Here is a 57671-nt window from a genome sequence, read left to right as displayed (position 1 = left end):
ATCCAGTGGGCCGACGAAGCGATCTCCCAGCAGTTGTGTCGCCTGTTGCACTGGCCCGCGTTCCAGACTTTGGAATCCAACTGGCGTGGCTTGCATTGGATCGTTCGTGAGCTGACCGGTGAAGAATCGATTCAGTTGTTTGTCTTGGACGCCAAGAAGGCCGAATTAGGCCAGTTGGTCGGTCCCGCAGGATCGGACTTGCAATCCAGTCCGCTCTATCAGCGACTGGTTGTGGCGCCCCAGCAGTCTCCATACGCCGTGGTGTTGCATGCTGATGCGTTTGCAGCCAGTGATCAACAGATTGATCAGTTAAGCCGATTGACGGCCGTCGCCAAAGCCTGTGGTGCTTGTGCGATTGCCGGCGCGAGCCCGCAGTTGCTAGGTGTCGATGCTTGGCCTGAATTGAATGCAGGAACGCTGACCGCAGAGGCGTCCAGTGCTTGGAGTGACCTGCGCGGCAGTGCGATCGCTGATTCGTTGGGATTGGTCGGTCCGCGTCCCCTTATGCGTCTGCCCTACGGTAAGTATGGCGAGGAGACCGATGCGATTCGTTTCGAAGAAATCGATGATCCAGTTGCACAGCACGATCAGTTGCTGTGGGGAAGCCCCGCGATCGCGGCCGGGATCTTGCTGGGACAAAGCTTTGTCCAGTCAGGTCTGGCAATGGATCCCGGTGATCGTCTTCAACTGGATGATCTGCCCAGCCTGAGCTACACCGATGAGGATCAGGAATCACAGCTCAAGCCGTGTGCCGAGGTCTATCTGCCTGAGGCGTTGGCGACCGAGATTCTATCGCATGGCATCATGCCACTTGTTAGCTTCGTGAATCGCAATGCCGTCCGCGTGTTGCGTTTTCAGTCGATCGCCCAGCCAGTCTCAGCGTTGACCGGTCCTTGGAGTTAAGCGACACCAGCGCACACCGTAGGTTGCCGTGCTTGCACCCACCAATTGACCCATCACACCCTGCGCACTTCGTTTCAACGTCGGTCTTAGGCGGCGTCGTATTCATCGTCGATTGCCGGGAAGCTGCCGCGCTGGCGGCGAAGCATGCGAATGGTTTGCAGGTGCTGGTGAATCTCCTGCTGCAGGTTCGCAATGGATTCCTGAGCGCGTTCGTTTTCTTGCAGGCTTTCTTCGTGGGCGTTGCCGATCCGACGGAGATGGCCCATGAGGTCAGTGTTCTTCGATCTTAGCAAGTCAGATTCGGCTTCCAACGAGTTCATGCTCGTCAGTTTTGATTCAAGATTGGCGATCAACTCTTGGTTGGCTTGTTGATCATCGGTCAGTTGTTCGACTTGCTGGGCCAATTCATCGTGCTGCTTTGACTTGGTGGTCAGTTGCCGTTCCAGGTCCTTGACCGATTCGTTGGCCAGGGACAGCCTGGTATTGGTTTTGCTGATCAGTTCGTCGTGTTGATCCACCTTTTGCTTGAGCTGATCGGACAACTGGTTTGCTTGGACCAAGCGTTGGTGCGTGAGGTCGAGTTGTTTGTTTGCGGCTTCCAGTTCAGCGCTGGCATCACGCAGTTTTAGCAGCTCGTCGCGTTGGTCTGAAAACGCGATCGTTTGCAGATCACTCTGTTGTTTCAGTTGGTCGATTTCTCGCTTAGACAAGTGCAGTTGCTTTTCAAGCTCCGCCGTCGCTTGGATGCGTCGTTGCAGGCTGGCAACCTCCTCTTCGCGCAGAATCAGTTGATCGGCGATGTGGTCTCGTTGTTGTGCCAGTTGAGTGCCGCGTTTGTTGGATTCAAAGAAACGCTCTTCGAGTTCCTCCAGTTCGGCCTCCAAGCTGCGCAGCGATTCCATTTCGGACATTTGATCGTTCAGGCTGGCGTTCAAGCCGGCATTGACACGTTTTGACTCAGCCAATTCGGTCGCCAACCAGTCGTTCTGTTGCTTGACATTGTCCAGTGCATCGAGCTTGCGTTTTAGTTCTTCGACGTGGGCTTCCTGATTCAAGTTGACCTGCATCGCGTTGGTGATCGATTCCTGTGATTCTAGCAGTGCCCGTTCAACTTCGGCCAGTTGTTCGGCTTGTTGGTCTGCTTGGTCAAGTTGAAGTTTCAGTTCTGCGATGTCTGTTTCTCGATCCCGCAGTTGCTTGCTCAGCTGCTCGGCGGCTTCAACCTGTCTGTGAAGCTTATCGGTCAGTTGTTGCTGATCCTGTTCCATCTGTTCGATCGTGGTGATACGTAGATTGAGTTGAGATTGCAGTTCGGGAATGAGCAGCAGTTCTTGCTGTCGTTCTTCGAGCAGCGTTTCAGTTTGCTGCAGTGTGTTGTTAAGATGCTCGAACCGTTCGGATCGCTCTGTCGCTTCTTCGGTCAGGGCGTCAATGGTCAGCTGCAGTTGTTCGATTTGCTCGCAGCGTCTGGAGAGCTCGGCGATCGTGCTGGTCTTTTCGCTGGACGTTGATTCCATTCGCAGGCGAATGTCGCGTTCTTGTTCCAAAGCGGCCAAGGCGTCTTCCAAGCTGGTCTTGGTCAGTTCGAGTTCCTCGGCGTCAACCAGACCTCTGTCCGCTTGATTGCTGAGGTCGGCCATTTCGTTGCGAAGCTTCTCGATTAAGTGTTCACGATCGGTCAGTTGTTCGCTTTGCTGATCGTATTCCGATTGAGTCCTGGCGAGCTGGTCCAGAGTCTGAGCGCGTTCCTGGTCCGCCTGGCGGAGTTGATCGCAGGTTGATTCAAGCTGCTCGATGGTCTGTTCTTGCTGCTCGGCCATTTGCGCCAGTTGCTCGCCGTGACCGATCGCCCGTTCAGCCTCTTCAATGGCGTAGTTCAGTTGCAGGGTGAGTTTGTCGATGTCCTGGCGAAGCATTTCACATTCGCGCTCAGCGACCGTTTCGGCAGCCCGAGACGCCTTCAAATCGGACTGGATTTGTTCCAGTTCTGCTTGTTGGTCACGCAGGTCCTGATGTTGCTGTTGCAGCAATCGTTGTCCGGCATTCTGTTGAGTCGCGGCAACGTCGGTGACCTCTTCCAACTGCTTGATTGCCGCATCCAATTCATGTTGAATCAGTTGCTTGGCGGCCAAGGCGTCGGCAAGTTGTTGAGATGCTTGCTGGTTTTCATCAACCTCGGAAGTCAGGCTTTGATGGTCCGAGAGGAGATCAGCCAGTCGCGTTTCCAACGCCAATTTCTCGGCTTGTAAGTCGTTGTTGTGCTGGGACAGTTCTTGTAGCTGTTGTTGCAATTCTGCGACATGTGCGGTGATCTCGGCGATCAGTGCGTCGTCAGCATCGGCGGAGGCATTGGAGTCACTGGCGGGGTGATCCAGGACTTCGTGGATCATTTGTTCGGTATTGCCTGCGGGAACGGATCGGCGATGGTCGTCGAGTTGGCGTTGCTGTGCTGCCAGTTGCTCAGTCAGACCGTCGATGGTCTGCGCGCTCGCAGCTTGTTCTTGCTGCAGGGCTTCGATGGTGTGGGAAAGCTCGGATCGAGTTTCCATGGAGTCATACAAGTCGTCTCGTAGTGACTGCAGCTGCGCTTCGCGCTGCGCAATGGTCTGGCTAAGGCGTTTGATGTTGTCGCGATTCGCGTCATCAGCGCCTGCCGAAGCTTTTGACGACGTGTTGTCCTCGCCAGCCTGATTGAGATCTCGCTCCAGTTCTTCAATGCGTTTTTCGAACCGGCTGGTGTCTCGGTACCAGAAGAGGTAACCCAGCAACACACCGGAGGCGATGAAGATAAAAATGGAGGGGATTGGTAAACCTGCGACCTCGCCCATCGATCGAATCCGCTTAAGGGAATGGTGATTGCGTGTGAATATAGCGTTCAGCGAGCACAAATCCGCCGTGCCGAAAACGCTATCGGTCGGCTATAGCAAATCCAGGCCACTGGCGTCCATGCGAATCGATTGGGGCGGCGACGGGTTTCATTCACAGAATTGGGATTGCGATCGAGCGACTGAGTTTTGTATGCGTGGAGGATGATGACATCGGTCAGCATCGAGCGGTTTCTAAGAACAGTGAACGACCGAACCAATCCATTCGTGCGGTAGGAGGCCGAGGTGGGACTGCTATCAAAACGACGCCATAAAAGCTCTTTGTCCGGGCTCGGTCCACTGCGTTGGCTCGGGCCAGGATTCACGCTGTTTGCGTTACTGTTCGGTGCCTATCTCTTTCTGATCCAAGGTTGGACGTTCTCCGGCATGGATGGTTTGACCGCAGCAGGATCCGCCACAGTGGTCTCCAATCGAGGCTCTCAGCGATTGCGACTGGGCACGTTCAACCTGCAGCGTTTCGTGGATTCCAGTTCAAGTTTGGCCAAACAGTCCGAAGCCTCCCTGACGGCTTTGGCTGAGGTCGTGGCGCAATATGATTGTCTGGCCTTGCAGGAATTGCGCGATCAAGATGATCAAGCGTTGCTGAAATTAATTGAGATGCTTGAAGCAAAGGGGTTTCAATATCAGGCCGTTGTGAGCCAAAAGCTAGGGCCCAGCCGCGATGTCAGCTACGCGTTCTTATTCGATCGGCGACGTCTCGGGTTGGTCAAGGAAAGCGCTTACTTGGTCTCGGATCCCAGCGGCATGATGTCTCGCCCGCCAATGGTTGCCAGTTTTGTTGCCCGTCTTCCGGAAGGAGCCGGCGTGCCGTTCCGGTTCACGGCAATCAATGTGGTGATTGCACCGAGTGCGACAAGCAATGCGACGGATGCCAAACTCGTCGATCGTGAATTGGACGCTCTGGCGAATGTTTATCGCAACGTGCGAGTTTTTGAGCAGGAGCGTTTTGGTGAAGACGACTTCGTTGTTTTAGGAGACTTCGCCCGGCCGCCAACGGCGCTGGGAGCGATTCGTGGCATTCCAGGCGTGGTCGCGTTGGATGAGATGATGCTGCGTAACAGCCCGTCTCGTTGGACGAATGATCATGTCTTCATCGATGCTTCGGTGACAGGGGAAGCCGTTGCCGAGCAAGCGATGGCGCTGTCGATCGATCCCGCATCAGGACAACAGCGTCCTGCGACCACACTGACCGGTGCCAAGGCCGCCAGCGATCAGTCACCGAGCACAGCCACCTCTGAAAAGGACTTTAGTGCACTACCGGTTTGGTCCGAGTTCACCGTCACCGAGCATCGCTCCGGGCAACCGGTGCCTTCGACCGCTTCACTTGTGGCGCCTCAGCTAAAACGCTGAATCGTCCGGTTCGGCAAAATAGCGGTTCAGGAATTCTTTGCGATCCTCGGTTTCTGCGGCGAGTTGCACCATGGCGTACAAACGCTGTTGTGCGCGGAGCTTTTTTTGGTTTAGCAGTTCGTCGTTTTGCAGTTCAGCGGGCAGCGACGCCAGGATCTGAAAACACTCCGGCGCTCGCGGACCAGCAATGACCCCGTATCGGTCCAAAATCGAGATCGCGGTTTGAATGCGATGGTCGTGGCGACTTCGTTTCTGGAGTTGGCTGCTGACCCATTCCAAGCCAAAGGCGTCACACTGGTCGGTGTGTTCCGCGACCAGTTGGTACAGCCGAGTGTAAAAGGCAGCGTCGGGATTGGCCCAATCGATGAATTGCATTTGCGTCATCAAATCGTTCTGGTCGTACAGCCAGACGCAGCGACTGGGCTGGCCGTCTCGGCCAGCGCGGCCAATTTCTTGATAATAGGACTCCACCGATCCCGGTGTTTCCGCGTGGATAACCATGCGAATGTTGTCTTTGTCGATCCCCATGCCAAAGGCGTTTGTCGCTAGCACCAAATCACATTCGCCACCAAGAAAGGATTGTTGAATCGCCCGGCGCTGGTTGCGCGGCACGTCGCCGTGATAGCAGACATGCGCGACCCGCTGTTGCAGCAAATGATCACTGAACCGCTGGAGCGTTTTGATCAGTGAAAAGTACACGATCAGGCTGCCTGAATCGGGAAGCGGCGCGGACAGCAATTCGTTCAGCTGTTCTAGTTTCTCTGATTCGTCAAAGACGGGCGTGACATCAAGCGTCAGATTAGGGCGATCGATGCCGTGGTGAAACAGTTTGATTTGATCGCTCGGAATCTCCAGTTGTCTGTAAATGTCTTGCCGGCATTCAGCGGTGGCAGTGGCCGTCAGTGCGATGGTGGTGGGATGATTCAGTCGCTGGCGAATTTCAGCCATCCGCGTGTAGTCGGGGCGGAAGTCATGTCCCCATTGGCTGACGCAGTGGGCCTCGTCGATGGCCAGTAGTTTGACATCCCGGCGAGCGATGACGTCGCAGAAGTCCGCTTTGCGAAAACGTTCCGGAGTGACGAATAGCAAGTCGTGCTGCCCCTCGGCAACGGCTTGATAGCGTGATTCGCGTTGCTGTTTGTCCAGACTGGAATTGATGAAGGTGGCGTTGATGTTGCGGCGTTGCAGGCTATCGACTTGATCCTGCATCAGTGCGATCAACGGTGACAGAACCAGAGTCAGCGGGCGGGCGACAGCGCTGGCGCTGGAGGGCGATTGCCTGGCAGTGCCTGCCTGGGCATGCTGGGCCGATGCGGCGGCGTGAGCAATCACCAAGGCGGGGATCTGGTAACACAGACTCTTTCCCATGCCGGTTGGCATCACCACCATTGCATGTTGGCCGCTCAGCACATGCTCGATGATGGCTTGTTGCCCGTGGCGAAACTGGGCGTGGCCGAAATGCCTGCGAAGGATTTCGGAGGGGTCGGTTGAAAGGTCGGTCGCTGTCATGTTGTCTGGCAAAGTTCACTGGCCGATAAAGACGGAGGGTGGCCGATGCAATGGCTCACTGGCCGATGAAACGGTCGACCATTGCACGAGCTCTGGCCAAGTCGTCGGTTCCTTGGACGACCATTCGGCCGTCGCGAAAAACGGTCACGCTGGTTTCAGCATCCACATGTAATCGAACAAAGAACCGCGTCCGTTGCACATCGCCAACTCCCGTCCAACGCGATTGCAGCGCGTCAAGGCTGGGAGGCGGGGTGGATTTGGCCGCTGCGATTTGCACCGCGTTGCGACCGCAAAGCGAGATCGCGTCGGTTGCGAGTGCTTGTCCCTGTAAGTATTCAAAGTCTCTTCCCACACAGGCTGGGCAGTTCGGAGCCACCTCTGGCGGTAGGCTGACGGCGCGCGTTTTGTTGTTCCAAAAGTCAACCGCAATCACCGCTTGGCTGACCTGTTGCCGGTTTCCAGAGATCCATTTGATCGCTTCGGTGACTTGCATGCTGGCGATCGCGTGGGTTGCCGAGCCAAGGACCCCGGCGGTGTCGCAGGTGTCAACCATGCCTTGCGGGGGAAGTTCCGGCACCAAGCAGCGAAAGCACGGCCTGGTTGATCCATCGAACAGGCGGACTTGACCGCTGGCTCCCACGCAACCACCATGGACCCACACTGAGGATGTGGCCAGGGCCCAGTCATTGATCAGAAAGCGGATCCCAAAGTTGTCCGTTGCATCGATCGCCAAGTCGACGCCCTGCAGGAGCGATTCAATGTTGCCTGGATTCAGATCCGCGACGCAGGGGATCAATTCGATCGATGGGTTGATCTCTGCAAGTCGCTGGCAGGCGGCCTCCGCTTTGGCGTTGCCTTGTTGGGCATCCTTGGAGTCGAAAAGCGACTGTCGCTGCAGGTTTGTCCATTCCACGACATCGCGGTCGATGATTAGAATCCGTCCCACTCCGGCGCGGCAAAGCAGTTCTGCGGCGACGGTTCCCAAAGCTCCACAGCCAATGACAGCCACGCTGGCAGCTTCGATTTGTTGTTGTCCCTGTTCGCCGATGGCCCAAAACTGACGTTGGCGGGCATAGCGATCTTGGTGCGGCAACGTGGTTTGCTGGTTCGGCGAGGCGTCTTCCGTCCCGTGTTCGGTCTCCGCTGTCGGTTTGTTCACCAATTCATTTCCATGTTGGGTCATGCAGTCGTCACAAGCAAATTTGCCAACGGTCAATGTACGCTATCTTGCTCAGCGTGCCGAGTTGCTGCGCCAAGTTCGGGGCGATTTTGATCAGCGCGGTTTCCTGGAGGTTCAGCCGCCCTGCTTGGCTGTCGATGCGGTGGTCGATGCCTATCTGGATCCGGTCACGGTGTCCGCCGCCCAGCTTGGCCTGCCGCATGCCGGTCCCTTGCAGTCGCTCTACATGCAGACGTCTCCTGAGTCGGTGATGAAATGTCTGCTGGCCGAAGGGGCTCCGTCGATCTATAGCATCGGCCCCGTCTTTCGCGCTGGTGAATCAGGGCCGTTGCATCATCCAGAATTCACGATGCTGGAATGGTACGAGGTGGGCGGAGACTATGAGTCGGCAATTCAGTTGACCGTCGATTTAATCGGTCGCACGCTGGGCAGCACTGGGCATGACCGAGTGACCTATCGGGAGTGCTTTGCGGAACACTCGAATCTTGATCCCTTTACCGCTTCGATCGAACAGCTCGCCAATGCGCTGGCCGATGTGGATGCCGTTCGTTCGAATACCACGCTGGTTGACTCGCTGAAGCAGGATCGTGACGGATTGCTGGACGCCTTGATGTCGTTTGCCATCACGCCACAGTTGGGCAAGCAACGCCCTTGCGTGCTGGCGGATTACCCTTTGACCCAGGCGGCGCTGGCAAAGCCAAGTGAGCGTGACCCGCTGTGTGCCCTTAGGTTCGAGGTGTTTGTGGACGGGATTGAAATCGCGAATGGATATGACGAATTGCAGGATGCCGAAACGCTGCTGCAGCGTTACCGACAGAGCAATCAGCAGCGGCTAGCGACCGGCAAAGCGGCCTTGCCCGAGCAAACCATGCTGCTGAACGCGATGCGCAAGGGGATTCCCGCATGTAGTGGTGTGGCGTTGGGTTTCGATCGCCTCTTGATGCTATCTGTCGGGGAAAATGATCTGATTGATGTGCTTTCTGTGGTCATTGGAAGGGGGTGAATTCCCTGTTTTTGGGAACGATTCACGCATCAGAGCCGATTTAAGGGTAGAATAAGAGCACTCTAACCAACGGAGGACGCTGATGGCTGATTCACTCATTTCGAGTCGCGCTGTCGCTGGGGCTGCGTCGTCAAGCCTTGCAGCAACCGCGCCGGCGAATGATCACAAGGCTGCCGGAACGCTGCAAAGCGGGCTGACAATCAATGCGGCTTTTCTAAAAGAGATCAAAGACGATAACCGCCAGCTGAAAACGCTGTGGGATCGAGCAGGAGAGTTGGTCGCACACCGACAGGTTGCCTCCAATCACTACTCTGAACTGGTCGGGCTGATTGAACAGTTGTGCGACCAATTGGCCATTCATTTTTCGCTCGAAGAAGCGTACGGCTATTTCGATGATGCCGTCGATGTGGCTCCGCACCGAAGTGTCGAAGCGCAGCGATTGAGGGCTCAACACCCAGGCTTGTTCACGCAGATTCAAGCGCTAAGTGATCAGGTCGCTCGGATCGATCGCGCGGATCTTGAGAAGTTGGCGAAGTGGATTGAACGCTTCGATGTCTTTCAGTGCAAGTTCCAGTTGCATGAGGAAGCAGAGTTGAATCTGATCCTCGATTCGTTTGACGATGATCTAGGCGTCGGTGACTGATTGCCAGCGCGAGAATCGCGCGACTCCCGCCCCGGCCAAAAAAACGCTGGCGGAGGGTTGCAGTGGAAGCGACGTTGCTTCGGTATTGCGGTGCTTCTGTGTTTCCATTTTTCACCGCAAATTTGTGTCGGTCCGTCTGCTAATCGGACCGCGTCATCTTGGGTCAGTCGCCATCAGCCATCGCTGCGTTTGCGGATGTTGTCGGGGCTGAAGGTTTGCATGCGTCTGCAATGGGTGTGAAGCCTGGATTGGGTCGCTGGGGGGCGAGTCGGGGAACTGGCTCGGGCCAGGCAGGCTGGCCAGGCAGGCTGGCGGCGATCGCCAAAGCCGCTAAGCAGGCTGGCCGGTAGGCTCGCTTTGGTGCCGGCCAGATTCACGCGAAACTTTTTCGTGAAACTTCTTTTAATGCTAGCTGGACACCTTGGCTGCAGGGTGTTTTCGGTGCTCTTTTTTTGTGCACTTCTCGAGGCAGTCGCCTCTGGCAGCGTGCCTGCGGATTGTGCACCGGGGCGATTCTGCCTTAAGTCTCTTGCTGGAAGTGGTTTGCGGCTTGCTGCTTGACGCGGGGCGAAGATCGTGGCAGTTGCGACGCGGCGGCGGTGTGAGTCGTGTCCAAGCCCCATGTCATCGTGATTCACCGATCACGCACTGGGTTGCAGTCAATCGCTTTTCTCTGGCCGGTGCCAGCGAGCGACCGGCTGTGGGGCGCAACGGATTGTTGATCGCCTGTCTTTGTTTGTCGTTGAAAGGAATCGTTTCCATGTTGGAATCTCAGAAAGTTGCTGGCCGCCCCGAAGTCACTGAAGCTGCAAGTTCGTTGACTGGCGGAGTTGAACTAGTCGCTGATGCAGGGACGAATGAGACGCCACAATCAGGGGCTCGACGTGGACGTCGCAAGGCACCTGTACCTGCTGGTGCAGATTTGAGCTTGGATCCAGTCCCCTGCGTGGGGACCTTTGACGAACGCTGCCGGAAAGCCGTGGAAGTGGCTTCGATGGCCTTCACATGCACCGGAAGCTGGGTGGCGTTCTATCGTGAGATCCTGGGTGTGGAAGGCATCGTGGTGCAATTGTTCCCCGCAGAGCTTGAGCGACGGCGGTTCTTCGGAACTCCTCAGTTCATCGCCGTTCAGGAAATGTTGGCCGGGATGCGCAGCGAAGACACTTCAAAGTCCGATGCGGCGGAGCCGGAGCAAATGATCACCATTCGCATCCCGCGATCGTTGCACCTTTCGCTGCAGGCAGAGTCAGCGGAATGCAATTTGAGCATCAATAAGCTGGCGATCAGCAAGCTGCTTGTGCCTGCTGATCCTCGGTTTGTTCCGGAGCAGGTTGGCAATATCCGTGGCCGCAAGCCGGGGGAGCAAGGCAAGGCTGTCAAGCAGGGGCTGGTCAAGCAGGGGCTGGTCATGCAGGCCAAGGTCAAAGCGAATGCCACTGGACAGCCGAACTTGGGCTAGTCTCTCCCCGCGCAGATTCCAGTCGCCGTCTCGCTTCGGTTGGCTGGTCTTAGCGAGAGAGCATCGTTTGGATCACCACTGCCGCCGTTTCCACTCGGTAGATTCGTTTCCCGAGCCCAACGTTGGTCCAGCCCATTTCGCTGGCCATCTGCATTTCCTGATCGGTGAAGCCCCCTTCAGGGCCGATCAAGGCAAGCACGCTCTGGCGGCCACTTGGCGGTTTCTCTGTGTTTGACGACCGCTCAGCGAGGTCGATCCCCAGCAACTCTTGTCCCCCGGGATGAGCGATCCAGGCGGCGAGTGGTGGATTGTCCTTGGCGAGTTCCACCGCCTGTTCAAAGCCGATGCAGTCGTTCAGTGCTGGCACGACGTTGCGAGTCGATTGTTTGCACGACTCGACCATGGTGCGGCGGAGTTTTTCCAGGAGGTTGCGAGTGGGTGGCCGCTGTGTGTGTTGGCAAGACACCGGCGTGATCTCGCCGACGCCGAGTTCGCAGAGCCGCTCGGCCATCTCTTTGGCCCGTTCCGGTTTGGGCAGTGCAATCAGCAGGTGGCTGTGCAGGCGAGGTTCTCGGTCGACAAGTGCGGCGGGTTCGAACTGCACCGTGCAGCTGCGTTTGTCGATGTGCAGCACGACGGCATCGGCCTGATGTCCTTGTCCGTCGAACAATTCAAGAGCGTCCCCCGGCTGCAGTCGCATCACGCGGGCTGCATGCCGTGCCTCTTCATCTGAGAGTGCCAACGAACCGTGCTGCTCAAGCAGGTCGGGAACATAGTAACGGCGTGTCATTTGCTGGCTTGATAGAGAAAAGCCAGCTGGCCTGAAAATGGCCAGCTGGCGAGAGGAAGGTCCGGTAGTGAGAGGGAGATACCCGTGCTCGGCAAGTTACTGAATTCGGTAAACCGCTTCGCTGGTTCGCAGGATGATCATGTTATCGAAGACTGCTGGGCTGGCCATGATCTGTCCGCTGACTTGATTTTCCGCGATCATCTCGCTGTCCGCCCCAGCGCTTAGCACGGTGACTAGGCCTTCTTGCGAACCCAGGTAAATTCGATCATTGACCAGTAATGGCGAGGCGCTGAACTTGCCGCCAATTCGTTTGCGCCAAACTTCTTCGCCGTTCTTGGTGTCAAAGCAGCGGGCAATGCCGCTGTCTCCAATCACATAGATCAGGCCATCGTGAACCAGCGGCGAGGGTTTGGTGGGGATACCGCTCAGGACAGTCCACTTCACATGACTCTTGGTGACATCACCGGACCCGTCGACGCCTACGGCCCAGAGTTGTGCTTTGCCAAACCCCGTGGAAAAGTAAACCACGCCGTCCGCGTAAACAGGTCGCGGGACGACTGAGAAGCCTTTGCCATGGCGGACGCGCCAGATTTCCTTGCCAGATTCTGGAGCGTAGGCAACCATCCACTGTGATCCCATGCAGATCAATTGTGGGCGTCCTTGGGGATCGACAATCTTGATCGGCGTGCAGTAGGCCTTTTTCTGGTCGCCGGTGGGAGCGTCCATTTCGGGGCGGTCGGTTTCCCAGATCGTGCTGCCGGTCAGCTTGTCGAGCGCTGTGACGTACTGCCGATCCATGCCATCTTGAATCAAGACCAAACGCGGGCCATCGATGAAGGGTGAGCTGCCAGGGCCGACGCCATGTTCCAGAGGCAGCTGGCGTTGCCAGACTGTTTTCTTGGTGGCGCGGTCAATGCAATGCGTGCCGTAGGTTCCGAAGTGACAATAAATGTAGTCACCATCGATGACAGGCGTCGGCGAGGCAAAGCTGTTCAGCGGGTGAATCGGATCCGGAGGCTCAACGGTGGTCAGTTCAATGGTGTCAAGCAAGTTGCCCGATTGAAGGTCCAGCGCAAGCAGTTGCAAGCGGATCGATTTGGCAACCGCCAGCTGTTTGAATTTCCGTTCCTCCACGCCGCTGGCTTTCAAAATTTCCAGCCGCTCCTCTTCGGTTGGCAAGACTTCAATCGAGTTGGTCAGCCAGATCACTCCGTCAGCCACCACGGGTGATGACCAGCCCTTGCCTTCGAGTTCCGTTTTCCAAGTCACGTTTTGCGAATCAGAAAACGTCAGTGGCACTTCGCAGTCAGTGACGATGCCGTCACCGGCTGGGCCACGGAACTGGGGCCAGGGAGATTCTGCGGCAGCGTTGACACCAAGGATGGAAAGCGTGGCGGCAGCAACGATGCGCTGCAGAGCCTTGTGGGTTCTTGATTCAGGCATGGATCATCCAGCGGAAAGAAAAAGGCGGGAGGGACTGAGGTGGTCCGCTGCACCCAAGTGTAACTTTGCCTGCGCTGGATTGCCAGACGCCGTCGATTTCCAGACGAGAAGCTCCCCGCGATCAGGTGCGCTGACGAAGTGATCCGAGCGGGGGAAGTGATCAGCCCCAAGTATCAGCCCCAAGTATCAGCCCAGTGCATCAGCCCAGTGCATCAGCGCAAAGCATCAGAGCAGTGCCGATCGGCCAGGGGCCTGGCGGTTGATTGTGGCAAGCTGCGTCGGGGGCCCTGTGATGCAGTGGCCTGTGATGCAGTGGCCTGTGATGCAGTGGCCTGTGATGCAGTGGCCTGTGATGCAGTGGCCTGTCTCGTCATCGTGCCCGTGGTGGCCGGATTACTCGGATGCTTGATCAACAGCATCCTTCAGCGCGACTTTGCTGGTCAGCGTCACGAGTTTGTCGTCCAGTTTGATTTCCACTTGATCAGCGTTGATCGACGTAATGGTGCCACGGACGCTGCCGATTTGGAATTCGTCACCCACGCGCAGCTTCAGCGTCTTGCCTTGGGTGCGAACATTGATCCACGCAGTCCAGTCGTTGGCGCCTTGAACCAGTCCGGTCAGATAGCTTTGTTTGGCGTCATCAAACTTCAGCGGCTCTGGTTCGGGTTCTTCTGGTGGTGGCGGTTCAACGAACTTAATGACCAGGGTTTCTTCGGTGGTTTGTTTGGGGTAGCCATCGTCGATTGCGCGGACAGTGACTTCCAGTTCCGAAACTTCGTCGGAGCGAATCCGCAGGGTTCCGGTTCGTGAATCGATCTGGGCATTGCCAGGGCCATCGATGATTTCATACGAAAGCGCATGATCTTCGGCATCTTTGAATGCCAAGGTGAATGATTCATCGCGACCGATGATGCCTTCAAGGGCTCGGATGCCAGCAAACGAGGGTTTGTTGTTTGGCGGTTCAAACAGATTGCGATTCAAAATCACATTTTTGTAACCTTCCAGGTCCGGTTCCACTCGCCAGGCTCCATGATCTTTTTCACGCGGTTCCTCTGGTGCGGTGGCCAGTGCCAAGGCATGGATATCGAGCGAGAAGTCAAAGCCTTCGCCTCGTCGCGACGGCTTGAAATCGACTTTTTTGATCCGGTGCAAGAATCCTTTGGCCTGGATGTCATGCAGGATCGCCAGCAAGTCTTCGATCTCGCTGTTGCCGGTCACATTGAACGGCAGGCGAGTGGCCAAGCGATCATAGCCATCGGGTTTATTCGCGCGGACTGGCATCGGCGTGCTGGGCATTACTTTGATGTCTTTCGCGTTGTTCGAATTCATGACCGATAGCAGCCAGCCGGTGTACAGACTGCGAGCCTGATTGATGTCGCTGGGCAGCGATCGCAGCGCGTAGTCGTCCATCCGTACCGCGGCAATTTCTCCCATCAATTGCATCTCGGTGCGCGTCTTGATTTGATTCGAGACGGTCGACAGTTTTGTCTGCCGTTGCTGCACGGCACCGCGATAGCTTGTGAAGCACCACTGGAGGACAACCAGCAGCACGCCGCCACCGACTAGGATCGCCAAAAAGCGTTCTCGTTGTGTCATTGGTCTTGCTCCTGAGAGGATGTTGCTGCAGCGTCAGTGGTTGGTGGGGAGGTGGTTGTGGGCGAAGCCTCGGCTCCAGAGGCCGATGAATCAGGGACGGAGGTTTCTGGGGCAGCTTCGGAAGACGCTTCGGAGGCATCCGGCACAGCCGATTCACCCTCCTGGTCGGAGGGCTTTGTCTGGTCGTCAGGCAATGGCTGCTCTGTTGACTCGACTGGTGCGTCAGCATCTTGATCGTCAGCTTCTTGGTCGTCAGCTTCTTGGTCGTCAGCTTCTTGGTCGTCAGCTTCTTGATCTTCAGCTTCTTGATCTTCAGCTTCTTGATCTTCAGCGGGCTGCTCAGTCACGGGGGCCGTCTGTTCGGCTGGCTCTGATTCGGAAGCTTCCTTTGGGTCGGCGGTTTCGCCATTCTCCGCTGCTTTCATAGCAGCCAGTCTTTCTTCGCGAGCTTGGCGGACCGCCGAGGCGGGAATGGTAATGGTTTCATCGAAGGACCAGGTGTAGCGAGTCGCGCGGGGCAGTTTGTTGGAACTGCCACTTTGGACTTGGTAGTTGGCTTCACGAAGCGCGGACTCCATCGTTTCGATGACATCCGGCGAGACCACTGCTCCGGCGAACTTGATGGTTCCGCCGCCCTTGGCAGTGGAGCTGGCGTAGACGTTGCTGACAATCATTTGGTCGCTTGGCGGCACGTTGGCGGCAATGCGTTTGAATTCGTCCAGCCAGTGCACGTCCTCGTCCAGGAAGACGTCGATTTCTTCGGTTTGGGCAACGCGCTTCTGGGCTTCGTCCGCTTTGGAGGCCAGTTGGTTGGCGGTGGTTTCAGCGGTCGCGATCTGTTGGTCCAGCGAACGCAGTTGCAGCATGATCAGAGCGCCGACCAGAACCACTGCCGCGATCGGGCCACCGATCATGCAAGCTCGTTTGACATGGTCCGGTTTGTCTTCGGGGCGCTCGCGTGGATTCAGGAAATCGATCAGGCTCTGTGGTGATCCTTCGTCGGCTGCCAGCAGGCCAACCAGTGGGGCCAATCGTCCAACATGTGCGGGCACCTGATCGGCAGGCATTTTAAGATCGACCAAGTCAAAGGGGTTCACTGCTTGGACGTCTTGGCAACCGGACGAGGTTCGGATGGCATCCAGGTCAGCTTGATGAACTTGCTGTGTTCCCCAGACGATGATGCGATCGGCGTGGTTGGTTTCCCCGCAGGCCATCAGGGTCCGTTTGATTTCGGCGGCAATGGCGTTGCTGCGATGCTCGTCTTCTTGTGGCAGGCGAACGGTTCGCACGAAGATCACCTTGCCATCACGAGCGACGGTGATCTCGGCATCGTCCGTTAAGAGGTCGATCAAGACGCAAATGGGGACGCTTCCCTTGGACTTCAGGTAAAGTGGCGCCGCGGTCAGCGGTCGCAAGGCTGCCCGCTGAATGTTCAGCTCTGAAGTCTGGCAAAGTTCTCTCAGTTGGTCCATGTCGGTAGGCGACATCGCAGCTGCGATCAATGAGATCTCGCCGTCGCGACCCGTTTCCAAGAAATCCACCAGGGCTCGGTCACTTGCCGAGGCAAAGCTACGGATGGCCTGAAAGCGAACCATGTCAGGCAGTTCTTCTGGCGGCACAATCGGCAAACGCAGTTCGCGCAGTTCCGCTTTGCCGCGACCAACAGCGACCAGAACATCGGTCTTTTGCAGACTGTTTTCGGAAATGAAGCTGCGCAGCTCTTGGGAGGGCGAGCTGGATTCATCAATGGGGATGACTCGCGCATCGGACACGTGCACGCGTGATCCGCTGCACTGGGCAACGACCACACGAAGCTCATTGTCGTCATAGTCGAGGGCGATTTTCTGTGGCATAACGATTGGACTTGTTGCTAGATGAACAACGGTTGTTGACCGGGCGGTTCACAGTTGAGCTGATTCGTCAAACGAGACAGCGGAGTTATTGTGTTTCGGTGATTGAGTTTCGGAGTCCCAGGACGGACAGGTCGAAGCCGCGTCCCAGATGGCTTAAGTCACGAAAGAAAATCACTTTAGGATTGACTGTCGTGGCATCGATGATGACTTCTCGACGATGGAACAAGCCGGTGGATTCGAAGTAACCGACCACTTGGGCCCGATACACGTCACCACCGCAGGTGATCAAAGGCAGCACGTTGACCATTTGATCCAAGGTCAAAATGCCCTCGGCCAGCGGCCAAGTTTCAAACTGGTGGTTTTCGTCGTCACCGGCCGAGTTGCGTGATTCCAAAATCAAACCGACCTGTTCTTCGGTCAGCAGCGGAATCCCGTAGAGCATCTCGGCAGGGCATTCATTGATATTGATCCGGCCCGGCATCTCTGGCGAATCGGAGGTCGACAGCCTGTCCATGATAATTGGAAGGTACGATTCCAGTGTCAGCAAATCGAAGGGACTGGAGTAAGTCCTGGCGTTGTTGCCCGAACCGATGGTGACCGTGGCGTCGACCAGTTGTAAGACTTGTGTGAACTTATTGTCGCCGCCAGCGCTGAGGTCCAAATCTGACATCACACCGACATCCCAAGGTTGCGGCGTACCGCCTGAGGTCGCCCCAGGGTTGATTTGACTGTTGCCGCCCGATGCGCTAGCAAGAGAGCTGGTCAGTTGGGCCGACGGGGCGCCGTATTGCCTGTAGGCGCAAATGAAACTGGCGTACCGTTCATCTTCGAGCACGGCGGTCAGGTCTTCGTAAAGCGTTTCCAGGTCATCCGAATTGACGTTCACTCGAAACGAACCGTCCAATTGCTTATTGGCTTCCTTGCCGTACACGGTCAAGTAGTTTGCCAAGCCCAGCACACCGGGAGTGTCCACGGTGACGTTATAGCGTTGTTGTTCGTCCGGATCCAAAACACCGTTGCGATTGGCGTCGGCACCAAAGAGTAACGCGGGTGTCATGCCGTTGACGAGCAGCAATTCTTCGACACTCGTCACCGCGCCGTTGGCCGGTTCGTAGGGTGTCGGCAGTGTGCTGTAGTACTCGCTTTCGGCTCCATAGGGTCGGGCTTCGTCGTCGGCGTCCAACCAGTCCATGATACAGTCGGCAAGTTCGGGGCTCATTCCCGGTAGCGCCAGCAACAGCGACGTCGCCAAGCTGTCGCCTAACATTAGTGACGACGGGTCGCTCTCGGTGGCGGCTGCCATCAGTTCCAGAGCTGCGGTTAATCCCTGTGCGTTTTCTTCTAAGACGATCAGCGTGTTGACGTTTAGCCGCGTCGATTCGTCTTGCAGTCCAAACCGAACACCTCCCAGTGAGCCCTCTTCGGTCAATGACGGAGCGACGATCGAAAAGTTGCAAACATTCCCTTCATCTTGAGCCGAAACGGGGACCGACTGAAACAGGTTGGCGTTGTTGTAAACGCCGCCCATGTTGATGCGTTCAACGGGAGGATTTGACAGCAGCAGTCGGACGGACTCGATTCCCGACTGGGCTGCGGCGCGAGCACGGACGATGTCGCCGCGTAAATACGCCGCGTCATCGTAGACCACCATGATGTTGCTGAATGAGTAAACGCCATAGGTGGCTACGACAATCATGACCAAGGCCATGACAATATAGAAGCCGTTGCGGCGCGGTCCGAATGCTTGGCGGTGATTCGTTGCTGATTCAGAGAAGCGTGATTGGTTCATTGGACGGCCTCGCTAGAGGTGTCCGAAGAGGTCGTGCCGTCGAGCATTTCTTCCTCTTCTTCTTCAGCCATTTCACCCATCGGTAGACGGACGATGTGTTCAAACACTCGCGGTGTCTGTTCAGCGTCCAGGTCCATGGGGTCGATCATTTGCATGGTGACCTTGATGGCCAGGGGCAAGGAGTCCGTTAAGTCACTGTCCCATTCGATCTGCCAAAGCAGGCCGTCCCAGTAAGAAAACTCAATCGCCACGACCTCCGGCGCCAAGACGTCTCCGGTTTGCATCAAGGTGGTCAAGTTGCCATTGTTCATGCTGAACTGGGTGGCCGCTCGATCGATCGAGCGACGTACTAGTCCGCCGCCCTGATTGACGCTGCTGTCCGTTTGGTTGTTCAGTTTGGCTGCTTGGTCTTGAACCGACATCGCGCCGGCTTGCTGGACATAGTAGGTGACGGTTTTCATGTCACTGGGGACATCGACGACGGTGCTGAAGGTTTCATCGTCAATGATGTTGGTGTATTCCTCCAGCCTTGGCAGACGGCTGGTGTCAAATTGCAGCTGGAACTGGTTTCCGATCAAACCTGGCTCGACCAGGGTGCCCAGTGTATCGCCGGTCTCCAGAGTGTCGTCAGTGAGGACATCGCTATCACCCGTGGTGGAATCGTCGGGGGGAGCGCTGGCGTCATCGGTGTCGGATGTGTCGTCTCCGCCGGCCGCTGCGCCACCCATCGAGGCCGCACCCTGCGCGGTGCTGCTAAGCAGTTCCTCCAGCGCCGAGGTGTCCAGTGGTTTGGGGCGTAAGGCGCCTGCAAGATCGTCTTCGATCATCTGCATCAGTGCCGCGGCTAGCATGGTGCGGCGGATTTCTCGATCGCTGCGATCGACTTCAATGGTAAAGAAGTTCAATGCGTAGCTGATCATGCCTAGGATGATCAGGGACAGGGCTAGTGAGAGCACCATTTCCAGCAGCGTGAAACCGCCAGCGAAATGCCGTTTCGATCGCGGGCAACAAGCGTGACTCATTCGATCCCTCCGCTTGCAGCACCACCATTGGCAATCTCTTCACGAGCCGCCATTTCCTCTTGCTCCATTTCGATCAACCCGATGTCCGGATCGACGATCCAGCGGTCGATCGAATACGTTGCGATCGTCACTTGTTCTTCGGGATCCATGACTTCCACGGTGCCGCGAAGAGACAGAAGGCCGCTGATTTCACCGGGATTGATTTCCAGAGTGAAATAGAACGTCTCCAAAGAGTCGCTGTCGTAGGAGTCAACCGCATTGCGACTGACCGGGGTCGGAGCCAGTCCGCCATCAACGTTCAGCAGCGTTTCGGTTAACTTGTTCTGGCAAATCATTCGAGCTGTGACCAAGGCTTGGGCTTCGCGAGCAGCGGTCACACCCAGTCCAGCAATGTCGGCCAGCACTGCTAGGCTAGTGCCCAGAATCGCCAGTGCCAGCATCATTTCCAGCAGCGAGAAACCTGATCGTTGTCGCGTCTTCTGGCCGTTGAGTTGCAGGCGTGCGGTGGTGGTTTGTCTCTGAATGGGAGAGCTCATTGGTCACTGCCCTCGACTTCACCAAGGGTAACGTCGCCGGTCACCCCACGCAGTTTGATGGTGATTTGTCCATGTGTAGGATGTGCCAGAGTGACCGAAGCAGTGCTCGTGGTGCCATCAGCGTAAAATAGGATCGGTGAACTTGACTGACCGCTGGAAGTCTGGCTGATCGTCTGTTGGACCTCCAAGGCACGCGCCGCGGAGACAACGTTGATCGATTCGATGGTGACTTCTTCCGGAAGTTCAATCTCCTCTGGCGTCGGCTCGTCCATGTCCACTGTCGCGATCATGCCTTGGTCCGAGCCGGTGAGCAACGCTTCCTGTGAGCCCGTTTGGTCAATTGCGTTGACCGCATCGGCCAATGATTGATAGGGGCGCACGCGAAGCGTTCCTGTTTCGAGTTCTGCGTCCATGATCAACGTGCGCCCTTGACGCATGGCATCGATTCGAGTCTGCAGCATCTCTTCACGCACTATTCGAGATCCGCGAACCAGTCGGCGATCGCTCAACAGTGACAAGACCTGTGGCAGTGCTCCGGCGGCGATGATGGCCATCACCGAGAGCACCAGCAGTAATTCCAGCACCGTGAAGCCTCTTGACAACACGCTGCGCTGACGCTGTCCCAGTGGGCTCGCGGTGCGCATTGGGTCCATCGCGCGAGGCGCATGGCCGTTGGCAAGCGGCTGATTAAGTGGGACAGATGAGTGCATGGTCAGAAGAGAGTGCGGATAAGTCGGAAAGCATCCTGCTTGAGATGTCCTGTCTTCATCAGATTGACCGCGGTGGACGACCGCGAGGGCACGATGCTCATTAGACTAGGTGTCTGTCCCCGAAATTCGCTCTCGCCGGTGGCGGATCGATTCGAGTCCGCCTGACGCGTGGTGCGCTCTTGTAGGAACCGAGCAAACGAACCTATTTCTTGGACACCACGATGTCATCGTCGGTATTCATTTGTTGGTCGATCCCTGCACTGCGCAGTTCAAAACCTGCGCCACTGATCGTGTAGTTGATCTCGTTGCCCCAGCCATCCGATGGAATCTCTTCCAGGAAGCCTCCGCTGGGGAACTTTTTGGCTTTGTCCGCATCGGACGGGCCATCACGCAATTCTTCGAGTGTCTTGGGCAGCGAAATGATGCGAATCTGGTACATCTTGATCGCGGTGTCGATCTTTTCCATATTCGTTTTGGTCACGTCTTCGCTGGCGCCTGCCTGAATGCCGACGACGTTGTAAGCAACGGTACCACCAAGGATCACCAGAATCGCCAAGACCAACAGCAGTTCCAACAAGGTAAAGCCGCGGCGATTGCCACGACGAAGGGCTGCGGGGTGACGTCTGGAAACTGATAAGGGCTTGGAAAGCGAAGCGTTCATTGGATGCAAGCTTGGAGCGGGGGTTGGGGGAAGGTGAATCGGCACTCCAGCGACCACCGCAGCGCGATGCGAGCGGTGGGGGAGTGACCCGGTCATCAGTCTATTGTCATCAAAGATCAAACAACAAGGCAAACTTTCTCAGGCAGCACTAGCAAAGAGTGCTCAATGGCCCTTGAGGATCAATCATCAAATGGGTTTCAGTCTGGTTTTGCGTGCCGGTCTAGGGCACGCGTCGCGGTTCTGTCGATCCGGTGACGAAGCTGACAATGACTCCTGTCTGCGACGGCCGGTAGTTACCAGCGTTCTGTCGTGGCGATAGTCCTAAGTCGCGAACCCGCTGAAGTCATCGAATCAAACGCTGTGCGAATCAATGGCTAGGTCGTCGGGCGGGTCATTGGGCAGCCACGGGTCATTGGGCAGCCACGGGTCATTGGGCGACCACGGGCAACGCGCAGGATCTCGGTTGCTGATTTAACCACTGCACGCTGGAAAGGTTTCGCCCGTGGAGAGCGGATCTTGCCTGGAACCTGAGCGATTGGCCGTCAGAGGCAGGATGTCTCCCATTCGTTGTTTTGTCTTTTTGTTTCGAAACATAGGTCGTTTTGTCGCGGGGGGGAGGTGGCCGCTTGTCGTTTGCTGCTGAAATTTGGGGCGTCGGCATGCCGCCACAGGGTGGTGCGGTGAGCGACCAATCGGCTCTGATCGTGGGTGGCCCGACGCCAAAGATCAGAACTTTTAGGGAAGATAGGTAATCTTAGGGAAAAGGTTAGACAAAACGATTGAACCAGGAGTTAGAATCGTGTCAACCATCCCCTGAAGCAGGTGGGTGGTCGTTGTTTCTGGTAGAATGACGGTAGAAAGATCAAGACTTCCGAATATTCTTTGAACAGATCCAGCGAGATCGCCGCTTTAAGAAATATGAAGCCGGTTTTCCCTCGACGCGTGCTTGCATTGAAATTGTCAAGCGATTTTGAAGCGTTTTTTGCAGGGGATTCCGGGTTTTTGATCAGGAAGGAAGGTTTTCGCTCAGGGATAGCGGCGAGCGGTCAGGATTTGCAGCAGCGTTGTAAATGTTTGGTCAGGTTGATCCATCGGGGTCATTCCTTAAGAGCTCGTGTACAGAACTTTTCATCTGGTCTTCCAGGTCGATCGACGTTTGCGTCGGGGCGACCTGCTCAGTCTCAGTCTTTTCACTAATCAATTGGGTAAGCTGCCATGCCGGCAAGAGATGATTCCGTAATTCGCGGCAGTATGATCACCAGCTTGATCCTACTTGTCATTTCCTTGATCGTGAACTTCTTGTTGTGGAGTTCGGGCGACGAGACAGCCGGTAAGCTGGCTGATGAAAAGACAAAGGTTGCGAGCAGTGCGAATCAGATTCGCGATCAAAACCGCAAGATCGAAACGCTTAGCAAGATGGTCGGTGGCACCAGCTGGAATACTGGCGAAGTCGACACACTCTCCACGACCTCTTCGGGTGATGAAAAGATCGACGGCATGTCTAAGATCTTTGTTCAAGACATGGGTCTGCTGAGCAAGTTAAAGCCATCGGCGGTCCAGAACTACCAAACCGCTCTTTCGGAGTTGCGTGGCGCCTACACCACCCAAAGCCGTTTGCTGAGTGCGTCACAAGATCGCCAAAAGCAGCTTGAAGATGAAAAGAAGCGCGATGTCGCGGCGGCTCGTGCTGCTCAGAAGCTCGCCGAAGACGATCGGGATGAGAAAGTCAAAGAGCTGAAAATCGAGACCGATAAGTTCGCTGTTGACCGTGAGGCGATGCTGAAGAAACAAGAAGAAGCCAAGGACGCGATGAATCGCAGCAAGCGCGACTTTGACATCCTGCGAAACCAAAACGCTGCTGAATTGAAGAAGCGAGACAACCGCATCGCGTTGTTGGAGTCCACGATCGAATCGCAGCGTCTTGAATTGCAGCGTTTGCGTGTCGGCCAATTCGAGACCGTTCAGGGTGAGATTCGCTACATTCAGTCGGGTGGAACACTGGTTTCGATTAACCTCGGTTCTGCGGATGCTCTGCGTCCTGGCATTACATTTGGCGTCGTTGACCGTGATGACACCGCTCGACTTGCAGACGCCAAGGTGAAAGCATCGATTCAAATCACGAAGATTTTGGACGCTCACCTTGCAGAAGCTCGTGTCATTGCACGACCTGAAATTGGCGACCCCATCATTGCTGGCGACTCGGTTTACTCGCCGTTCTGGGCCCCAGGGCGTACCGTTAAAATTGCCTTGGCTGGACCGATCGATCTGGATGGTGATGGCCGCCCCGATAACGAACCATTGAAAGGCATGATTCTGGACGCCGGTGCTGAAGTCGTTGACAACGGAGCACGTAGCGGATTTTTGGATCCTAGCGTACGGTTCCTGGTCGTCGGTGAAGCCAGCTTGGGTGGTCCAAACGAGGACCTGGCGGCGGATGCCGTGCGGGCTGTTGGTGAAGCGAAGCAGCGAGCGATCGAGTCCGGCGTCACCATCATTCCTGGTTGGAAACTGCAGGGCTACTTGCAGAACATGTCCGATAGCGTGACCACTCCCTTTGGCTCGGCATCAAACGCAGCAGATTTCGCACCGATGCGGTCTAACGCGATAAACCGTCGTCCCACGAACTTGCCAAAGCTGTTCTTGAACCAGCGTGACAACGTGCAACGCACCAACCAGATTGTTCGCCCCTAAGGCGGCTTGATCTGGCCGTTGCCAGCAACGGCAGCACATCCTCTTTCAGCGTAACGGCCCCATCGGGGCCGTTTTTTTTTGCCCTGTTGATCCTTGGGGCAAACGATGGTCCAGTGTGGCGACCGCCGTGGCCTGTGAAATCGGTTATTCTGAGAGGGTGACCGGACGCGTCAGGATTGGTTTTTGCTGCATCGTTGTGTTTTCAAGTGCGATGGCCTCTGGCGATTGGCGTCGGTCGTGTGAAACTTTTGATGTCTTGGAAGTTCCAGTAACACAGAAATGAACCCTAGGAAGCTCTCTATGTTGACTCGTCTTTTAAAGGCTGCGGGAGCCTTGCGTTCCCCTGGATGGATGATGGCCGGAGTATTGGTCGCCATGTTGTCATGCGGTCCTGTCTCGGCGCAGGAGATCTTACCGGAAACAGCTAAGCCCCCGGAAAAGCCAGAATCGTCAGAGAGCCGTGAAGAGCGGTTGGCCAAGTACCTTTCAGGCACTCAGTTTGTTGGTCGCTTCACGATTGACGGTCAAGAGGCTCCGCCGAAGGAAGAGGCCTATACGATCAGCAAGTGTGAAAAGCTGCCCGCAAAAGACATGTATCGAATGACGGCACGCATCAAATACGGTGACGTCGATGCTGAAGTGCCGCTCGATCTGAAAATCTTGTGGGCTGGCAATGCGCCAGTCATCACACTGGACTCACTGTGGATTCCAGGCATGGGAACATTTGACTCACGAGTCATGTTGCATGTTAGTAAAGCCGGCGCCCGCTACGCGGGAACCTGGCAACACGGAAAGGTTGGCGGCCACCTGTACGGCAAAATTGTCCCGCTTCCCTGATCGCCGGTCGCGGGCATTGAGATGCAAAGCTGCTCGTTGGCTTTTGCTGCCAGCGAGCATCCGCTAAGCTCTGCTTGCGTCACAGGCGACGCCTGACAGCAAAGGCCGTGAATTGGTGGAGCGATGGGAATGAGCGAAGCAAGCTGGTACGATTACCCTCAATATTTCGACATGTTGTTTCGAGATGAGACAGCGAGCGAGGTTGAGTTTTTTCAACAAGCGTTTGAGCGTTATGGTAATGGCCCGATCAAACGCCTCTTTGAACCAGGTTGTGGCACGGGACGCTTGGTGATTGCGATGGCAGCCCTGGGGTATGACGCCACGGGCTTGGACCTCAGTGATCCAATGTTGTCCTACATGAAGCAGCGTTTGAAGCGTCGCGGGTTGACCGCCACGGCGATCAACGGTGACATGGCCGACTTTCATTTTGATGCTCCCTTTGACGCCGCATTTTGTACCTTCAATACGTTTCGTCATTTGTTGACTGAACAACAGGCGTTGGCACATCTGAACTGTGTGGCTGATTGCTTGAATGATCAGGGGCTGTATGTCCTGGGCATGCATCTTGATCCTGAAGAAGAGTATGATCCGGTGGTTGAACGCTTTACCAGTCGCAGCAATGGAACGGTGCTGAAGACTGTGATTTCGGTGCCACAATCGGACCTGAAGCGGCGTCAGGAAACCCTCAGGATCAAACTCAATGCCGTCCAACGCAGCGGCAAGAAGGTACGGATTGTCAGCGAGTTTCCACTGCGGCTGTATACCGCCAAGCAATTGAAGCGGCTTCTAAAAAAGGCATCCGATCGTTTCGAGATCGTCGAGACCTTTGACTTTGGCTACGACATTGATGACCCACAACCGTTCGATAGCGAGTTGCTAGAAGCGCTGTTGGTGTTGCGGAAAATCGGTTGATGCCGTCGCCTGGGCATTGCTGCGATAGGGATTGACGGTCACCTGGTTGGGGAAAACCGGCTTGATTTCGCGAAGGGAATCCGCGAAGGCAAATGGTGAGTGTTGTAGAGTAGGGTGTACTTTTCCGGGACAGCACACCTTTGCAACCTTCGTGGTTTTGGAATGTTAGACATGCCACCGTCCACGCCAGTGGGCTTTGATACCAGCGGCGCCTATGGTTCGCAGAACCAGTCGCCTGCCAATGGCGAATCCGTTTTAACCATCTTGTGGCGATACAAGTGGTTGATCGGAATGTTGCTGCTTGCTGGTTTGATTATCGGCTATTGGAATTATAAACGCACGCCAACGACGTTTCTTTCCAGTACTCAGTTGATGTTCAAGAGCGAAACGCCGCTCTCTTTGGACACCGCCACGGGGTTGGTGCAAGGTGGTGTGCCCAGCGGCAATCTGATGGAATCGCTGGTGATTTCTGATGCGATTGTCAAGCGTGTGGCCATGTCGCCTCAGTTGCGTCAATCGCCATCAATGCGTGGGCGCAGCGAAGCACAAGTGGTCTCGGCGATTCGCGGTAGCGTGCGGTTTCATACGATCACTGCGGTAAAAGACTCTCGTGATCGCATGATCGTTGGTCTGAACTATCAGAGCCAAGACCCCTATGCCTGTGTGGCTGCGATCAATGGGTTCTACAGTGCCATTCGTCAGCACTTTGACGCCGAACGTCAGGCAACGATCAAAGAGATTGAAAACCTGGTCAACAATGCGCGAAACAAGTTGCTGCCCGACCAGGAAAAGCTGGAGCAGGAGTATCGAAGGTTTCGTGAAACGGCGCCTCTGCAATGGGACCTTGATGGACAGGCCATCAACCCGCACCGCGAACGGCAAGTGATGCTGCAAAAAAATCGCTTGGACTTGGAGCAGCAGCTCCGATTGCTTTCAAGCGACTTGCGCTTGGCTCAGAAAACGATCCAGCGGCACCAGGATCCCGCCATTGTCGCGCAAGTGATCGGGCTGCTGGGGTCTCTCAATCACGAAGGCATGACAGGAATCAAGCGAGCATTGAATGGCGAAAACCAACGTCAAGATGACTTGACCCTGCAGCGTCTTGAAGTGCAACGCAAGCTGATTCCGCTGCAAATTAAACGCGACCAGATGGAGCTGCAGTTCGGTCCTTCGCACCCCGAAGTGAAATCGATTGCGCTGCAGATTGAATCCTCACAGCGAAAACTGAACGAGCTAAATCAGCTGATGTCCAATCGGATTGCTGAACTGCAGGCCAAGAACAAAAATGATCCAGAATCACAGCGTCCACGTGACGCATCCAAGAATGCGGCCTCGGTGATGGTCGACGCCTACGTCAATGGAATCACCGAGCGGATCAATATTCTTGACGAAGACATGCAAAGCATTGACGTTCAGATTGAACGTGAGCGGCAGCTTGCAGACGAGCTAAAGAAGGCCGAAGAAAATGACGCATCGTTCAATCGTCGCTTGGAAACCATTCATGCACTGCGCTTCCAGTTGGAGCAGCAGTTGGCGGCGTTGAATCTTGCTCATGTCAACGATGGTATCATGGTCAAGCAGATTCAAGAGACCAGCCCCGCGATTCGTGTTGGTCCCGAATTGACACGCTATCTGCTGATCTATGGCTTGTTCGGTTTGGGCATCAGCGGCCTGTTGGCGATGACGTTCGAGGCCAGTGCAAAGATGTTCCGCAGTGCCGAAGAAGTGCACAGTGATTTGCGATTGCCTGTCCTGTCGCATATCCCGCTGGACGATTCAATGGTTCAGTCCGCCAAAGTGGGTGATCCACATGTCGATCAGCTTGATCCAAAACTAGCGGTTGTTCACCGGCCTTATTCGGCTGCCGCAGAAGCGGTGCGCGGCGTTCGAACAGCCATGCTGTTTGAACAAAGGCAATTCAATAGCAAGGTTTTCCAAGTGACCAGTCCGTTGCCTGGCGATGGAAAAAGTACTTTGGTTGGAAACATCGGTTGTCTTGTGGCCCAGTCCGGCAAGCGAACGCTACTGATTGACTTGGACCTTCGTAGTCCCCGATTGTCGTTGCGGTTTAACCTGTCCACCAACGTTGGATTGACGAACGTGCTCAATGGTGAATTAGCCCCAGAAGAGGCCGTGTGCCACTCGCCGATCGATAATCTTGATATCTTGCCTTGTGGTCCTCTGCCGGCCAACCCGGCCGAAGCCTTGGCGTTAGCTGAAGTCGCTGAAGTGTTCCGATGGGCTCGCGAAAACTATGATTACGTGATCGTGGACACTCCACCGTTGCTGATGGTCAGTGACCCCGCCGTGGTGACGACCTATGTTGATTCAACCATCCTGGTGATGCGAATTCGTCGCCGCTGTCGTCCCAATGCTCGTGAGGCTGTCGCCATGTTGCGATCCGCCGGAGCAAGTATCTTGGGCGTGGTGATCAACAAGATGGACGAATTCACCGGCAAGTCCTATTACCGTAGTAGTGCCAGTGGTAGCTACCAAAGCATTGGCTACGGGTATGGCGATTCCTATCGCCGCCGGTATCAACACGACGCCATCGCACATGACGCGTACGTTGTGCGAGGCTATCGACCGGCAGGATCAGACGCGCAGTACGACGCGCGTTACGATTCTTATGCTCAATCGGGGCCGGGGATGGGAGGGCCAAGTAGTGGCGGCGTCGTACCGCCGGGGCACTATCCCAATGGGGCCGAAGCACCGGGGTTGCCTCCGCAGCCGCCACAGAGTTCCGGTGGAAGCTATGATTCCTCAATCGGTTCTTGATTGACTGCTTGCAGTCATCGGGCCTGGAAGGCAGACTGTTCGTTCAACTTTGAACGCTGATCGCAGTCTTCTGTCTTGAGAGGCCAGCATGTTACGCTCGATTGATTTACCCTCTGAAATTGATTCGATTCCCGTACCGCAACAGACGGAACAGGGCATTCGATTACTGGAACAACGGATTCAGGCCTTTCAGGATTGCTGGGCTCAGTCGCATGCCGAGCAGTTTGTGGCGGCGGACTATTTCCTGGTCTATCAGACACTCCAGTGGCTCGCGAAGGCTCAGCCCATGATTGGCTCGCGATTTCTTGAGTGGGGCTGTGGCTTTGCCGCCGTTGCTTGTTTAGCCGACTCTTTGAACTGGAACAGTCATGCCATTGAGTCACACCCAGACTTAGTTCAGCAAGCCAAGCAAACCATCCAGCAGTGGTCGGCCAACGGACAGGAGCTCGCCAGGGTACAGTTGTTCGCTGGGAACTTCTTGCCGCCAGGCGCAGAGCACTTAGCGGACGATCCGACGCTGCCCTCGCTGTATCATGAGGGCAAGAATCCATACCATGCCTGGGACTTGGAACTGGACGACTTTGCGCTGGTTTACTCGTACCCGTGGCCGGGTGAAGACGAGTTCCACGCTGCAGTGTTCGATCGATACGCGGCACCCGGGGCGATGTTGTTGATGTTCCTAGGGCCCAATCACATGCAGCTGTCACGGAAAGTCAATGACTGACAAGTGTCGGTCTTTTGAGCGGCGCGTGCTCATTGCCCCGCTAGCAAGACCACCACTCGGCAAGCCATCGACTGACCGTTGCCGATTTCTCCCACACCCTCACCGGTCTTGGCTTTCACGCTGACTTGATTCCTGTCCACGCCCAATCGTTCACTGATGGCTTGACGCATCTGATCGATGTGTGGAGCCATCTTGGGGCGTTCGGCAAGGATCACGCAGTCCAGGTTAACCACTTGCATGGACTCTGCTCGGACTCGGCGCATCGCCTCGTCGACAAAGTCGCCGCTGTCTCGGTCGGCGTTGTCGTCAGAGGTGTTGGGGAACAGCCGGCCGATGTCTTGTTGGCAAATCGCTCCTAGCAAGGCGTCTGTGAGCGCGTGCAGCACCACGTCGGCATCGCTATGGCCGTCCAGGTGGTGATCCCAAGGAATGCTGATCCCGCCAACCTGTAAGGGCCCGCCGGGGACGATGCGGTGAGAGTCATAGCCCAGGCCAATTCGAAGGTTCGGTAAAGCAGCAGCGTCAGGCATCGATCAGACCAGCAAGAATCGTTGGCGTTGAAGGGGAAATGCAGTGATGTCGCAAAAAGATCCTAAGGTAAACCAGGAGCCGCGACAATGCCGCAGGCGATGCCCAGCCACACACCCCTGGCGAGGCTCTGGCGGTTGGGGGTGATTGTTCGGACGTGATGGATTGTGCGACATTTCAGCTGCGGGCCTGAACAGCCACTCGGGTTGCCGATACAATCTGTCACTGCAAGGGCCTTCGCCGAGGGCGGTTCCGTATTCCCTACCTGCGATCTGCGATGTCAATCATTGAAGTAAAACAGCTGACCAAGTCCTATCGTGTCTATCGCAAGGGCGAGGGGTTGAAGCAGAGTATCAAGGGCTTGTTTCATCGCGAGTACGAACAGGTTGACGCGGTCCGTGGCATCGATCTGAAGGTCGAAGCCGGCGAGTTTGTCGCGTTCTTGGGACCCAACGGGGCTGGCAAAACAACGACGTTGAAACTGCTCAGCGGCGTGATCGATCCGACCAGCGGGGATGCCTCCGTGATGGGATTCACACCGTGGAAACGAGACAACGCCTATCGCCGCCGTTTCGCATTGGTCATGGGGCAGAAGAATCAACTGTGGTGGGATTTACCTGCTCAGGAGTCCTATCGCTTGCAGCAGCAGATCTATGGGATCCCTGCAGATCAGTTTTGCGACACGATGGCGGAACTGACTGATTTGCTTGAGGTCAAGCGGTTGCTAAACCAGCCCGTCCGCGAGCTGTCACTTGGCGAGCGAATGAAGATGGAGCTGATCGCGGCGTTGTTGCACAGCCCCGATGTGCTGTTTCTCGATGAGCCCACCATCGGTCTGGATGTCATCGCTCAGCACAACATTCAGCAGTTCTTGAAGTTCTATCAGGAACAACGCAAGATCACGATTTTGCTCACCAGTCACTATATGAAAGACGTGGCCGCGTTATGCAAACGCGTGGTGGTGATCGCTCGGGGACGAATCGAATATGACGGATCATTATCCGGGATCATCGATCAGTTCTCGGGGCACAAAATCGTGACACTGCAATTTGATGAACGATCGCATGTCGAATTGAGCACCATGGGCGAAGTCATTTCGGAGACTTGGCCCAAGGTGAAATTGAAAGTGCCCCGGGCCAACGTGCCTCGCATCATGTCGCAGATACTGGATCAGTATCGCATTGAGGACATTGCGATTGAGGACCCGCCGTTGGAAGACGTGATTGCCAGTTTGTTTCGCGAGTCGTCAGCTAACGCCGCCAGCTGATCAGGATTCTTCTACGCAAACCTGGTTGCGACCCTGTTCTTTCGCTCGGTACAGCTGGCGATCAGCACGGTCAGTCAGCGTCTGTGGCGTATCACTTCGCGAAGGCGTGGTTGCAACGACACCAAAGCTGGCGGTGATCTGCAGCGGTCCGGCATGGGTCTCAAAGGGGACGCCCGCAATGATTTCACGGCAGCGTTCAGCGGCTTGCTTGGCACGTTCGGCGTCTGATGACGGCAGCACCATGCAGAATTCTTCACCGCCGTATCGACCAAACAAGTCTTCGTTGCGGCCAAGTTCGATGAAGCGGCTGCCAAAGGTTGTAAGCACTTCGTCGCCCGCCAAGTGACCGTGTGTGTCGTTGATCGACTTGAAGTGATCGATGTCGATCATGATCACAGCCAATGGTTGCTGGCGTCGCTGAGCGGTTGCGGTGCAACGACCCAGGGATTCCATCAGATAGCTTCGGTTCATCGCGCCGGTCAAGGCGTCGCGAGTGAGCGCCGAATAAACAATCTCGTGATACTGTGTTTCAACGCTACCCGCTTCCAGGTACTTAAACAGATACGTGCCAATGCGGATTGTATTGCCTGACTTGAGCGTGCACTGTTTGATATCGGCCTCGTCGACCAAGGTTCCATTGGTACTGTTTAGATCGACGATCAGATGCTGGTGGTTTTCCCAACGGATGCAAGCATGCCGTCGCGAGACACTGCTGTCCGGTAGTGCGACGTCCACATTCCCCTCGCGCCCAATGACGACATCCTCTTTTTGTAAATTGATGATTCCGGCGACAACATCGGTGGGGTAAATCTGTACCAGGCAGGAAGATTCCGTATCAGGTGTCTGTTTTTTTAGCGAATTCAAGACACCTTGAGTGATTTCAGGCGAAGTGGTTTGCAGCGCTGGATTCGATTCGCTCATGCCTAAAGCTGCCTTGGGTGACTGCACCGGTGGTGTCAATGCGGCGTTGGTTGACGATGGCGTGGTGTTGGTCGAAATAGACTTCATTTTTACGGCTTCGTCCCTTCCAAAGCAAGCAGTGCGATGGCTCGCTTGCCACGATTGGGCAAATAGATGAAGATGTCCGACCCACCGACAGCCTAGCGGGGTACTTCGTTGAGGCTGAGGTCAATTGAGTGTCACAGCCTGTCACAGGATACACCAGAATGCTGGTTTGTTTTGGACCAGCTGCGGTGTTTGTCCGTAAGCCCATTGATGTTTGAAACCATGGATTCACGTTATCAGATTCGTCCCGTTCAAAGTGGTGATATCGACGAGTTGTACGTCATGCTGAGGGAGCTTGCCGAATTTGAAAAGTTGCTCGATAAGCTTGTCGGAACTCCCCAAGAAATGGCCCAGGCCTTGCTCGGTGGCGAGGGAACATCGCGAGGCTTGGTGGTTGAACAAAGGCCCGATAAACACGCTCAGCCAGAAAGCTCGGTCTTGGTCGCCTACGCAATCTACTTTGAAAACTACTCCTCGTTCATGTGCCGGCGTGGCTTGTATCTAGAAGATATCTATGTTCGACCAGCACATCGTCAACAGGGAATTGGTTCGGCATTGATGCAGCATCTGGCGGGGATCGCCGTCGAACGCCAGTGCGGACGGATGGAGTGGGCGGTCCTGGATTGGAACCAGAACGCGATTGATGTCTACGAATCGCTCGGCGCGACGGTGATGCCTGATTGGCGCTTGGTGCGACTAGAACAAGCCGGCATCGCGGCGCTGGCTTCACGCAGTAAAGCTTCACGCAGTAAAGCTTCACGCAGTAAAGCTTCACGTAGTCAGGATGCTTGAAAGGATTGGCGTTGCACAGAGCACCGTCCATCGCAGCGACCGCCTCGGTCGATCAAGACTCCGCGAGCCACTGTGCAGCTTCGGGAGCAAAGTAGGTCAGGATTCCGTCGGCTCCGGCACGCTTGAATCCCAGCAAGCTTTCCATGGCAACTGATTGGCGATCCAGCCAGCCTTTTTGGCCGGCGGCTGACAGCATCGCATATTCACCGCTGACTTGGTAGGCGAAGGTTGGGACGCCAAAGGTTTCCTTGACGCGCTGCACGATGTCCAAGTAAGGCATCCCCGGTTTGACCATCACGCTGTCGGCGCCCTCTGCCAGATCAAGCGCAACTTCGTGAAGTGCTTCGTCACTTTGGCTTGGAGTTTGCTGGTAGGTTGATTTGCTGGCGCCACCGAGATTGCCTTTGGAACCCACCGCGTCGCGAAACGGGCCATAGAAGGCGCTGGCGTATTTGGCTGCGTAGGACATGATCTGCACGTTGGTGTGCTGAGCGGTTTCCAGTGCCTGGCGGATCATTCCAATCCGGCCGTCCATCATGTCGCTCGGTGCGATAATGTCGCAACCTGCGTCAGCCTGAACGACCGCTTGGCGGCCTAGAATTTCAACGGTTTCATCATTCACGACGTCGCCGTCTCGCACAATGCCATCGTGACCGTGAATGCTATAGGGGTCCAACGCGACGTCACAGATGATGCCAACGTCGTCGCCAACGGCTTGCTTGATTTTGCGAACGGTCTGGCAGACTAAGTTGTCGGGGTTGGTGGCTTCTTCTGCCATCTCCGTTTTCAGTTCAGCGGGAGTCGCTGGAAAGACGGCAATGGCTGGGATCCCCAGGTCGCGGGCACGCTTGGCGGCATCGACGACCAAGTCTGTTCCCAGGCGGTCGACGCCGGGCAGCGAATCAATCGGCTGGCGACCATGATCGGGATGAACAAAGATCGGCCAAATCAGGTCGGCAACACTGAGTTGTGACTGAGCGACAAGACGTCGGGACCATTCAAAGCGACGAAGTCGACGCATGCGGGTCTGTGGGTAGGGACCGCGCGACAAACCGAAAGAACCAAATCCGGTCATGGAGTATCCAAACAAAGCGAATGAGTGAACAGGATCAGCAGCAGGTTGATCGTTCAAGACTAGCAATCATTGCCCGGCAGGACAATGATTCCGTCAAAAACAAAATCACGCGATCGCCCGCTGGGAACGATCGCGTGAGAGAGATTCTAGCTGGAATCGACTGACTATTTGTTTCGCTCTGTCGCGAATGACCGGTAACGATAAATCCGTTGCTCCTCGATGGCATCGCGGACCTTTAAATTACCGTTGCTATCGGTCATCAGGATAAAGTCCGGCTCGGTGATCAAGTCTTCGTCATCATTGTCCTCTTGCAGGGGCATCTTCAGGCCGCCTTTTAGGTCAATCACGGTGGCGGAGGAATCAATCACCACTTCGTTATCGATCGCTTTGACCTCCAACGTAATCGGATCAATGATCTCAGGCTTTTCGGCTTTGGCCGTCAGCACGGACCCGCGAGTCACGTCCATCCTGGTGTTGGCAAAGTTGGCCAGTGGGAATTGAAACTTACCAATCACCATTTCTGCACTCGGTGGGGTGGACTCCAAGAAGACTTCGGTTTCATCCTTGTCGATCCAACGACCGCTGACTTTTTCAACCGGGCCAGCAAATGACTGTTCCAACCCAGGCAAGGACACCGGGGCGCTTGGATCGCTCCAAGGGCTCCAGAGAGTGAATTCCCGATTGTTGCTTTGTTCGGACTTGGCACGCAACGCTGACACTCGGTTGAAAGCAGCGGTTGCGAGGTGCTTGCTCTTGGGTTCCGCGATGCGTTCGCGTGGGAAGTTGGGGTCTTCGACTGCATAGCGAATCCGATAAACGTACTTGCGTCCCATTTGAATTGGAGCTTTATCGGGTTTGCTTTGATCCAAGCCACGGAAGTCATAGAAACGCAGCAGTTTGTGTTGCACGGGGTCTTCTTCAGCAGGCAAGCCTTGCATGCTGGCGACACCGCCCTGGTAACGCATGTCGTCGCCACCGAAGCCGGCCTCGCCGCCCATACCCATTTCGCCTTCGCCACCCATCATGCCTTCACCATAGTTAACGCCGCTGGTGCCGCCACCGCCGATGATGATCTCTTGTTCGACATCGGTTTCCTCAACCGGTTGCTCAGCAAGTGCCTCCATTTCGAGCTCTCGTTGAGTCTTCAATGGGATCAGTGGATTGATGGCAAAGCTCTTGTAGGGATCAACCAGGACCGGTGGAATCCACATCGTCACGCCATTGACCCAGTAGTCTGGAGGGACGACTTCAGGGGCAAAGCCACACCAGTAATTGGCCGCCAACTTAATGGTCTGCGTATTGGTGTCACGGAGGATCCAGTCTTTGTCAGTGAGTTGGTCGACGGACTTGTTGGTCACATCGGCGCGCTGTACTTCGTAGGCCAAGTAGACAGGGCGGTCGCGACGGATCGGTTGGTAATCAGCGGCATAGGAAAGTGCTTTTTGATACGCATTGATCAGGTCCGCGTGAGGAATCGCTGCGGTGCCACCGATGAACATCGCTGGGAACGCGGCAGGGATTTGCTTGCGGGTGCTGTTGGGCGCGTTGGTTTCCGCAGGCGTGAAACCATTGGTCGCTTCACTGGCTAGACGGCGAACCGGGTTGTTGGAGAAGTTGCCACCGCCCATCGGGGGGAACATTCCCTCGCCCTCGCCTTCACCACCACCGCCGCTGCTGTCACCAAATATCTCGCCGAAGCCGCCGCCATCTTCGCCATAGCCTTCGCCGAAGGCCCCTTCGCCCGGCTCCGGGGCCTTGGGTTTCGTCCTTCGTCGGGGACGGCGTTTTTCCTCTTTTTCAAGTTCGCCAGCAGCCTCAAGGTTCTTGATTTCGTACATGCCCGTTGGAGAAGCCAGTGCCATGGAGCCCAAGAATCCGTGGGCCATGATGCCGACGGGTTTGGCAAGGGCCGGGTCTTCACGACGGACTTTGTTCGAAACGTTGATCGTCGAATCCAGCGTTCCCATGGCATAGTCTTTGGACGCGATGCTGTTCTTGAATCCAGCGGTTTGTTGCTTGATGTCAAAAACGGTTTCGCGACGTTCGGACATGATGCTCGCGCGATTGTCGACTTCGGTAATGCGGCGTCGCACGTTGGTCGCTTTCGATTTTTCAGCATCGGGGTCGTAGGTCGATGTGATCACTGGCTTTCGACTGCCAAGAAAAATCAGCACCAATGCCATCAAGACCACCACTCCAACAATGGCTTTTTCAAAGTTGTGAATGATGAACTCTTTTGCTTTTTCAGTGTCCATGTTTACGTACCGATGTAACGGTGTAGTGAAGGTTCAACTGGATCAGTGAGTCAAAAAGTCGACGTCAGCGACGTGCGACGGAAAGGTCTTGCGTCGAGTCTTCGCAAGACCGTTTGTGCGTTGAGCGGCGTCGTTTAGGGAGCCGTCGGGGCGCCGACTGGCGGTGTCACAGGGGTTCCAGGTGCCGGTGTTCCAGGTGCTGGTGAGGGGATGCCAGGTGCTGGTGGACCGGTTGCCGGTGCTGGTGGACCAGTTGCTGGCGGTGCAGCCGGTGGCGGGGTCACTGGCGTTGTCGTGCCTGTCCCATTTGCAGGGCCGGTAGCTGGCGTGGCGTCGCTTTCGATCACTTCAGCTGACTGGTCAATGCTGACCTCTTCGTTGACTTCTTCGACACCGAGTGATTGCTTGCTTGGCGGGTTGTAGAAGTAAATCAATCCGGTGATTTTGACATTCATGTCCAACGGGTATTCGTCTTCTTCAGCCTGCAGCGAGGGGCCGCCTCCAGCGCCTTCAAATCCACCTTCGGTTTCGCCGCCAAAACCTCCCATCGCGCCCATGCCTTCACCACCCATGCCCATTCCGGACTGCATGCCGCCGGGGCGTTTGCCGGATTTGGGAAGGATGCTGACATGGCGAACATCAATTTTCAGAGGAGCTGTTCCGCAGGCAGCGAGCAGTTTCTGGATGCTGCGTTGGTCCATGACCAGATTCATTTGCACCGGAATGCGTTTTGCGATCGCCAGGGCAACGTCTTGTGGCTGGTTTCCGGTCAATGTCTGCCGCAGGCTCGATGCGGTGATCGGTTCCAACGCTGTGTTGACATAGCGATTTTCGCCCGGGTCGGGTGCAACCGTCTCAGGACCACCGCCGCCACCAAAGCCCCCGTCCATCTCGCCTTCGCTTTCACCCATGCCGCCGTATCCGCCGCCATCCATGTCGCCGCCCATCATGCCGAAGGCGCCTCCGCCAGCGCGTGCACCGGGAGCCGAGATACTACCGCCCGAGAAGTCGACGCTGCTGCCGATTTTCAAGGCCTGGATTTCGCGGATGTTGGCTTCGAAGGCTTGTTTGGCATCACCATTGACTTGGGAGATGATGCGCAACATCTGTTCCAGGATCCACAGGTTCTCTTGGGAATAGTAAACTTCCAGCTCCGATGGATAATCGTCCACGGTACTGCGCCAGGGGAACAAGTCCGAGAGCAGGGATTCTTGGCTGGCAATGCTCCAGCGAACCAATGGCTCTTCCTCTGGGATGGTTTGAAGCGCCGTTCTGGGGTTACCCGCGCCGCGGTTTTCCAACTCACCGCCTACACCCATTGAGCCAGCGGTTTGTTGCTTTTCGAAGTCGGCTTCCCACTTGGCACCCACAATCTTGGCATAGTTCGGTAAGTCAACCCCGATGTAATCCGCATAGAAACGAAGTTCGGAGGGAGTGACGTTGTTGTCGTTTGCCGCAGCATCATGCGATTCGTAAACTTCGAACGGAAGTTTCAGTTTGGTTTTGTCTAGCTGCCCGGTTCGTTCGTCCAGAACATAGCGAAACTTATCGTTGAAAGAGTCTGTCTGGTTGTTCACCGCGACATCAAGTTTGGTGGGCCATTTCAAGATGTCACGCTGCTCGTCGAAACGTTCTTTCCAAGCCTCCAGAACCTTTTGCTCCTGATCGGCGATCAACGCTCGCATTTCTTCGTGCGTTTTTTCGTTGGGTTGATCGCTAAGGCCGGAATCAACGGTTGTGATCATGTTCACGTCCGCTTTGATACCACTGATTTGCTTTGAGGTTTGTGAGTCCAGGGAGCTGACAGTCATAAACCATACGGCAACGGTCCCAATCAGGATGATGCCGCTGCCAATCCAGAAACCGTGTTTCTGCATCACGCTTAAGAATTGTTTCACTTGATCCATAATGAACACTCCGCCGGTCAAGGGCTCTGGAGTCCGTTAAGGGGTGGCTCTGATGAAGAACCGGATGGGTGATGGTTTATTGATTTCGATCCGCGAACCGGGATGCGAAAGTCATTCAATGTTTCGTTCAGGCGACCTGTCGCGACACAGGTTCGTGCCAGCGGTCCAATTAAGGTGTTGTCGGTGGGTTGGGGTTTCCAGCGGCGGCGACCGGTGGCCCGGTCGCAGCGCCGGGCTGAGTGCCCGGTTGAACTGGGGGAGTCGTTCCTGGCTGCCCAGGTGCAGGTTGAACAGCACCGGGTTGAACAGCACCGGGTTGAACAGCACCGGGTTGAACAGCACCGGGTTGACCCGGTCCAGGTGGAACTGCACCGGGTTCACCTGGCACGCCGCCCCCTGCGGCTGCTTGTTGTGCGGCCGCAGCTTCGGCTTGCTCGCGGCGTTTCTCCATGCGTTCGCTGTGCGTGCTCGGAATCCAGACGAACTGGAAAACGAAGTCCATGCGACGCACTTTTAGGGTTGGTTGTTGGTCAGGGGGCAAGTCCACCAGTGGCTGTCCCTCAACCAGGGTGCTGCTATCGAAGTCAGGGTTCTCGATTTCAACTTCCGTTGCGGTTTCCAGGTTCAACAGCATGGGATAGGTGATTCCCAGCTCTTGAGGCGTGTATTGAATCTTCTGGCCGGGCTTGGTTGGATCTGGCAGAGTGATGATTCGGTTGATCGGCGCGTCGTCTTGTCCGGATCCATTGGGCAACAGTGAAGGATCACGGAACGCGGTGGTCAGGTACTTGCGAATGTGATCGTTACCGTGCCGACCAATCTTGCTGGTGTCGTTGAAGTAGTGATAGCCCTGGATTTCGACGACATGACCGGCACCGGTTGGGCCGGGATCTTCGGTCGTTGCACCGGCGGGAGCACCTGTTGCACCAGCGGGTGCATTCGGGTCAACGGCTGCCGTGCTACGTGGTTTCATTAAGCCACGCCAGTCGAGATCTTCGGTGGTGTAGCGGGCTTTGCGTTCCTCGAACCAGTCCGCCAAGTCCTCGTAGGGTTTGCTGTCGATCGAGGTGATGTGGAAATCAATTCGCTCGCTGTAGGGGAGTTTCAGCGGTGAGGGGAGTTCGCCGGTTTGTTGGTCAGCGTAGCGCCCGCGAGGCACGATTTGATTGATGGCTCGCTGCAGTTCCATGAACAGCAGTCGGCGTTCTGGATCGCCACTGAGTTCGGCGGAGACTTTGTTCAGATAGCTTCGTTTGCTTTCGAGTTCGCTATCGGTGCTGCGATGATTGTTGGCGTCGGCGTTCATGGACTGCACTTCACTGTGCATGCTTTTCCAATCACCGCCTTCGCTGGTTCGGTAGCTGCGGGCGGTGAATCCGTAATTGACCAGCATGCCTAGTATCAGGACGGAAAGGCCGGCGACGGTCCAAGGCTTTTTGGCCTGGATCATTCGAGCCGTCAGGATTTCCTGAGGAATCAAGCTGGCATTGATTTCTGAAACGCCCAAGCCTTGCAAGCACAGGCCGTAACAAACGGCAAACGACGTCGCGTTGTCACGGAAGGTTGGCATCGCCAACACCTCTTCGCCACCGAGTCGGTTAAAACGATCGAGGGTGTGGACTTCGTATCCCAGGTTCTTGCCCAGGTAGGCCGCTAGGCCGGGCATTTTGACGGTGTTACCGGTCAGCAGCAGTTCGCCGATCTCGGCCTTGCGATCGATGGACCGGAAGAAGCCAATCGAACGCTGAATTTCGGTGACCAAGTCGTTAAAGATCGGACGCATGGTTTGGAAGATCAGCTTCGGATCGGCTGCTTCACGAGCATGGCGTTTGATATGCTCCGCTTTGGCGAAAGTCATTTTCAAGTCTTTCGTCAGCTGCCGGGTGAAGTGGTTACCACCGATCGGCATGCTCCGTTGCCAAATCCGGAACCCGTTGCTGATGATCAAGTCCGAGCTGTCCGTTCCGATGGACAGCATCACGGCGCTTTTGGGCGGCGAATCGGGGTTGAAGGTGGTCGTTGCCAGCAGATCATGCATGCGGTCATAGGCCAGCATGTTGTACAGCGCGATCGGCGAAAGCTGAACGACGTCGACTTCGAGGTTCGCGTCATCAAAGGGAGCCAGTTGCCGGTTGGCTTGTTCCCGCTTCATCGCAAACAGACCGACTTCTGTCTCCAACGCATAGCCGTCTTCGATCTGGCTTCCAGGCATCATTTGGTAATCCCAAACAACGTCTGCCAAATCAAAGGGAATTTGCTGGCGCGCTTCATAGCCCACCAAGTCGGCGATTTTCTTGACTTCAACCGGCGGCGGCTTGAAAAACTTTGAGAGTCCGCTTTGGCCGGGCACGCTGATGCAGATCTTTTCCGTCATCCCCTCATTGCGTTCAATCAACTGACGCAACGCATCGGCAATCAACGCATCAGCATCCGCCTCTGGTTGACTCAAGATCTTGGGATATTCGATGTAGTCAAAGGCATCGGCGACAACGGTGTCGTTGTCCAGAGAGCAGCGCAGCGCTTTGAGAGCTGACTGACCGATTTCAATGCCCCAGACGGATGAACTCTTGGCCATAGTTGATCGTGATTTAGAAAAGTAAAGTCAATGAAAGTGTCGGTGTTCTACGTTTCAAACATCAAAGGAGCGGGCCCAATGAGTTATCAAGCGATGCATCAAACGGCGTCTTCGCTGCGCTGAACAAGTCAGTGCCGATGCGGTTTAGGCCACTTAGGAATGACAGTTGAAAAGTTGAACGTGTTGACCAAAGGTCGAAACGGAACGCTGAAGACAATTTGGATAAGGTCCTCAGACGCGGCCAAAAGGCCCTAGTTTAGCGAATCAATTCGTCGTGAGACTCAATGGTGATTGACTACGCGACGAAAACGTGAGGTTTTCCCATAGAATTTCCATCACTGGGAGTCTTCCACTGCAATCCTTGATGGCAGATTAGTCAAACAATCGTGATTCCTCCACGCTTGGCCTGCCGGGATCGGCGATTTACTTGATTGAAGTGGTTCCGGTCCTGATGAATCCCCTAGTTTTCGGTGATGTTTGGCCACGAAACTTGGCCAGCGCCCGACAGACGTTTGGTGTCGGCGGGTTGTTGGCAGTTCCCTTGGAATCACTAGTTCGTTGGAAATCACTGGTCTACTGGAAATCACTGGTCTACTGGAAATCACTGGTCTACTGGAAATCACTGGTCTACTGGCCACCACTCAACTGAACGATCTCGTCGTCGCCTTCTTAGGGCCGCTTTTTGGCGGACGGTTTGCGGTTCTGTCGCATTCCCGTAGTCATGCCATCCCGATCAGCCGTGACAACACGCGTGCGAGCGGCAATTCACACTGGTAATCCCTGCAATTAATCCCTGCAATCAATCCACGTTGCCAAACCGTTTCCTTTGGAATGGCAAACAAAATCCAACGTTCTGGACGCAAACGGCAAAACAACCCCAGCACGTCTGCGTTCATTTAACAAGCTGCCTGTGGAGTCGTGAGTTGGACAAGCTGTCGGGCGTGAGCGATCTGAGCAAATGGAATGGGCAAATGAAATGAGCAGAAAAGTATGGCGTCTTCAGAGTGAATAACCGGAAATAAGAACGAAAAGCTGCTCGAAAATGCTGATGCCCCCGTACTGCTTGCGGATCAACTTCTATTAGTCTATCGGCTTGCCACACGTCGCGTCAAATCTTTTTCTGCTCCCTTGCGATGAAAGCGAACCATTCAGGAAGCGACTGCCTGGTTCAAATGGGCCGGTTCAAATGGGCCGGTTCCACTCTAGAATTCAGGGGCATGTCAAATGGGTTTGGCATGTCAGCGGTTTCCTACAAAGGGTGACGCTTCCAATGGAGGCGTGTAACCGCCCGTGGCGTGCCTGTGATGTTGTCCTTTCCGCAAACCTTTCAGTGTGTCAATGGATCACTTTGACGAGTGCTCAGTCCTGCTGCCCTCCGCGACGTTGGAGGACTTTCCATCCCATGCCGCCGAACCTGACGCTCGTGGCTTGTTGGCTGCTTGGTCGGTGTTGTGGCACCCGTTGCTGATTGCCGGTAGCCAGCAACTGCCTAGCTGGTACCGAGCCGACGCACCTCCGACGCCTGATGGCCCACGGCTGATCATCGTTCCCCGATTGTCACAGTCCATCTTGCCCAGTGATTTTCAGCGCAAGTGCGAAACGAATCCGGACTGTAAATGGGTCGAAGGGGAAAGTCGGCAGCAGCTCGCCGAAGCGATTGGATTGTCTAGCCAGGAGGCGCTTGATCAAACCAGTCCATTGGAATTCGAGGGCCGATCGCTGGCCGTTGAAGACTTTTACGCCATCGGTTTCTTGTCGCTGCAAATCCAAATCATGACGCGGCGCTTGCGGTACACCAGTAATCTGGATGAACTGCACTTACAGACCAAAGTGCTCGAAGCCGCCGAGGCCTTTATCGCTCGCGATGCCGCGAAAACCGCCGAGTCGTTGCACGATGTGTTTGATGCCTTGGCGGAGGAACGTGATCATTACTTTACCTCCGACCCACATCTGATCGACTTGACGCTGCTGACGCCGAGCGTTCTTGGCAAAGCGATTGAGGGCGGCTGGTTGGAGCAGTTCGCTGATGAAGCCTGCTTGGCGGATGAAGATCGTGGCAAGCAAGGGACCCCACGCAATGTGCTGATTGATGGGAATGTGGCCAAGGCGATTCAAGACGCTGGTCAGGATCCAGGCTATCAGAAGTTTTTGGATTTGCTCCAGCAGCCCGCAATTGGTTGGGCCGGTGGTGGCGCCGCCGAACGAGATTCGAGCCAACCCTCTGCGCCCGCCGCTTCCTGTTTGGATGCCATGACCATGGCCGCAGCGCGAGCGGACTTAGAACAAGGCCTGCAACTTGCCAGCGATGCGATCAAGCAACGCCCGACGGTGATGGGACGCTTGCAAGGAGTGACTCCAGCGGACTTGGTTCCCACCTTGGCTGAACTTGGATACCAAGGTGTGATACCGATCGACTTTGTCGCAGGCGTTGGCTTCGGTGACGAATCAAAAGTCATCGCCTCTGGAAGTGGTGCCGAAATTGAAGCGTTAACGGCTAAGCCAATTGATGCTGCCAGTGAATCGGCGTTCCTGACCCTCGGCGCCCGCTTAGGTGAAGCCATCGACTCTGGTGAAGTGGCAACCGGCTTGTTTGTGCACTGGCCGCAATCGGTCTGCGATAGCTTTAGTGACTTTGTGCGTGCCGCGACGTGGTGCGTTGCCTTGGGCAAGTTTTGGACCCTGCCCAATTACTTTACAGATGGCGAAAAGCCTTATCATCATGGTTCCCTGGCGACGCTGTCCTCTGGATCACCGACCGTTGTTGCGCAGGCCATTCAGGGATCGTCAGCCAATCAGTCGCTCCACGCTGCAGCCGCGGGATTTGCAAAGCGGGTTCAAACGGAAACCCAGCGGACCGGGCGTAGCGTTTTGTCGATTGCCGTTCCAACGTTGCTGGATGATGCAGACGAGTCGCTGGAATTAGCCGGCGTGGCCTGTCAGGCGATGAAAGCCACGCCTGTTGAACCGTCGGCCGCCACCAGTGCCTTGCTGTTCAATCCTCACGCCGCCGCCCGTCGCGATCAACTGGAACTGGGCAAAGGCGGCCCGGCAAAAGAATCGTACATTTACGCTGCCTCAGCGTCCAAAGAACACGCCGGTCGCTGTGATGTCACCGTGGATGTTCCGGCCTACGGCATGAGCATCGTGAATGCCACCGCTTCGCTGCCCAGGGACGGATTGCTTACCAAGTTAAAGGGTGGCAAGCCTGGAATCGTCCGCGGGAAAGCGCTGCAGAATCGTTTTCTAGTGGCTTCGATTGATCCAGACACCGGCGGCATCTCAGGTGTGTTCAGTGCCGCTCGTGGCAATCGACTGTCGATGCAATTGGCTGTCGGCGGTGGTAAGTCCAAGGAGTCCGGTGGCGGAACCATGGTCGCCTCGCAAGTGAAAGTCTTGCGCAGCACCCAAGTGGTCGGCGAGATTCAATCCAAGGGCACACTTCGCGATGACGATCACCAAGACGTTGCCGAGTTTGAATTGGTTTACCGGTTGCGCCGTGGCAGTCGATTGCTGGAAATCGAAGGCTCGTTCACTCCCCTGAAAAAAGGGGCGGAGGTCGCTGCCGCACAGCTGTGGAATGATTACGTGGCGATGCGAGTGGCTGTTGCCGGAGAGGCGGCTGTGTTTCGGCCTCTGGTGCGTGACAAAGTGCATACATCAAACCAACGCAAACTGGTCGCACCGCTGGGCGTTCTGATTGATGAAGCCGAAAAGCAAACCTTGATCTGTAGCGGTGGTCTGCCGATGCACCGAAAGGTTGGCGAACGCTTCTTGGATACCATCCTTGGGTTCCCCGTCGCTGATCAAGACGGCGCCTCTGCCAGTGTGGACTTTCGCGTTGGCTTGGCGTTCGACGCTCCGGCCCCGATTGCGGTCTCTCGCGGATTCATCGCCGGCAGCGAGTCCATTCCCGTCCAGCTGGATTCGGCTAAAAATCAGCAAGCCTGGTTAATGCACGTCAGTGCCCCGGATGTGCTGGTGGTCGATGCAGACGTTCAGCGTCGCCGCGATGGTAAGCTGGCCGCGCGGTTGTTGTTGGTTCGATCTCGGTCGACGACTTCTAAAGTGAATCTGCAGTTCGCGGCGCATGCGATGGCAGCCTTCGTCGCCGATCAAGCGGGCATCGATCGTGATCTGGCGGAGCTGCCCGAGGATGTGACTTGCGAAGACGGCGTGGTCAGTTTAACGCTGGGCGCTCATCAGTGCACTGACTTGGTGGTGGTGTTTGACGTTTAATCGGTTCGCTTGCCGTTACGAATGACAGGAGCTGCCACAGGATTGGCAGCCACCACCGGTGCCGCAGCCGCCTCCCGATTCAGTCCCGCAATCGGGGCCGCAGCCAGTGGAGATTTTTTCGGCCAGCTGTTCGCTTTGAATGATCTGCTCATAGTCTTGGGCGACTTGATCGACAATCGATTGAGCGATTGAATCTGCAGGGCTTAAAAATTGCATGATCAGCGTTCCACCATCAAGCAAATGATCGATGTCCAACAGCACCGCATCGCTGCCTGCTTGCTGAAGTGCCTTGCGGCAGGCCAGTAAAGCTTCGGTCTTGTGCTGCTGTAAGCGATCGATCACCAATTGGTCGGTCGATGAAACCGGGCGAATGACTTTCAATCGGCGGGCTGCGACTTGATCCGCCTCACTCAGTTGACGGCAGGGCGCAGACACTTCGCCGACCTCCAGGCCGCGCGGAGTGCGCAGGACCACTTGTTGGCCTCTTTGCAAAGGAGCCAACGCGGTGGCGCGGTGGATGTCACCGGCCGAGCCGAGGCGAACGAAGTAGATAGACACGTATAAATTCTCGCTGGCAATCGGCTTGACTGGCTCGCATCCAGTCGCCTTCGGCAGGGTGGTTGCTGTCAAACGCTGTGGGAGTTCGCTCGCCGCCGCAGGGGGGCGGAGTCGGCCTTGGGGTGGCTGTGTCGCTTCGGGAGTCGCCAGCCGCCAACGGCTGTTCGTTGGGGGTTGATCCGCACGGGATGGTGCAAAAGTGGCTTGTTGGCCTGCGTTCGGCGGATTGAAGTGTTTCCCAAGCCGTTTTATTGTGGTGTCTCGGCCGGATTTACGCAACGATTGCCAATCCGTGCCGCCCAATGGGGCAAGGTGCCTTGTCGATTTCGCGTCGGTAGCACACTATGTTGGGAACCGTTTTTTTACGAAAACCATCTGCAATAGGCTCACGCAATGGCGACCGACCTGAACGAAACCATCTCGCAAGACTCGAACTCCGTCCAGAATGAACGGATTGATTTTGATGCCTGGGCAGATCATGTGCTCGAAGGCGGCCAGCTGACTCGCGAGCAAGCGCTACAAATCCTGGAAACCGACGATGATCAGTTATTGCACCTGATCGCCGCAGCCGGGCGTTTGCGTACGAAATACTTCGGCAAAACGGTGCAGTTGTACTTCTTGATGAATGCAAAAAGTGGCTTATGCCCTGAAGACTGTCATTACTGCAGCCAATCAAAAGTCTCCGATGCACCGGTTCCCAAGTACAACATTCTGAAACGCGACAAGTTGCTTGATGCAGCCCGCGTGGCCAAGGAGCGTGGAGCCAAGACGTATTGCCTGGTCATCAGCGCCCGTGGTCCAAACGAGCGTGAGATGGCGGCGGTTGAATCGATCGTGCCTGAGATTAAGGAAAAGTACGACCTGGACGTGTGCGCTTGTTTAGGCTTGCTTGATCGCCAGCAGGCCGATCGTCTCCGAGCCTGTGGTGTCGACCGAGTCAACCACAACTTGAACACTGGCGAGGAGTACTACGGCGAGATCTGTACCACGCACACGTACGCCGATCGCGTCCAAACGCTGCGCAACGTGCGCGATGCGGGCATGGAAATGTGCAGTGGTGGAATCATTGGCATGGGCGAAAGCTTGGGCGATATCGTTTCCATGGCGTTCGATCTGAAAGATCTGGGCGTGCAGTCGATTCCGCTGAACTTCCTTAACTCCATCGATGGCACTCCGCTGGAAGGGAAAACGGATCTTTCTCCCCAGGATTGCTTGCGAGCGTTGGCGATGTTCCGTTTCGTCAATCCAACACGCGAATTGCGCATCAGCGGTGGACGTGAAATCCACTTGCGTACCCTCCAGCCGTTGGGCCTGTATGTCGCGAACAGCGTTTTCGTGGGTGATTACTTGACCACCCAGGGGCAGGCTCCTGATGAAGACTATCAAATGGTCAAAGATCTGGGCTTTGAAGTCACCACCAGCGTCGGTGAATGATCGGTTGTTCGATTGCGGCCGCTGGCCGTGAACAGGCCGACATGGCCAGAAGCACGTTGTTTGCCCTGGCTGCAGGTTTTCAACTGGCTGCGGTTGCTGCACTGCCGATTCCTCTTGGCGATTCCTCTTGGCGATTCCTCTTGGCGATGCCTCTTGGCGATGCCATCGCAGGTTCGCATCAGCGATCGATGAGGCGAGTTCCCGTCTGCCGGGGCATCTTCCGATGACTTTCGTCGTTCTCAACGCGGCGAATGCGGTTTGCATGCTGTTGGTTTTTGAGTGTGGCGGGTAAACTTTCGCGAGACGCAGATGGAGAGTCTGTTGTATTCCGAGTTGGCCTTTTAAGAAAATCGTGTTGGTAGTTCAGCATGTCCAGGACTGATGTTGTTTCGTTGTTCTTTTGTGGAAGTGGACAAAACCGGGACAAGGGTGACAAACAGCTGGTTTCTCATCTGTACAACAACGTGATCGGTGAACGCAAAATCATCTTTGATGGTCCTGGTGGGGCTCCGATCCGAGACGCCGAATCCATGCTGACGTCCGTGCAGTCCAAGGGCGGCAAGGATAGCTGGTGGGTGCGTTGGAAGAACTTTTGGACGCTCAAGGAGACGAAGTTTGGCCGAGGCGTGACAGGGGCGGGGACGGCATCCAATATCGTGATGGCGTTGCAGTGGCTCTGGGATCAATACCATTCGCTGAAATTTGTTGATGTGAATGTGGTTGGCTTTAGCCGCGGCGGAGTCAGTGGCATCATGTTGGCCCACGCGATGCATGAAGCCGGCTTTACCCGCTTTGGCAACATCAACGTCAATCTCTTTACCTTTGATCCCGTTCCTGGCGGATTGAACGATTTCAAGAGCAAGGGGCATTCGTTCGCGCAAACCGGACGCGTTGGCAACCCCAAGACGCTTTCGCCGATCGTGGCCAACTATCGATCGGTTTTGCAGCAGAACATCAAGGGTTGGGCCAAAGACTTGACCTTCAAGTGCGTGGTGCCGGAGTACGAAGGCTCGCACCCGCGGCGGACACCGCGTGAGTTATTTCCGATGCCGGGACGCCACGGTTCAGCGGCTCGCTATGACACCCCCACTGGGGAAGGCGACATCGGCGGTTATTTATGCCAGCAGTTCATGGAACGCCACGGCACCCGATTTCGCACCGCTTTCAGCGAGTTGACGCCACTGAGTCTGATTGAAAAGTACGCCTTGGTGGCCCTGACTTGGCCCCAAAACAATGCGTCAAAGTATCGCAAGCGATTGGTGACGAACGAGTACTTACAAGATAACGTTTACGTCAACTGGCATCATCGCGAGTTGATGCTGCACAACGGACTCTCCGACGTGACGCTGTATTTGGATCGCAAGCAGGCGATTCCGCCATCGACATTGGAACGTGTCAAGAAGATGGGGTTACAGTGGACCCAGGACTTGTTGGTCCGGTACTTGGAAAAGAAGAAGTAGTCGCTGGCCAAACGTGATCGCTTGCCAAACGTAGTCGCTTGCCAAACAAAGATGGCCACCGCCGATGCATCGGCGGTGGCCATGTGTCATTCAATGAAGACCGTTGGTTTTCCAGCCGTTACTTGGTCACATCAGCTGTGATGCCCTTCCACTGGTCCGTCCGAAACGGGGTCATGGGCAGGCCTTCGCGGCTTTGGACATTGCAGACCGGGTTGTCCGCCCAGGCGTAACGCACGGCGACCGGCGTTTCCACATCGCCCGCTGAAACGACAAGGGTGTCTTTGCCAACGATTTTGGCCGTTGCTGGAACAAAGACTTCGTCCTCACCCGCGATGGTGAAACCAATCGGTGTGTTGACATCAAAGGTGTCAAGTCCGCTGCCCACGAAATCAAACGTGAGTTCCGCTTGGTTCCCCTTAATCGTCATCGACTTGAACGTTGGGCTGCGATAAGGGATTTCGTAGCCGTAGTCCTTGGCCAATGCCCAACGTGCGAGTCGTTTGGCGACGTCTTGTTTGTTTTTGGGGTGAATGTCAGAAGCTTCGCCTAGATTCAGGATGACCGCTTCGCCCGTGTTGGGCAGTTTTGACAGGGTCATGGTTTGGGCTTCACGCAATTCAGCCCAGTCGCTGGGGCCGGGCGATTGCTGCTCCGTTTTAAAGTCAGCGAGTTGCACCCAGTAGAAGGGGAAATCACCCTGTTTCCAGTCTTCACGCCAAGCGGAAATCATCATTGGGAACAGTTCACGGTATTGATAAGCGCGGCCGGCATTCGATTCGCCTTGATACCAGATGGTGCCACGAATGGTGTAGCCCATGATCGGGTTGAGCACACCGTTATAGAGGTTCGCGGGTCGGTGCTGACCGGCAAGCACATTCCTGGGAGCACGTGGGCGATTGCCTTTGCGATCGGCTTGCCATTTCTTTAACCGTGCTTCATAGCTGGCCATGGCTTTTTCGTGGTCGTACGTCTGTTCGGTTTGTTCCCACTTGGCGAGCAGATCATCAAAGCTGCCCGCGTTGGCCAAACGGTCGCGATCGACCCAAGCCTCCGCTGCCGAGCCACCCCAAGCATTGTCGATCAGTCCCACCGGTACGCCCAGTGTTTGATGGATTTGGCGGCCAAAGAAATAGCCCACGCCGGAGAAATTGGGGACGCTCTGCGGAGTGCAGGCTTCCCATTGACCCTTAAAACTGTCCTGCGGTTCTTGGGTGCCGACTTGTGGGACACTGATCAAACGCAGTTTGGGATAATTCGCCGACAACGCTTCGAGGTCGGCGTCGTTGGATTGGCCGACTGACCAGCCCATGTTGGATTGGCCACTGCAGACCCAGACTTCGCCGATCAGCACGTCACCATACGTCACGGTCTCGCCACCGGACTTGATCGTCATGTTGTGCGGCCCACCGGCGGGCAGAGCATCAAGCATGACATCAAAGCGGCCTTGGTCGTCACATTTTGCGTTGGCGCTGTGACCGGCCAAATCAACCGCCACCGCTTGGCCAGCATTTGCCCAGCCCCAAACGTGAATGGGTTGATCTCGTTGCAGCACCATTGAATTGCCAAAGATGGCGCTGGTGCGAATCTCAGCCTGCACACTGGCAAGCGGAAGGGTAGTCAGCAGGAAAACCGCAAGGACTGCGGTCAACATTCGTTTCATGATTGATTGCTCCAAGAGGACGCTCTGCGAAGCGCGGCCAAACAGGTGGGAAGAAGGGGGACGGGATCAAGGCCGCCAGAGGCTGAACCCAGAAACCGCTCGGATCGTCATAGCGTATCCGAATGGAGACGGCCGTGTTAGATGGTGGAGAGGGAACCAAGCCGGACGCCTGATTTTCACTGGCTGGCTGGCTGGCTGGCTGCAACGAAGCACTGGCTGGCTGGCTGCAACGAAGCACTGGCTGGCTGCAACGAAGCACTGGCTGGCTGCAACGAAAAAAAAACAATCGGCTCACCAGCCAGTTCATTGAAAATGCCCCAGCCTCGACCTGATCGTTGTTTTCCGTCGTCGCTGCGTTGCATTGCCGCAGATCGCCCGAAACAGTGGTCCATGGGCGTGATAAATTGGCTGATTTCCCATGCGAGGGGGATTCTGGCGTCCCAGCGGTGAACCAGCCTGTTATGCTACCGGCGGTTCACTCCCCACCAAGTTGGATTTGGCCTGTTGGCTGGGGTCAAGCAAACGGGACGCGTCACATGGTGACCGGTGATTGATTGGCCTTTGTCGAAAGCGTGGCCATGACGGCCACACCACTGGAAACCGCATCGTTGCAGCACCGTCTAACGGTGGTCAAACCATTGCTGGAAAACAGCGCTGGAAAACAAAGCTAGTTTGGGGGGGGCGGTTGAATTGATTTCGCGAGTCATTGAGTTCAGAGGGACGGAAGATGAGTTTTGGCAACCATACGAATCCATATCAGGTGACCGATGCTGCCATGCCAGCAGCATTTGCTGATGAATCGGCACGAGCTGGCTTTATTCGAAGAACCTACGTTCACTTAGGGTGTGCAATCGCGGCATTGGTGGCCATCGAAGCGCTGATCTTTGGATTGACTCCACAGGATCAGATGTTGGCGTTTGTCAAGAGCGTTAACCCATTGATGTGGATTGGGATGTTGGGATTGTTCATGGTGGTCGGGTGGGTCGCCAGATACTGGGCCAGTCATTCGAGTTCCGTGGGGATGCAATATGCTGGGTTAGGCTTGTATGTGGTGGCCGAGGCGATTTTGCTGTTGCCGTTACTGTTTGTCTCCATTGCCTATGTGGATCCCCAGTTGCCGCTGATCGCTGCGATCATCACGCTTGTCGTCTTTGGCGGATTGAGCGCGTTTGTGTTCGTCACGCGGGCTGATCTTTCAGGGATAGGACCCTACCTGTTCGTCGCTGGCATGGGCGCCTTTGTAGCGGTTGTTGTGGGGGCCATCATGGGATTCTCCTTGGGAATTTGGTTCTCTGTGGCGATGGTTGTGCTGGCGTCGGGCTACATCCTGTACGACACATCCAACGTGTTGCACCACTATCGAACGGATCAGCATGTCGCCGCTTCGCTGGCCTTGTTTGCATCGGTCACGCTGTTGTTCTGGTATGTGCTGCGACTCGCCCTCTACTTTGCGTCCGAAGAGTAGCAGCGCATCGGTCGCATTGCCTTGAAGCAATCGCAGTGCCACGGCGTCCGCATTTTGACCGCCCGTTGCACTTGAAACCACTGTCATCCTCCGATCGGGCCCGCTCAATAGCAGGCCTGATTGCTTAGGCGGCCAGCGGTTGACACCGACACAGCCTGTTGTGCCTGATGCTCAGCTGACTCGTTGCCCCAGCTTGCAGCCCGATCTGGTATGCCGGCACTTTGGCGGGATAGAAACCGGCGCAATGGTCGCTCGCTTGAGCAACACAACCATGAACGACCTAAAACGGTCATGAACCTGGCAACGTGTCTTTACTTTCCGCGTATGATAAATTGGAGCGTTCAGGCAGGAATCGCCGATTTTTGAACTGAATGGAGTCAATCGGTCCACGACAACACAGTGAGTTTCCCGCTAACAGCAGGCAGGCAGATGAGCGAGTTAGATGATCTGACGAAGCTTCCCAGTGATTTCGACGGGTGCGTGCGCTTGTTTCCTCTGCCTTCGTTAGTGTTGATGCCGCACGCGATGCAGCCGTTGCATTTCTATGAGCCTCGCTATTGCGAGCTGTTGGCCGATGCGTTGAAGACCGACGAATTGATCACCATGTCCACCTACAAACAGCCTGGATCGCAGGGTGGCTCAGAAGGGAAACCGCCTGCCAAATGGAATCCCACCGCTTCGCAGGCCGGCTGGGAATCCTCCTTGGGATCCGAAGCGGCGGATGCTGAGGCCTTGCAGTCCGGGGACGACATTCCGGAGATCCATTCGACGGTCTGTATCTGTAAAATCGTTTCGCACGTTCCCTTGGACGGTGATCGATCCAACGTTCTGCTGGTGGGAATCAAACGCGCCACAATCACCAGCGAAGTCGACGCTGGACGTTGTTATCGCATGGCAACGGTCCAGCCGCTGCATGACATGTACCCTCCGGCAGGAGCTCCTGGACGCATCCAGCTGCGAGAACAGTTGCTGCATACCTTTGGCAAAGTCATTCCCGGCACCGATTCTGTGCAGCAGAGTCTCCAGGAATTGATCACCAGCTCGATGGGGCTGGGGCCGATCACGGACATCATCAGTCACACACTGCCCCTGCCGATCGCTGCCAAGTTGAGCTTGCTGAAACAGCCTGATGTCGATCAGCGGGCACGTGATTTGATTGCGGCGATTATTCAGCTCGCGACGCCAGCGGCATCTCCTTGGCAGCTTGCCTTGGCCGCTTCGCAGAAGTCGCCCGAGAAGCTTCCCTTTCCGCCGTCTTTCAGTTTGAACTGACCGGGCGTGTTGGCTGATTCGGATAGGGGTTGGCGGATCAACCGTTGGTCAGATTGGGGATTCATTCCCGCCTGAGTCAGCCTGCAAGGGATGATTGGTTAGGGCGTCCATTCGCCGCCGCAACGCGCGGTCTTCCGCCAAAATCCGTGTCGTCACTAAGGCCCCTCGTTGCCTGACAATCTTTCCACAACGACCAGATTACCTAGCGTGTCTATGTGGCTTGGAAATTTGCAGAGTCTTAGCAGAAACACTCAAGTGCGTTTTCCAAAAAGCTAACTGTCGGTTAGCGTTTGGGGCTTCGTGATAACTTCACGAATTCATGATAGATCGACTTCTTGCAGAGACGGACGCTGATGCCCCAAGACGAAACCCCCAACCAGAATGAAAACGAATTGCAATCCGATCATCAAGCTGCTGTAGCCGCTGATCAGCCGCTGACCGAGCAGACGACGAGCACAGAGGTCCAGGTGGAGACCTCCGGCGAGACCTCCGGCGAGACCTCCGGCGAGACCGCCACTGAGGCGATCGCTGAGACCGCCACTGAGGCACCACAGGATGCCGCCAAAGCGATTCAAGATGGTGACCTGGCTGCGGCTAAGGCAGCCTGGGACGGTGTGGGAGATCAGCCTGTGGAAATGAGCGAAGAGGAACTGCAGCGCGTCAGTGATCTGGCGGCACCCTTCGTCGGGCAATGGAAAACCTTGATCAGCACGACCAACTGGGAAAAAGGTCGCATCATTAGCCAGTGGCGAAAAGAGCTGATTGATTCCGGAGTGGATGCGACGCAGTACTCCGACGACGCCTGGGCGAAGGCTGTCGGCGGTGTGACCGGACCACACGTTGGGCGGCTGCGGCGAGTGTTTGATCGCTTCAAAGACGATTACCAGAGCTACGAAGGGCTTTACTGGACTCACTTCCTGGCGGCCTTTGATTGGTCTGATGCCCCGTTGTGGTTGGAGGGGGCAACCAAAGAGAAGTGGAGCATTTCGCAGATGCGGGAAGCTCGCTGGAAAGCCGAAGGCGCCGTTGCCGATCGGCATCCCAGTAACGCCACGATCATTGACGTCGAAACCGACGAAGATGCCGGTGACCTGGCAGCAAATGATCAAGACGACGCAAAACGGGGCCAGAACTACGAAGACGGCGATGGCTCGGTCGCTCAAGGTCCTGTCTATGAGGCACCCGACTTTGGCGACGAAGAAGAGCTGCAGGCCATGCCCAGCCAAGCGGGTGATGAATCCAGCGACCAAATGTCTGGGGCCGCCGTGGCGGAGGCTCCTGTGCAGCCCTTTATCGATCTGCCTGAATTGCCCGCAGATCTACAGGATGCTGTCGATGCCTTGAAGCTGTCGTTGCTGCGGCACAAGGCAACGCAGTGGCGAGATGTTAGCTTGGACACCGTCGAACAGTATCTGACAGCTGTCGGCGTGATGGTTCGCAGCTAAGCTGGCAATCAGCAAGCCGTTTCGATCAGCGATCTGACGGCGAGTTGATGACTTTCAGTTGGTTGTCCACGGAGCGAACACCCGGTTCCAAGCGAATCAACATTTCGCTCATGCGGCTTGATTTCTGATCAGGCACCGCGCCTTCAAGTCGAGCCACACCGTCTTGTAATGAGACGGAAACGCCGGCGAGCGATTTTCGGTGACGCAGGTTGGTCAAAATCTTTGTTGCTGCATCTTGGACGTGTTGATCGGTGCGTGGAGTGAATTCCACGGCCGATCGTAGACGCACTCGCAATCGAGGCGTTGCGTTGGAGCCATTGCCGCCTCCAAACGCTTGGGCAAGTCCACTGAAGAATCCGCCTAAGCCTCCTGCACCGCCGCCGCCAAAGCCGCCGGTGTTGCCTTGGCCGCCAGCGGCGGAGCCGCTCGTGGGGCTGCTGAACTGAGTCACGCCATTGGCATCCGCAGAGCTTCGTTCCAAGGTGTTGAACGCGCTGGTGTCGGCCGCTGCGACCGATGAGGTGTCGTTTTCCTCTTGAGCACTGGCCGTTGCCGTGCTGACGGCCAGCAGCGCGAAGCATCCCAGAGTCTTGATGAACAAGTGTCGGCCGGGACGGTTGAAAAGGCGTCGGTTCATGGGATTCAAAACTCGGAGTGGATATTGAAACGTGCCACTGGGTAAACACTGCCCAGCAGAGAAAGTTTCTCTGCCAATGATCAGTCGTGCTACCAGCGATGTGACGAGTAACGGTCTGTCGTTGGCCAGTGAGGCTGATGCTGTTCGCTGCAGCTGGGGCCAGCAATCGTTCTCCGGCAACCGCAGGGGTGGCGTGACAAGAGCACCCTCCGTTACCGTGTCGGAATCGCTGGGGGCGATGATTGAATCGAGGTGTAGGCCAGTGGCTGGAATTTCCCGCTCTTAGCGTCACCAGTTGATTCGACCGCTCTATCTTACCCAGGACTCGATGCATCGTCGTCGGTTCGCTTGGCTTTGGCGAAAAAGATTCGCCCCCGGCATGTGCGTTTTTGGCCGTTCCATCTTGCGACGACGGGCATCTTAGATTCTCTGCGAATTTTGGCTGATTTTTAAAAGATTCGCGTTCTGGTGCGAATCTTTTGATCGGTGAGCCAAGTATGGATACTCAGCAGCGAATCGATCCGCGGCTGAACCCTTTTAGCTTGGCGACAATCGATTCGATGCGGCTGTCCGCATCGCACGCCTTTTTAGTCATTGATAATCGACCTTTCCTGCGGCACATGCTGGTGCACACGCTGGGTAACTGGCTGTGGACACGTTCAAAGCCTCTCGTGCTTTGGGGCATCAACCATCGAAAGTGTCTTGCTCGCCTCCTAGTCATTCCTACTCACAAGACAAGCAATATGATGAGAGTTCTTTTTTTCCAACCTGCTCGCCAGGCCTTCAGGGCGTTGCTGTGCGTCGTTTTGGGAGTCGCGATCATTCAAGCGACACCAGCGATGGCGCAGCGTAGTCAGTCCGACGACGATGCGCTGCCTGCGGCTTCGCGGTTATTGCCATTTGAGTCCATGGTCTACATCCGACTGGACAGCGTGGATCGACTTAAGGAGCAGTTCACGGACGGTTCGATGGGCCGCATGTTGAATGATCCCAAGATGCAGCCTTTCGCTGAACAGGCTTATGCGACCGGCGCAGAATTGTTCGAACTGTTACGTGAGCAGTTGGGAGTGTCATTGGATGAGCTTTTAGACATTCCCCAAGGACAGGTTGCCTTCGCGTTGCATCCGTCCATGCCCATGGATGAGAAAGACATCGCAGAGATTGCCGCCGGTGATGATGAAGAAGACGAAGAACGTCGCGCGCGGCGAGAAACTCGCATGCGACGTCAACAAGAATTCGGTGTGGGGGTCACGCTGATCATTGACGCCGGACAGAACATTGGGCCCTTGATGACCTTGGTAGAGCGGTTTGAAACGCAAGTATTGAAAGGTCCGTTTAACAAAAAACCACGTGATGTTGAAGGCACCGAAATCGTGCGTTTAATGCCTTCACGAGCCGGCCAGACTCCGATCGAATACTTTGAACGCGATGGCGTTTTTGTCATGGGCGTTGGTTATCAATCAGCAGAAACCGTCTTGATGAACTGGCTGGGCAAGTCTGAAGAAAAAACGCTGGCCGATAACGCCGATTTCGGAGTGATTGTTTCCAATTGCATTGGCAGTCATGAATCAGAGCCCGCGTTTACGTTCTTCGTTGATCCACACGCCATCGTCGACCGCTTGATCGATCTCAATGGTGGTGTGACGACCGCTTTGTTCTGGGGAATGTTTGAAGACCTGGGAGCATCGCGAATCGGCGGCATTGGTGGAGCGTCTTTTTATGGTGGCGAATCGTTTGAATCGATCGCACACTACTTCATTGCCATCGATCCACCTCGAGACGGATTGTTGGGCGTCTTGCGTCCACTGAACGGGGACACAACCCCGCCGCAGTGGATTCCGGAAGACGTTGCGGGATACACTTCGATTCATTGGGATATCGAAAAAACATACGATAACATTGGCAACGTGATCGACCAGTTTCAGGGGCCAGAATCCCTGAAGCGGTTTGTGGAAACTCCCGTTCAGAATCAAGTCGGCGTGGATCTAAAAGGCAAAGTGTTGCCCAACCTAACCGGGCGAATGTTGCGACTGGTTTGGATGGAACCACCAAACCGCGTCAACAGCGGAACCAATCTGTTCGCTCTTGAAGTCAAGGACGCTGGCGAGGCCAAAAATCTGTTGGCAGAGTTGCGCGATAAACTTCCCAACATGAAAGTGGATACCGTTGGCGGCAAGGTGGTTTATCGCCTGTCGGAGATCCCAGAAGGTGCCATGCCACCGAACTTTCGAACTCCCGAACCATCGTTGATGCTGCTCGACAACTGGATGATCTACTGCGATAGCACCAAGTTCATCGAGCGGGCGATTCTGGCGAAGGCCGGTAACTTGCCACGCTTGCTGGCCAAGCCCGATTACGAATTGGTCACCGCTGAATTGACCGGGCAGTTGAAGTCGCAGAAGCCATTCTTGCTGTCTTATATCGATGGAGCCCAGGCCATGGAAGTTTATTACGAGCTCTTGCGTGATCCTAACACCAAGCGATTCGTCCGTGGCGCCGCAGAGGGAAACCCTGTCCTAGGGGCAGTGGCTAACCTGTTGGATGAAAACGAATTGCCGCCCTTTAGTGAGATGAAAAAGTATTTCGCTCCGACGGGGATCTTCGGCTACAACGATCCCTCGGGCATCCACTTTGGCATGTACTCCTTGCGTCCATTAGGCTTGGACGAGTGAGTTAACGGGATTCGCGCAGCCCGTTCGGCCCGTTTTTAGGCGGACGCCAAAACGGCTGATGGGACGCGGCGAATGGCAAAATAGTAGGGTGCCGTGCTTGCACGCACCAATGAACTTCACTCTCCCGCCTGCGGGAGGGTGTTGGTGATAGCGC

General features: G+C 55.7%; 42 protein-coding genes (1 of these 42 only partly in view). 20 read left to right on the top strand and 22 right to left on the bottom strand.

The genetic code is table 11. The features are described from left to right. A protein-coding gene (locus SV7mr_RS16990; protein ID WP_145274821.1) for a type VI secretion system contractile sheath domain-containing protein crosses the window boundary here: on the top strand, nucleotides 1–903 show its 3' portion. 606 nt of this gene lie to the left of the window's left edge; 903 of the gene's 1509 nt are visible here — the last part of the coding sequence; its start codon lies off the left edge, out of view; the stop codon is at nucleotides 901–903. Between the two features lie 86 nt (nucleotides 904–989). On the opposite strand, the gene SV7mr_RS16985 is transcribed toward SV7mr_RS16990, so the two are convergent. After that, nucleotides 990–3731: a hypothetical protein gene (locus tag SV7mr_RS16985; protein WP_145274818.1), complete on the bottom strand. Its 2742-nt coding sequence runs from the start codon at nucleotides 3729–3731 to the stop codon at nucleotides 990–992. A gap of 282 nt (nucleotides 3732–4013) precedes the next feature. On the opposite strand from SV7mr_RS16985, the gene SV7mr_RS16980 reads away from it, so the two are divergent. Then, a complete protein-coding gene (locus SV7mr_RS16980) occupies nucleotides 4014–5138 on the top strand; it encodes an exonuclease/endonuclease/phosphatase family protein (RefSeq protein WP_145274815.1) in 1125 nt (374 codons plus the stop codon). Here SV7mr_RS16980 and SV7mr_RS16975 read toward each other — a convergent pair. Together SV7mr_RS16975 and SV7mr_RS16970 are read right to left on the bottom strand one after the other, a co-directional pair. Continuing rightward, entirely contained in the window at nucleotides 5127–6647 is a 1521-nt protein-coding gene (locus tag SV7mr_RS16975) for a RecQ family ATP-dependent DNA helicase (protein WP_145274812.1), read from the bottom strand. The genes SV7mr_RS16980 and SV7mr_RS16975 overlap by 12 nt on opposite strands. 55 nt (nucleotides 6648–6702) lie before the next feature. After that, nucleotides 6703–7806: a ThiF family adenylyltransferase gene (locus tag SV7mr_RS16970; protein WP_419187511.1), complete on the bottom strand. Its 1104-nt coding sequence runs from the start codon at nucleotides 7804–7806 to the stop codon at nucleotides 6703–6705. Between the two features lie 22 nt (nucleotides 7807–7828). On the opposite strand from SV7mr_RS16970, the gene epmA reads away from it, so the two are divergent. After that, nucleotides 7829–8830, top strand: coding sequence for an EF-P lysine aminoacylase EpmA (gene epmA, locus SV7mr_RS16965; RefSeq protein ID WP_145274805.1), 1002 nt, complete (start codon nucleotides 7829–7831; stop codon nucleotides 8828–8830). Between the two features lie 82 nt (nucleotides 8831–8912). Further along, nucleotides 8913–9473 carry a hemerythrin domain-containing protein gene (locus SV7mr_RS16960; RefSeq protein WP_145274802.1) on the top strand — a complete coding sequence of 187 codons (561 nt, stop codon included), beginning with the start codon at nucleotides 8913–8915 and terminating at the stop codon, nucleotides 9471–9473. Nucleotides 9474–10097: 624 nt separating this feature from the next. On the opposite strand, the gene SV7mr_RS25525 is transcribed toward SV7mr_RS16960, so the two are convergent. Then, nucleotides 10098–10235 carry a hypothetical protein gene (locus tag SV7mr_RS25525; protein ID WP_419187510.1) on the bottom strand — a complete coding sequence of 46 codons (138 nt, stop codon included), beginning with the start codon at nucleotides 10233–10235 and terminating at the stop codon, nucleotides 10098–10100. Between SV7mr_RS25525 and SV7mr_RS16955 the strand changes: the two genes are divergently transcribed. Beyond that, entirely contained in the window at nucleotides 10234–10932 is a 699-nt protein-coding gene (locus tag SV7mr_RS16955) for a hypothetical protein (protein WP_145274799.1), read from the top strand. The two genes, SV7mr_RS25525 and SV7mr_RS16955, sit on opposite strands and share 2 nt — an antisense overlap. 49 nt (nucleotides 10933–10981) lie before the next feature. Here the strand turns inward: SV7mr_RS16955 and SV7mr_RS16950 are convergent, their stop codons facing one another. The 9 genes from SV7mr_RS16950 to SV7mr_RS16910 all read right to left on the bottom strand — a co-directional run bounded on the left by SV7mr_RS16950 (nucleotide 10982) and on the right by SV7mr_RS16910 (nucleotide 21428). Beyond that, a complete protein-coding gene (locus tag SV7mr_RS16950; RefSeq protein ID WP_145274796.1) occupies nucleotides 10982–11722 on the bottom strand; it encodes an RsmE family RNA methyltransferase in 741 nt (246 codons plus the stop codon). A gap of 96 nt (nucleotides 11723–11818) precedes the next feature. Next, nucleotides 11819–13165, bottom strand: a complete 1347-nt coding sequence (locus SV7mr_RS16945) for an outer membrane protein assembly factor BamB family protein (RefSeq protein WP_145274793.1) — start codon at nucleotides 13163–13165, stop codon at nucleotides 11819–11821. 393 nt (nucleotides 13166–13558) lie between these two features. After that, entirely contained in the window at nucleotides 13559–14761 is a 1203-nt protein-coding gene (locus tag SV7mr_RS16940; protein ID WP_145274790.1) for a cadherin repeat domain-containing protein, read from the bottom strand. Then, complete coding sequence (pilM, locus tag SV7mr_RS16935) at nucleotides 14758–16614, bottom strand: type IV pilus biogenesis protein PilM (protein ID WP_145274787.1); 1857 nt, start codon at nucleotides 16612–16614, stop codon at nucleotides 14758–14760. The genes SV7mr_RS16940 and pilM (SV7mr_RS16935) overlap by 4 nt, the downstream gene beginning before the upstream one ends. Before the next feature lie 85 nt (nucleotides 16615–16699). Next, nucleotides 16700–18403, bottom strand: a complete 1704-nt coding sequence (locus SV7mr_RS16930; protein ID WP_419187509.1) for a type II secretion system minor pseudopilin — start codon at nucleotides 18401–18403, stop codon at nucleotides 16700–16702. After that, nucleotides 18400–19425: a prepilin-type cleavage/methylation domain-containing protein gene (locus tag SV7mr_RS16925; protein WP_145274784.1), complete on the bottom strand. Its 1026-nt coding sequence runs from the start codon at nucleotides 19423–19425 to the stop codon at nucleotides 18400–18402. Before SV7mr_RS16925 ends, SV7mr_RS16930 begins: the two co-directional genes overlap by 4 nt. Continuing rightward, on the bottom strand, nucleotides 19422–19961 hold the full coding sequence (locus tag SV7mr_RS16920; protein WP_145274781.1) for a type II secretion system protein: 540 nt from the start codon (nucleotides 19959–19961) through the stop codon (nucleotides 19422–19424). The genes SV7mr_RS16925 and SV7mr_RS16920 overlap by 4 nt, the downstream gene beginning before the upstream one ends. Then, the gene (locus SV7mr_RS16915; RefSeq protein ID WP_145274776.1) at nucleotides 19958–20671 is read right to left on the bottom strand and encodes a prepilin-type N-terminal cleavage/methylation domain-containing protein; all 714 of its coding nucleotides are present in this window, start codon (nucleotides 20669–20671) and stop codon (nucleotides 19958–19960) included. The genes SV7mr_RS16920 and SV7mr_RS16915 overlap by 4 nt, the downstream gene beginning before the upstream one ends. A 202-nt stretch (nucleotides 20672–20873) precedes the next feature. Next, nucleotides 20874–21428 carry a type II secretion system protein GspG gene (locus SV7mr_RS16910; protein ID WP_419187508.1) on the bottom strand — a complete coding sequence of 185 codons (555 nt, stop codon included), beginning with the start codon at nucleotides 21426–21428 and terminating at the stop codon, nucleotides 20874–20876. Nucleotides 21429–22622: 1194 nt separating this feature from the next. On the opposite strand from SV7mr_RS16910, the gene SV7mr_RS16905 reads away from it, so the two are divergent. The 5 genes from SV7mr_RS16905 (at nucleotide 22623) to SV7mr_RS16885 (ending at nucleotide 29274) form a co-directional block, all read left to right on the top strand. Further along, nucleotides 22623–24023: a hypothetical protein gene (locus SV7mr_RS16905; RefSeq protein WP_419187507.1), complete on the top strand. Its 1401-nt coding sequence runs from the start codon at nucleotides 22623–22625 to the stop codon at nucleotides 24021–24023. 300 nt (nucleotides 24024–24323) lie between these two features. Further along, nucleotides 24324–24860: a hypothetical protein gene (locus SV7mr_RS16900; RefSeq protein WP_145274768.1), complete on the top strand. Its 537-nt coding sequence runs from the start codon at nucleotides 24324–24326 to the stop codon at nucleotides 24858–24860. Nucleotides 24861–24989: 129 nt separating this feature from the next. After that, complete coding sequence (locus SV7mr_RS16895; RefSeq protein WP_145274765.1) at nucleotides 24990–25772, top strand: class I SAM-dependent methyltransferase; 783 nt, start codon at nucleotides 24990–24992, stop codon at nucleotides 25770–25772. Nucleotides 25773–25943: 171 nt separating this feature from the next. Then, nucleotides 25944–28550 carry a polysaccharide biosynthesis tyrosine autokinase gene (locus SV7mr_RS16890; protein ID WP_419187506.1) on the top strand — a complete coding sequence of 869 codons (2607 nt, stop codon included), beginning with the start codon at nucleotides 25944–25946 and terminating at the stop codon, nucleotides 28548–28550. Between the two features lie 88 nt (nucleotides 28551–28638). After that, nucleotides 28639–29274: a class I SAM-dependent methyltransferase gene (locus SV7mr_RS16885; protein ID WP_145274759.1), complete on the top strand. Its 636-nt coding sequence runs from the start codon at nucleotides 28639–28641 to the stop codon at nucleotides 29272–29274. A 29-nt stretch (nucleotides 29275–29303) separates the two neighbouring features. Here SV7mr_RS16885 and ispF read toward each other — a convergent pair whose 3' ends face one another. Then, nucleotides 29304–29804 (bottom strand): 2-C-methyl-D-erythritol 2,4-cyclodiphosphate synthase, encoded by a 501-nt coding sequence (ispF, locus tag SV7mr_RS16880; protein WP_145274756.1) that lies wholly within the window; start codon nucleotides 29802–29804, stop codon nucleotides 29304–29306. A gap of 275 nt (nucleotides 29805–30079) precedes the next feature. Here ispF and SV7mr_RS16875 point away from each other — a divergent pair, with 275 nt between their 5' ends. Then, a complete protein-coding gene (locus SV7mr_RS16875; RefSeq protein WP_145274753.1) occupies nucleotides 30080–31069 on the top strand; it encodes an ABC transporter ATP-binding protein in 990 nt (329 codons plus the stop codon). On the opposite strand, the gene SV7mr_RS16870 is transcribed toward SV7mr_RS16875, so the two are convergent. Then, nucleotides 31070–32077 (bottom strand): GGDEF domain-containing protein, encoded by a 1008-nt coding sequence (locus SV7mr_RS16870; protein WP_145274750.1) that lies wholly within the window; start codon nucleotides 32075–32077, stop codon nucleotides 31070–31072. A gap of 219 nt (nucleotides 32078–32296) precedes the next feature. Here SV7mr_RS16870 and SV7mr_RS16865 point away from each other — a divergent pair, with 219 nt between their 5' ends. Continuing rightward, the gene (locus SV7mr_RS16865; RefSeq protein WP_419187505.1) at nucleotides 32297–32866 is read left to right on the top strand and encodes a GNAT family N-acetyltransferase; all 570 of its coding nucleotides are present in this window, start codon (nucleotides 32297–32299) and stop codon (nucleotides 32864–32866) included. 52 nt (nucleotides 32867–32918) lie between these two features. On the opposite strand, the gene hemB is transcribed toward SV7mr_RS16865, so the two are convergent. The 4 genes from hemB to pilM (SV7mr_RS16845) all read right to left on the bottom strand — a co-directional run bounded on the left by hemB (nucleotide 32919) and on the right by pilM (SV7mr_RS16845) (nucleotide 40678). Beyond that, entirely contained in the window at nucleotides 32919–33887 is a 969-nt protein-coding gene (gene hemB, locus SV7mr_RS16860) for a porphobilinogen synthase (RefSeq protein ID WP_145278532.1), read from the bottom strand. Nucleotides 33888–34105: 218 nt separating this feature from the next. Continuing rightward, nucleotides 34106–36196, bottom strand: a complete 2091-nt coding sequence (locus tag SV7mr_RS16855) for a hypothetical protein (RefSeq protein WP_145274747.1) — start codon at nucleotides 36194–36196, stop codon at nucleotides 34106–34108. Nucleotides 36197–36330: 134 nt separating this feature from the next. Then, entirely contained in the window at nucleotides 36331–38103 is a 1773-nt protein-coding gene (locus SV7mr_RS25520; RefSeq protein ID WP_419187504.1) for a hypothetical protein, read from the bottom strand. A 169-nt stretch (nucleotides 38104–38272) separates the two neighbouring features. Then, on the bottom strand, nucleotides 38273–40678 hold the full coding sequence (gene pilM / locus SV7mr_RS16845; RefSeq protein WP_419187503.1) for a type IV pilus assembly protein PilM: 2406 nt from the start codon (nucleotides 40676–40678) through the stop codon (nucleotides 38273–38275). A gap of 451 nt (nucleotides 40679–41129) precedes the next feature. Here pilM (SV7mr_RS16845) and SV7mr_RS16840 point away from each other — a divergent pair, with 451 nt between their 5' ends. Continuing rightward, the gene (locus SV7mr_RS16840; protein ID WP_145274744.1) at nucleotides 41130–41327 is read left to right on the top strand and encodes a hypothetical protein; all 198 of its coding nucleotides are present in this window, start codon (nucleotides 41130–41132) and stop codon (nucleotides 41325–41327) included. 689 nt (nucleotides 41328–42016) lie between these two features. Beyond that, nucleotides 42017–44914 (top strand): hypothetical protein, encoded by a 2898-nt coding sequence (locus tag SV7mr_RS16835; protein WP_145274741.1) that lies wholly within the window; start codon nucleotides 42017–42019, stop codon nucleotides 44912–44914. Between the two features lie 15 nt (nucleotides 44915–44929). Here SV7mr_RS16835 and SV7mr_RS16830 read toward each other — a convergent pair whose 3' ends face one another. Further along, a complete protein-coding gene (locus SV7mr_RS16830; protein ID WP_145274738.1) occupies nucleotides 44930–45472 on the bottom strand; it encodes a hypothetical protein in 543 nt (180 codons plus the stop codon). Nucleotides 45473–45865: 393 nt separating this feature from the next. Here SV7mr_RS16830 and bioB point away from each other — a divergent pair, with 393 nt between their 5' ends. Together bioB and SV7mr_RS16820 are read left to right on the top strand one after the other, a co-directional pair. Beyond that, complete coding sequence (bioB, locus tag SV7mr_RS16825; RefSeq protein WP_145274735.1) at nucleotides 45866–46906, top strand: biotin synthase BioB; 1041 nt, start codon at nucleotides 45866–45868, stop codon at nucleotides 46904–46906. Between the two features lie 368 nt (nucleotides 46907–47274). Next, nucleotides 47275–48366 (top strand): hypothetical protein, encoded by a 1092-nt coding sequence (locus tag SV7mr_RS16820; RefSeq protein WP_145274732.1) that lies wholly within the window; start codon nucleotides 47275–47277, stop codon nucleotides 48364–48366. 118 nt (nucleotides 48367–48484) lie between these two features. Here SV7mr_RS16820 and SV7mr_RS16815 read toward each other — a convergent pair whose 3' ends face one another. After that, a complete protein-coding gene (locus SV7mr_RS16815; protein ID WP_473163647.1) occupies nucleotides 48485–50026 on the bottom strand; it encodes a sialate O-acetylesterase in 1542 nt (513 codons plus the stop codon). Between the two features lie 727 nt (nucleotides 50027–50753). On the opposite strand from SV7mr_RS16815, the gene SV7mr_RS16810 reads away from it, so the two are divergent. The 3 genes from SV7mr_RS16810 to SV7mr_RS16800 all read left to right on the top strand — a co-directional run bounded on the left by SV7mr_RS16810 (nucleotide 50754) and on the right by SV7mr_RS16800 (nucleotide 54208). Continuing rightward, nucleotides 50754–51491, top strand: coding sequence for a Bax inhibitor-1/YccA family protein (locus tag SV7mr_RS16810; protein ID WP_145274729.1), 738 nt, complete (start codon nucleotides 50754–50756; stop codon nucleotides 51489–51491). A gap of 429 nt (nucleotides 51492–51920) precedes the next feature. Next, a complete protein-coding gene (locus SV7mr_RS16805; protein WP_145274726.1) occupies nucleotides 51921–52763 on the top strand; it encodes an LON peptidase substrate-binding domain-containing protein in 843 nt (280 codons plus the stop codon). Nucleotides 52764–53116: 353 nt separating this feature from the next. Continuing rightward, a complete protein-coding gene (locus SV7mr_RS16800; RefSeq protein WP_145274723.1) occupies nucleotides 53117–54208 on the top strand; it encodes a hypothetical protein in 1092 nt (363 codons plus the stop codon). A gap of 25 nt (nucleotides 54209–54233) precedes the next feature. On the opposite strand, the gene SV7mr_RS16795 is transcribed toward SV7mr_RS16800, so the two are convergent. Next, entirely contained in the window at nucleotides 54234–54845 is a 612-nt protein-coding gene (locus SV7mr_RS16795; RefSeq protein WP_145274720.1) for a BON domain-containing protein, read from the bottom strand. Between the two features lie 743 nt (nucleotides 54846–55588). Between SV7mr_RS16795 and SV7mr_RS16790 the strand changes: the two genes are divergently transcribed. Next, nucleotides 55589–57517 carry a hypothetical protein gene (locus SV7mr_RS16790; protein ID WP_145274717.1) on the top strand — a complete coding sequence of 643 codons (1929 nt, stop codon included), beginning with the start codon at nucleotides 55589–55591 and terminating at the stop codon, nucleotides 57515–57517. Nucleotides 57518–57671 lie beyond the last annotated feature (154 nt).

Source organism: Stieleria bergensis (genome assembly GCA_007745635.1).
Lineage (GTDB): Bacteria > Planctomycetota > Planctomycetia > Pirellulales > Pirellulaceae > Stieleria > Stieleria bergensis.
Note: the sequence above shows the minus strand (reverse complement) of the source record. Positions and strands in the feature narration are given on the sequence as shown.

Coding starts and splice junctions, on each gene's coding strand:
- SV7mr_RS16800 (WP_145274723.1), top strand. CDS start 53,117: ATGCCCCAAGACGAAACCCCCAACCAGAATGAAAACGAATTGCAATCC.
- SV7mr_RS16855 (WP_145274747.1), bottom strand. CDS start 36,196: ATGGACACTGAAAAAGCAAAAGAGTTCATCATTCACAACTTTGAAAAA.
- SV7mr_RS16870 (WP_145274750.1), bottom strand. CDS start 32,077: ATGAAGTCTATTTCGACCAACACCACGCCATCGTCAACCAACGCCGCA.
- pilM (WP_419187503.1), bottom strand. CDS start 40,678: ATGGCCAAGAGTTCATCCGTCTGGGGCATTGAAATCGGTCAGTCAGCT.
- SV7mr_RS16805 (WP_145274726.1), top strand. CDS start 51,921: ATGAGCGAGTTAGATGATCTGACGAAGCTTCCCAGTGATTTCGACGGG.
- epmA (WP_145274805.1), top strand. CDS start 7,829: ATGCAGTCGTCACAAGCAAATTTGCCAACGGTCAATGTACGCTATCTT.
- SV7mr_RS16925 (WP_145274784.1), bottom strand. CDS start 19,425: ATGAGTCACGCTTGTTGCCCGCGATCGAAACGGCATTTCGCTGGCGGT.
- SV7mr_RS16840 (WP_145274744.1), top strand. CDS start 41,130: ATGAATCCCCTAGTTTTCGGTGATGTTTGGCCACGAAACTTGGCCAGC.
- SV7mr_RS16835 (WP_145274741.1), top strand. CDS start 42,017: ATGGATCACTTTGACGAGTGCTCAGTCCTGCTGCCCTCCGCGACGTTG.
- SV7mr_RS16875 (WP_145274753.1), top strand. CDS start 30,080: ATGTCAATCATTGAAGTAAAACAGCTGACCAAGTCCTATCGTGTCTAT.
- SV7mr_RS16915 (WP_145274776.1), bottom strand. CDS start 20,671: ATGCACTCATCTGTCCCACTTAATCAGCCGCTTGCCAACGGCCATGCG.
- SV7mr_RS16795 (WP_145274720.1), bottom strand. CDS start 54,845: ATGAACCGACGCCTTTTCAACCGTCCCGGCCGACACTTGTTCATCAAG.
- SV7mr_RS16900 (WP_145274768.1), top strand. CDS start 24,324: ATGTTGACTCGTCTTTTAAAGGCTGCGGGAGCCTTGCGTTCCCCTGGA.
- ispF (WP_145274756.1), bottom strand. CDS start 29,804: ATGCCTGACGCTGCTGCTTTACCGAACCTTCGAATTGGCCTGGGCTAT.
- SV7mr_RS16940 (WP_145274790.1), bottom strand. CDS start 14,761: ATGACACAACGAGAACGCTTTTTGGCGATCCTAGTCGGTGGCGGCGTG.
- SV7mr_RS16815 (WP_473163647.1), bottom strand. CDS start 50,026: ATGAAACGAATGTTGACCGCAGTCCTTGCGGTTTTCCTGCTGACTACC.
- SV7mr_RS16895 (WP_145274765.1), top strand. CDS start 24,990: ATGAGCGAAGCAAGCTGGTACGATTACCCTCAATATTTCGACATGTTG.
- SV7mr_RS16920 (WP_145274781.1), bottom strand. CDS start 19,961: ATGAGCTCTCCCATTCAGAGACAAACCACCACCGCACGCCTGCAACTC.
- SV7mr_RS16890 (WP_419187506.1), top strand. CDS start 25,944: ATGCCACCGTCCACGCCAGTGGGCTTTGATACCAGCGGCGCCTATGGT.
- SV7mr_RS16955 (WP_145274799.1), top strand. CDS start 10,234: ATGTTGGAATCTCAGAAAGTTGCTGGCCGCCCCGAAGTCACTGAAGCT.
- SV7mr_RS16910 (WP_419187508.1), bottom strand. CDS start 21,428: ATGACCGGGTCACTCCCCCACCGCTCGCATCGCGCTGCGGTGGTCGCT.
- SV7mr_RS16885 (WP_145274759.1), top strand. CDS start 28,639: ATGTTACGCTCGATTGATTTACCCTCTGAAATTGATTCGATTCCCGTA.
- SV7mr_RS16790 (WP_145274717.1), top strand. CDS start 55,589: ATGATGAGAGTTCTTTTTTTCCAACCTGCTCGCCAGGCCTTCAGGGCG.
- SV7mr_RS16810 (WP_145274729.1), top strand. CDS start 50,754: ATGAGTTTTGGCAACCATACGAATCCATATCAGGTGACCGATGCTGCC.
- SV7mr_RS16960 (WP_145274802.1), top strand. CDS start 8,913: ATGGCTGATTCACTCATTTCGAGTCGCGCTGTCGCTGGGGCTGCGTCG.
- hemB (WP_145278532.1), bottom strand. CDS start 33,887: ATGCGTCGACTTCGTCGCTTTGAATGGTCCCGACGTCTTGTCGCTCAG.
- SV7mr_RS16820 (WP_145274732.1), top strand. CDS start 47,275: ATGTCCAGGACTGATGTTGTTTCGTTGTTCTTTTGTGGAAGTGGACAA.
- SV7mr_RS25525 (WP_419187510.1), bottom strand. CDS start 10,235: ATGGAAACGATTCCTTTCAACGACAAACAAAGACAGGCGATCAACAAT.
- SV7mr_RS16865 (WP_419187505.1), top strand. CDS start 32,297: ATGGATTCACGTTATCAGATTCGTCCCGTTCAAAGTGGTGATATCGAC.
- SV7mr_RS16975 (WP_145274812.1), bottom strand. CDS start 6,647: ATGACAGCGACCGACCTTTCAACCGACCCCTCCGAAATCCTTCGCAGG.
- SV7mr_RS16930 (WP_419187509.1), bottom strand. CDS start 18,403: ATGAACCAATCACGCTTCTCTGAATCAGCAACGAATCACCGCCAAGCA.
- SV7mr_RS16950 (WP_145274796.1), bottom strand. CDS start 11,722: ATGACACGCCGTTACTATGTTCCCGACCTGCTTGAGCAGCACGGTTCG.
- SV7mr_RS16985 (WP_145274818.1), bottom strand. CDS start 3,731: ATGGGCGAGGTCGCAGGTTTACCAATCCCCTCCATTTTTATCTTCATC.
- SV7mr_RS16945 (WP_145274793.1), bottom strand. CDS start 13,165: ATGCCTGAATCAAGAACCCACAAGGCTCTGCAGCGCATCGTTGCTGCC.
- SV7mr_RS25520 (WP_419187504.1), bottom strand. CDS start 38,103: ATGGATCAAGTGAAACAATTCTTAAGCGTGATGCAGAAACACGGTTTC.
- pilM (WP_145274787.1), bottom strand. CDS start 16,614: ATGCCACAGAAAATCGCCCTCGACTATGACGACAATGAGCTTCGTGTG.
- bioB (WP_145274735.1), top strand. CDS start 45,866: ATGGCGACCGACCTGAACGAAACCATCTCGCAAGACTCGAACTCCGTC.